Source organism: Streptomyces sp. NPDC020490 (assembly GCF_044335305.1).
In the GTDB taxonomy this organism is placed as follows: Bacteria; Actinomycetota; Actinomycetes; order Streptomycetales; family Streptomycetaceae; genus Streptomyces.
On record NZ_JBIRUY010000006.1, the window covers coordinates 23,397 to 80,501 of the forward strand.

Sequence of the window (57,105 nt, forward strand, 5' to 3'; positions counted from 1 at the left end):
GGGGGGGGCGGCCCGGCCCCGGCCCCGCGCCACCCCCGAGCGGCCCGGGGGGCGGCCCGGGCCGCGCGGGGGGGGGGGGGGGCCCCCGCCCCCCCCCCCCCCGCCCGCGCCCCCCCGCCGCGGGCCCCCGCGGCGCCGCCTCGGCGACGCGCGGTTCGCCGAGGCGGCCGCGGAGGGGGAGCGGACCGGCTGGTCCCGACTCGTCGAGGTCACGCTCGCTTCCTGAACGTGGACACCGCCCACGCGTACCCGAGGACGGCGAGCCCGACGCACCAGGCGACGGCCGCGTACGCGTCGCCGCTCGACGGGTGGCCCGCCAGCAGCCCGCGCAGCGTCTCGATGACCGGGGTGAAGGGCTGGTACTCGGCGAACTGCCGCACACCCGCCCCCATCGTGTCCGCGGGCACGATCGCGCTGCTCAGGAACGGCAGCATGACCAGCGGCACGGTGGCCAGACCCGCCGACTCCGCGGTCTTCGCGGCCAGACCCAGGGCGACGGTGAGCCAGCCGGCCGCGAAGGCGAGCAGCAGGATCAGACCCAGCACGCCGAGCCAGTCGAGGGCGCTCGCGCCCGGGTCGAAGCCCAGCGCGAAGGCCACGGCGACGATGGCCGCGCAGGCCACCAGGCAGCGCACGGTGGTGACGACGACCTGCCCGGTCAGCACGGCGCCGCGGGAGACGTCCATGGCCTTGAACCGGTTGATGATGCCCTTGCGCATGTCGTCGTTCACGGCCGTCGCGGTGGACCCCAGCCCGTAGCTGACCGCCATCACCAGCAGGCCCGGCGTCGCGTAGTCGATGTAGTCCTCGCCGACGCTGAAGGCGCCGCCGAGCACCTTCACGAACATGAGCATGAGCACGACCGGGAAGAGGACCGCGTTGAACACCACGAGCGGATTGCGCAGGGTGTGCTTCAGGTTGCGGCGCAACATGATCGCCGAGTCGGCCAACGCCGTGGACAGGCTGCTCACTTCGCCACCGCCTCGGCACTCGGGCGCCCGGTGAGGGCGAGGAACACGTCGTCGAGGTCGGGCCTGTGCACGGAGAACTCCTGGGCGTTGATCGTGTTTTCGTCGAGCCGGTCCAGCAGGGCCCGCAGCGACCTCGACTCGCCGTCGCTGGGCACCCGCAGGGTCAGCTCCTGGTCGTCGCGCGCGGAACCGGCCAACACCCGTGCCGCGGCGTCGAGTTCGTCGAGGTCGGCGAACCGTAGCCGGACGTGGGTGCCCGGGACCTGGCGCTTGAGCTCCTCGGGAGTGCCCTCGGCGACCAGCCGCCCCCGGTCGAGCACCGCGATCCGGTCGGCGAGCTGGTCGGCCTCCTCGAGGTACTGCGTGGTGAGGAAGATCGTGGTGCCGGCGGCCACCAGTTCGCGGACGATCCCCCACATGGTGCGCCTGCTGCGCGGGTCGAGCCCGGTCGTCGGCTCGTCCAGGAAGATGATCCGCGGGTCTCCGACCAGCGTCATCGCCAGGTCCAGCTTCCGGCGCATACCGCCGGAGCAGGCCGACGCCCTGTCGTCCGCCGCCTCCACCAGGTCGAACCGCTCCAGCAGCCCCGCGACCAGCCGGTCGGCGGCAGGCACCCGCTTCAGGTCCGCCATCAGCCGCAGGTTCTCCCGGCCCGACAGCAGCTCGTCCACCGCGGCGAACTGGCCGGTCACCCCGATGGCCGCGCGCACCTGCCGGGTCTCGGCCGCCACGTCGTGCCCGGCCACGCGCACCGTCCCCGCGTCGGCCCTCAGCAGCGTCGCCAGGATGTTCACCGTCGTCGTCTTGCCGGCCCCGTTCGGGCCGAGCAGGGAGAAGACCGTCCCCGCGGGGACCTCGAAGCCGATGCCGTCGAGGACGGCTCTGTCGCCATACGCCTTGCGCAGCCCGGAGACCGCGATCGCCGAATTCTTCATGCCCCCACCGTCGCGACCGCCCCTGACACCCACCTGTCACGCCCCTGACACGCCCCCTGACACGCGCTCCCGACCCCGCGGCCGACGTCGTCGTGGGCGTGCCGATCCTGTGCCACGATCGAGGGAACGGTTCCCGATCCCACGGACAGGTGATCTCCCGATGTCCCAGGCTGGCGAGCGACCGAAGGAGGGGCGTGACATGACCGCCATGGCCCATGAGCCGCTCACGCAGGCGGAGGTCCTGCTGGAGGGCTTTCTCGCCCTGGACACCCCGGAGGGTTTCCGGGCCGAGCTGATCGACGGGGAGATCGTTGTGACACCGCCGCCGGACGGGGATCACGAGGACTACATCGGCTTGATCGTGGAAGAGGTGATCAGGAAATCGCGAACCCGCATGCAGTTCGCGGGAAACAAGGGGCTGAAGCTGCGGAGTGGGGGAGGCTGCCCGAAAGACCACGCGATTCCCGACGCGACGTTCGCCCCCATGGAGTTGCGGCTCTACCGGGGTGCCGAACCCTGGATGCCCTGCGACGGTGTCGCCATGGTGCTGGAGGTGACCTCCACCAAGCCCGCCGCCGACCGCGAGGCCAAACGCCGCTGCTACGCCCGCGGAGGCATCCCGCTGTACCTGCTCGTCGACCGCGAGGCCGCGTCGGTCACCCTGTTCAGCGAGCCGCGCAACGACGACTACCGCCAGGTCTGCACCCTCCCCTTCGGTAAACCGCTGCCCCTCCCCGAGCCGTTCGCCTTCGAGCTGGAGACCACGGACTTTCTCTGAACCCGCGGGCGTTGCACCCTGAGGACGACGCGGAGACAGGGGGCGGCGCGTGGATCAGGCACGGTGGACCAGGGCACGTCTCGGCCGGTGCGGCCCCCGCCTCGACCTGCTCACCGCCTGCTTCGACACGCACGTCTACGCGCCCCACGCGCACGACGAGTTCACCGTCGGCGTCTGCGTGGGCGGCTCGGAGGTCATCGACTACCGCGGCGGCCACATCCGCACCGGCCCCGGCTCCATCGTCGTCCTGGCCCCCGGCGAGATCCACACCGGCGGCCCCGGCACCCCCACCGACGGCTACGCCTACCGCGCCCTGTACGCGCAGACCGTGCTGCTCACGGACGGCACCCTCGGCGGCGTACCGCACTTCCGCGAGCCGCTGATCGACGACCCCGAGCTGGCCACGGCCGTCCTGCGCACCCACACCGAACTGAGCGCCTGCCCGGACCCCCTGGAGACCGAGTCCCGCCTGCCGTGGCTGCTCACCGCCCTCGCCCGCCGCCACTCCACCGCCCGCCCGGCGGACGACGCCGTCCCCGGCGCCGACCGCATCGCCCGCGTCGTACGCGACCGCCTGGCCGACGAACTCCTCGACCCGCCGTCCCTCGCCGACCTGGCCACCGACCTGGGCCTGTCCCGCTACCAGCTGCTGCGCGCCTTCCGCACCGCCATGGGCCTGCCGCCGTACGCCTGGCTCGCCCAGCACCGCGTCCACCGGGCCCGCGGCCTGCTGGACGCCGGTCTGCGCCCCGCCGAGGCGGCCGGCCTGGTCGGCTTCGCGGACCAGGCGCACCTGACGCGCTGGTTCCGCCGCGTGCTCGGGGTCACCCCGGCGGCGTACCGCAACAGCGTTCAAGACGCCGGGTGCTGACCAGCCGGACACTCGCCGCATGACTGCACGTGGCTGGTTCCTGTTCTCCCTGATGGGAGTGGTCTGGGGCGTTCCCTACCTGTTGATCAAGGTGGCGGTGGAGGACCTCTCCCCGTCGGCGGTGGTGTGCACGCGCTGCGCCGTGGGCGCGGCCCTGCTGCTCCCGTTCGCCCTGCGCGGCGGCGGTCTCCCCGGCACGCTGCGGACGCACTGGAAGCCGATGCTGGCCTTCGCGTGCCTGGAGATCATCGTCCCGTGGTTCACGCTCACGGACGCCGAACGCCACCTGTCCAGCTCCACCGCCGGCCTGCTGATCGCGGGCGTCCCGATCGTCGGCATCGCGGCGGCCCGCCTCCTCGGCGACACGGAACGGCTCGGCGCCCGCCGGGTGGCCGGCCTGGCGCTGGGCCTGGCGGGCGTGGCCGTCCTCACCGTCCCCCACCTCACCGGCGGCGACGCCCGCTCGCTGGCCGAGGTGCTGCTGACGGTCGTGGGCTACGCGACGGCGCCGCTGATAGCGGCCCGCAAGCTGAAGGACGTCCCGACGCTCCAGCTCATCGCCCCCTGCCTGGCCCTGGCGGCCCTGGTCTACGCCCCCGCCGCGGCGGCGACCCGGCCGACGGCCCTGCCCGCGCCCTCCGTGCTGGCCGCCCTCGCCGGCCTGGGCGTCGTCTGCACGGCGCTGGCCTTCGTCGCCTTCCTGGAACTGATCAAGGAGATCGGCCCGACCCGCTCGACGGTCATCACCTACGTCAACCCGGCGGTGGCCGTGGCGGCCGGGGTGCTGTTCCTGGACGAGCGGCTGACGGCCGGCACGGTGGCGGCCTTCGCCCTGATCCTGGCGGGCTCGGTGCTGGCCACGGCGGGCCGCGCGCGGAAGGCCCCGCCGCGCCCGGTAACATGGCCGACACGGCAGACGAGCCGGGCGGACGGCCGCGTGGAGTCCCCCTGACGGGGTGCTCCCCGAGGAACGTCCGGGCTCCACAGGGCAGGGTGGTGGCTAACGGCCACCCGGGGTGACCCGCGGGACAGTGCCACAGAAAGCAGACCGCCCGGCACTCAGGTGCCGGGTAAGGGTGAAACGGTGGTGTAAGAGACCACCAGTGCCCAGGGTGACCTGGGCAGCTAGGTAAACCCCACCTGGAGCAAGGTCAAAAGGAAGCACTCCGGTGTTTCTGCGCGGACGACCGAGGGCTGCCCGCCCGAGTCCGCGGGTAGACCGCACGAGGCCGGTGGCAACACCGGCCCTAGATGGATGGCCGTCGCCGGCGGGCCCGCGAGGACCCGCCGGAACAGAACCCGGCGTACAGCCCGACTCGTCTGCCGCCACTTGTCGCTTTGCCTGGGACTCCCGCACATCCATGTCTCCGCCGGGCTGAAGGCCCAGTCGGCCGACGGCAGGACGAGCCACCTCCTCAGCGCCAAGGTCCAGTTCCTCAGCGAGCTGATGGTCGTGGAGGTCACGTCGCCCACGATCACCGGGCCCCGGAACGCCGACCTCTACGATGTCCCACTGCACACGTTCGGCTGACCGGTAGTAGCCGGCGGAGCCAGGGGTGGTTGAGCACGACCGCTCTGATCGCGTCTGCCAACCAGGAGCGTGCCGGAGCGTCCAGCAGCGGCAGTACCGCTTCGAAGTCGATTTGGTCCCTCTCCCGGGTCGCCTTCGCCTTGTAGAAGAGCTGCACCTGGGGCGCGAGATAGGGGATACCCGCCTTGCTCGTCCGCCCGAGCCGGTCGATCGGGAGGCGGATCGCCGGGTGGCGCCGCGAGACCCAGTGCGCGTCCTCGGCCTCGTCCAGCATGAGCTGCACGGACCAGGGCGCCTCCGGCTTGCGCCGGCACCAGATGTCGTGGAGCGGAGGCCGAAGGACCTCTCCAGGGCGCCACGGTCGCAACTCCCCCTGGCCGGGCGGGTCCGCCACGTACAGGTCCCAGTCGGCGAGGAGATCCCGTACGCGGTTTTGGTCACGCCGAAGGAAGAGGACGTCGAGATCGCCATGTGCGCGCAGCTCGCGGCCGACCGCGAGTTCGATCGCGTAGCCACCGGCGATCCACCACGGGAAGTCCGCCTTGGCGAAGACCGCGGCTACATCCTCGGGACGATCCGGTACCCAGCGTCCCAACACGTCAGCACTCACCCATCCATACTCTCAGTGACCATACCGGCGGAGGCGAAGCCCTGTAGCGGTCGGCGGTTCGCTGGGGTGCCTTGTCGCTCGTTCACCCGGCGCTCATAAACGCCCATGAGCCTCAGAAGCTGTTGTTTCTCCGGGCTTGGGGACAACGTTCCGCTGCTCGGGCATAGGGTCGGCGATCCTGTGGGAGTGGTGGTGTGTCGTGTCGCCGCTGCTGCGGAGGTCATGGATGCCGTCGGTCATGAGGCTGCTGGAACAGCGCGAGCTCGTCGCTCGCCGTCGGGTGGACGAGTTGCGGGAGGAGGCCGACCGCATCCAGGCCGAGCTGGCCGTGGCCGAGCGCGACTGGAAGGAATGGGCTCTCGCTCGCTCGCGCGTGGGCGAGGTGCTCGGCCCGGCGGACGGGACCGAGCACGGCCACGACCGGGCGGACCGGACAGCAGCGACGGGAGGCGGGCAGGCCGGGGAGGCATCGGCGACGCCGGAAGCGGCGAAGTCGCAGGTGCCGGTGTGGCCTGAAGGGCTTGCGTGGTCGGGGTTGTCGGTGGACAACCAGCGCATCCTCGCCGTGCTCGCGGACCGGGTCCAGCTGGGGCAGGGGCCGCTGACCTATCAGGAGATGGCCGCTCTGTCAGGCATGGACGTGGTTCCGGCGCGGGTGGAGGCGCTGAGGGCGAATGCACCGTTTCCGAGACGGAGAAGTCACTTCCCCCGATGGCGTCCGACTCGGGGCCTGCCAGTCGCAGACCTCAAGCTGGTCCGGTCCGATGCCCGAGCCACGCACGTCAACCGCGTACCAGCCGCTCTCCCTGGCACGGACCGCTCGCCCGATCCGCTGCCGGCGTGGCCGTCTACCCGTCCCCCGGGATCGCCGACAGTTCCGCCAGGGCCGTTGCGTTTTCCTCGCGCCACCCCACCGCTGTTTCCTCCCATCCGGTCTCAGCTCGACGGATCCATGGAGCGAAGAAGTTCGAGCAACCCCTGCGCCGGCAGCAACTGGTCGTCAGTCACGGGGTCCGGGCTGAAATGCATCAGGCTGTTGCGGAACTGGCGGCACTCCTCGAGCGCCGTCAGGAAGTACTCCTGGTCGATGGCCCAGCCCAGGGCGGCCCAGTTCTCGGACACCTTGAGCAGGTGACCGTACGCTCCGAACGTCAAGTTGGCGGCCGAGTTCACCCGGGATGCGCGCCGTCCGGGGACCACCGCGCGGATGCGGTCGAGCGGTATGCACCGGTCGACCACACGCCGCAGCCTCTGCTCGATCTCCTCGACGAGCACGAAGGGGCGTACGCGGGTCCCGAACTGAACCGTCAGGTCGGCCGCCGTGACCAGACCGCAGACCTTGTGATCGCGGTCTCGTACGAGCACGTACCCGGACTGCTGGACGGTGCCGATCCAGTCCAGCAGGTCGTCCGAACGGTCGGCCTCCTGGCCCCTGACCGTGGCGGATTCGAGGCTCGCGTGGGGATCGGCCATGTGGGCGCGCCCGATCGACTCCCAGCTGACGACGCCGCGCAGTCGTCCGTCCTCGTCGAGGACGGGAAGCTGGCTGTAGCCCCGCAGCACCATGAGCGTCATGGCGGTCTTGAGATCGGCTCCCACCCTCACGAACTCGGGCATGCGGTTCGCCGACTCGAGATTGCTCACGCGGTAGGCGACGGTCTGTGTCTCGGCCTCGCCGTCGGCCTCGACGACACCATGGAGCACCGTCGTGGTGTCCGCGAACCGGGTCACGGCGCTGGTTCCGGACGCGTCCGGCTCGGCGCCGCCCGCCAATACGGCGATCTTGCTGTCGATGCTGCCTTCCGTGAAGGGCGGCACGGTCACCAGTCCGCGCTGGTCGAGATCGTTCTTGATCTGCTCGACGGCGGCCGGGTACCGGCGCTGGACGCCCCAGACGGCGAGGAAGTCCCGGATGGACAGCGTGAGCGGTTCGTCCGCGGTGCGGCGGCGCACCTCCTCGTACAGTTTGGTGGGTTCCGTCAGGCTGGCGGCGAACTCGTCGGCGTCAGGCCGTCCGGGGTCGGGCTTGCCCTCGGCGAGGGCGGCGATGCGCTCCGCCGCCGCGAACCTGCTGAGTTCGAAGACGGTCAGCAGAGACCCCATGCTGTCGAGCAGATCGGGCTGGATCGACTGCCGGTCGATGTCCTTGACCAGCCACTCCACCCGGCGGATGTGGCGCGGACCGTCCGTGGCCCGTGCGTCGTGCTCGTAGCCGCCCGTGATCCGGCCCACGGCCACCCGCCACGATTTCAGCGGCAGGACGACGAAATCCCCTGGCTGTATCTCATGCACGAAGCGGTAGAGCTGGCCGGTCCAGTTGCCGACCGTGTAGGGGCCCTCGTCGGGATAGGCGGCCGCCACGGCGGCCTTGATGTCCTCGCGGGTGGTGAGGCCGGTCAGGTCTCCCAGTTCGTGCCACCCGGCCAGGAGGACCCCTTCCTCCAGGGCCGCGTGCTCCCTCTGTCCGTTCTCTCCCGCCCGTACCACCCAGGCCCGCATGCCGTGCCTCCCCGTATGAACATGACACCCGATCGCGCAGCGTGTTCATGTATAGCGTCCAGTGTTCAACCACCCGCCGATTCAAGCCAGGTCGAGAACGACCATCGCCTCTCCTTCACTGACCGCCTCCGCCGTGACACTCCCCGTAAACTGATCGACAGCAGTGCGGCCGGGGGGCCGTGACGTGAGCGTGGGGGTACGAGAGCGCCGATGGAGCCGCTGGACGCCGACAAGGACCCCCGTGTGCTGGGGCCTTTCGAACTGCTCGCCCGGCTGGGGGAAGGCGGTATGGGCGTGGCCTATCTGGCCCGCCGGATCCCCTTGGACGGACTCACGGACGAGCTGACCGCGACGTACCACCTGGTCGAGCCCGACGAGGGCGCGGACGCCGCGGAGTCGAGCCTCGCCGTGGTCAAGATGATTCAGCCGCACCTGTTGGACAAGCCGGGGGCCAGGAAGCGGTTCGACAGAGAGATCGACACGATCCGGGCCGTCGTCAGCGACCGGGTACCGGCACTCCTCGCGGCCGACACCGACGCGCCGGAACCGTGGTTCGCCATGGACTACATCGCGGGTCCGTCGCTGCACCGCATGGTGATGGAGTCCGGCACGTTCTCCGTGGGCCCCTACGCCGCCCTGGGCCTCCACCTGGTGGACGCCCTGCGCGCCATCCATGGCACGGGGTTGCTGCACCGCGACCTCAAGCCGGACAACGTCGTACTGGGCCCGCACGGCCCGGTCGTCCTGGACTTCGGGCTGGCCACCCTCATCGAACGACGGACCAGCCAGGCGATCACCGGCCCCGGTGAAGCCTGGGGGACCAAGAAGTACATGTCCTACGAGCAGCTCCACGACTTCCCCAGCGCCAAGGAACCCACCGACGTGTACGCGCTCGGTGCCACGCTGTTCTTCGCGCTGACCGGCAGGCCGCCTTACCCGGAGGAGCCCCTGCTCACCCCGCCGCACTGGAACGGTGTCGGCGCGGACTTCCGCCCGCTGCTCGCGCAGATACTGGTGGACGTCCCCGGCCTGCGTCCGGACCTGGACAGGGTGGACATGGGGCTGCGCGCCCTCCTCCACGAAGCGGGGCTGACCCAGGACCTGGCGTTCGAGCAGCTGAGGGTACTGGTGGCGGAGGCCGGCCTGGCTCCGGAGCTGCCCCCCGAGGCACGCTCCGGCGGTGTCGATCCGGCGGTGCGGGATCTGGCCCAGCGGGCGGTCGACGCGGGGGCCGCGCCCGACGCGCCGTGGGCCGGGGGCACGCCGGTGGACCTGTCGAGTGGTGGCGCGGGTTTCTTCGGCATCGTCGACACCGACGACATCGAGCTGGCCGTGGATGCCGCCGAGGACGGCGTACCGGCCGGGTACACGCCGACGGTCGTCGACCAGCCCGAGGCGCAGCCCGCCGAACCACTTCCCGCGCCGAACCCACCGGACGAGATCTCCGAGGGGCCTTCCGTCGAACCCTCCGACCCCACCAGCTACCACCTGCAGCCTCCGCGGCCGGCCGAGGAACCGCCCGTGGCTGCCCCGCCCCGTGCCGCGCTGCGCGTGGCCGAGCGGCTGCGGAAGGCCTATGCGCACAGCGGCAGGCTGTAGCTGCGCGGACGGCGCGGCCAGAGGCCGGAGGAGTCGCCAGGACACGCGGCCCCTCGTGCCGTGCCCTGCCCGGCCGATCGCCGAAGCCCCGAGCCGTCCTCCGCAGGGTTCCCACCTCACCTCTGGGGAGCCCTAGGCTTCACGGGGACGCCCTGCCCTCGGCGGCAGCGGCCACCACCCGGCTTCACCGCCGCAAGGCGTCGCCCGTACGACCCGTAGGACCCGAAAGGACCCGCACCTCATGCCCGACACCGCGCCCGGCAGCACCGAGGACCGCCCCGCCGCCCAGGCCATGGCGCAACCCGAGGGAGCTCCGCCCGCCGGCACGGTGATCGAGGTGCGGGACGAGGAGTGGATGGTCCGCAGCTGCGACGAGGTGCGGCCCGGCGAGTTCGTGATCGAGGCGGTCGGAGCGTCCGAGCTGGTGCGCGGGCAGGAGGCCCGGTTCCTCGTGCCCACGATGGACCGGCCCCGGATCCTGCTTCCCGAGGACACCGAGCTCCGCGGCGACCGTTCGCCGCACTTCCGGCGCAGCCGCCTCTTCCTGGAGGCCGTGCTCCGCAAAACCCCGCTCCCGCAGACCGAACGCCGGCTGGCACTCGCCGACGGCTTCCTCCTCGACCGCATGGACTACCAGCTGCGGCCCGCCGCGAAGGCCCTGGCGAACCCGCTGCGGCCACGGCTCCTGATCGGTGACGTCGTAGGGCTCGGCAAGACCCTGGAGATCGGGGTGCTGCTCAGCGAGCTGATCCGGCGCGGCCGGGGCGAGCGCATCCTCGTCGTCACGCCGGCTCCGGTGCTCGAACAGTTCCAGCACGAGATGTGGACGCGCTTCTCGCTGCCCCTGGTGCGGCTCGACAGCGCCGGCATCGCCCGGATCGAGCGGAAGATCCCGGCGGGCCGTAACCCGTTCACGTACTTCAAGCGCGTGATCATCTCCATGGACACGCTCAAGAACCCCAAGCGCTACCGCCCCTGGCTGGAGCACATCCGCTGGGACGCCGTGGTCATCGACGAGTCCCACAACCTCATCAACCAGGGCAGCGACCGGCGCGCCCTCGCCGACCTCCTGGCCGAGCGCACCGACGCCCTCGTACTGGCCAGCGCGACCCCGCACAACGGCGACATGCAGGCCTTCACCGGCCTGATCCGCCTCCTCGACCCGATGGCGGTCAAGGACCCCCGCAACCCCGAGGCCGAAGAGCTGGACCACCTGATGCTGCGCCGCACCAAGGTCAGCGCCGAGGTCGCGGCGCAGCTCAAGGACCACTGGGCGCCGCGCGGCGGCTCCCACCCGGTGCGCTGCCGGGCGAGCGAACTGGAGGAGCAGGTTTTCCAGGAGCTGGCCGAGCACTGGCTGGGGCGGTCCGACGCCCAGGCCGGTACGGAGGACAGGCTGTTCCCGTACGTCCTGCTCAAGTCGTTCCTCTCCTCGCACCGGGCCCTGTTCGCCACGGTGCGTGAGCGGCTCGCCAGGACGGGCCACCGCCTCCCCGACGGACACAAGATCGTCGACGCGCCTCCGGCCGACGTCGAGGCACGCACGCCCGAGGCCGCCTCCCTCCTGCGTCTCATGGAACTCGCCCGCGCCATCGACCGCGCGGCCGGCGGGGAGGACGGGCTGACCGTCACGTCCAAGCTCGCGGGACTGGTCGAGGAACTGCGCCGCATCGGCGTGGGAGCGGGCAACGTGCCCCGGGCGGTCGTCTTCTCCGAGCGCCGCGAGACCCTCGACTGGCTGGGCGAGGCGCTGCCTCCACTGCTGGGCTGGAAGAAGAAGGACGACGCCAGGGCCGCCGTCAAGGTGCTGCACAGCACCGGCGTCTCGGACAAGGTGCAGATGGAGTACGTCGACGAGTTCGCCCGCGCGGGCGGCGACGTCCGTCTGCTGCTCACCGGCGACGGCGCCTCCGAGGGCGTCAACCTGCACCGCCAGTGCCACCACCTCGTCCACTGGGACCTGCCCTGGAGCCTCATCCGGGTCGAGCAGCGCAACGGCCGCATCGACCGCTACGGCCAGACCGAGCCGCCCGAGTTCCGCGCGATGATCCTCGAATCGTCCGTCGAGGGCGCGCTCGACGACACCGACATCGCCGAGAAGGTCCTCGCCCGCGAGGCGCGGGTGCACGCCGTCCTCGGCGCCGTGGAGGCGGCGACCAAGGAGAACGACGGCGACCTGGAGGAGAAGCGCGTCATGGAGGCGCTGCTCAAGGGCGAGGCGCCGCAGGAGGCCGTCGCGGACCTGGAGTCCGTTCCGCTGGACGAGGGTGTCACCCCGGCGGACCTGCCGCTCGCGCAGCAGCTGAACGCCGAGTTCGGCGCGGCCGGCGACCCGTTCGAGGACGCCGACTTCGACTTCGACACGGACTACGACGGCGACGCGGGCTTCGACTTCGACGAGGCCCCCGACACCTCGGACACCCCGGGTGCCCCCCAGGAGGAGCCGGCCCCCGCCGCGCAGACCGCCGCTCAGGCCCCCCTTCACCACGTCGAGGAACTGCGCCTGTTCAAGGACCGCCGCGCATACGTCCTCGCCGGCCTCGCGGAACTGGCCGACCTGGAGCCCTTCCGCCTGGACACCACAGTGAACGGCACCGACCTCAGCTTCGACACCCCGGACGACCTCGCCGACCGGCTCGACGTGCTGCCCGCCGGCTACCTGCGCGACCAGGGCATCACCCGCCGGATGAAGCTCACGTTCAGCAAGAAGGACGCGGCCGACTCCCTGAAGCGGGCCCGCGAGGACGCCGATTCCTCCTCCCTGTGGCCGGACGCCCACTACGTCGGCGAGCTGCACCCCGTCATGGAGTGGATCACCGACAAGGTCCTGGTCCAGCTGGGCCGTCAGCAGGCACCGGTGATCCAGGTGGACCGCACCCGTCTGCCCGAACCGGTGTTCCTCACGCAGGGCGTGTGGTCCAACAAGGACGGTCGGCCCACGGTCGTCGCCTGGCTGGCCGTCGACCGGCTCGGCCGACCGGACGGGCAGCCCCGGGTCAGGGAACTGACCCGCACCCTCCTCGCCGACCTCGGCCTGGGCCCGGACATGCCCGACCACTTCGCCGAGGGCGACCCGGCCGCGCTCCGCCGCCACGTCCCCGAGGCCGTGGAGGCCACCCGCCGCGAGATGAGGCGGCGCCGCGAGGACGCGGAGAAGCTGGTCGACCGCCCCTTGCGCGAGTACGAGAAGAGGGTCGGCCTCTGGCGCGCCCAGACCCTCCCCGGGTTCAGCGGCGGTCGCACGGCCCGCGACCGCGCCGCCGAGAACCTCGAAGAGGCGGCGGCCCGACTCCGTACGACGGGCGAGCCGATGGTGCGTGTCCTGGCGGCCCTGGAGCCCAGCTCATGACGACGTCCCGGTCTCCCCGAACCACCACCACCGACACGATCCGGCAGGAGCGGCAAGCGTGAAGTTCGACGCGCTGACCAACGAGGGCGAGTACTTCCCGCCCTTCTACTTGGACGAGATCCTGCCCAAGCAGCTCAAGACCGGCCGCCTGAAGGAGTGGACGGCCGAGGAGCGCCAGGGCCGGCCCACCCCCCGCCAGGGCCTGCGGGACCTCACCGGCCCGTACCTCGACGTACGCCTCGGCGTGGGCGGCGAGGCCGAGAAGTACAACCCGCTGCCCGACGCCGGGGCGATCGCGGCCCAGCAGGCGGCGACGGAGGCCCTCAAGGCGCACACGGGCCAGGACGGGCCGCCCGCCTTCCAGCCCGCGACCGCGCCGCGCGTCTACGACGAGACCCCGGAGGGCGCCTGGCGGGCGGGCCTGAACGCCTGGCACACACGGGTCCTGAAAGCCCTCGGATTCACCCCCACCCCCGGTCACCTCACCGTGCACGGTGCTGCCGCTCCGGTCGCGGTCCCCGTGGCCCACAGCGAGCCCGGCATCGTCGTCCTCACCGGCGGCTTCGCCGACGACGTGGCCGCCACACGCGGTGACGGCTCCGCCAACCGCCTGGCCGTCCCCGTCCGGGTGGCCTCCGGCAAGACCCTCACCACGGTCACGGACCTGGCGGCCTGGCTGCTGTCCGCCGACGACGCGCCCCGCTACGCGCTGCTCCTCTTCGGCGGGATCATCGTCCTTGCCGACCGGGAGAACTTCGCGCGCGGCCGTCATCTGGCGGTCAGCCTGGAGGTGGCGCTGCCCCGCAAGGGCCTCAAGGGCGCGACCGCCGGCGAACTCGACGTGATCGCCGCGTTGTTCGGGGCTCAGTCGCTGCGTCCCGCCGAGGACGGCGGGGACGACGACATCGCCCGCCTGGTGGCGGAGTCCCGGGACCACTCCGTCGGCGTGACCTCCGACCTGCGCGAGGGACTCAAGAAGTCGGTCCAGCTGATCGCCAACGAGGTGCTGGAGCTGGCAGGCCGGAAGGGTGTCCGGCCCGACGACCTCCCCGAGTGGCTCCCGGGCCCCCTCGCCGACCCCGGCGCCCTGCCCCGCCTCCTCACCAAGGAGTCGCTCCGCTACCTCTACCGCATCCTCTTCCTCCTCTACGCCGAGGCCCGCCCCGAGCTGGACATCCTCCCGATGAAGAGCCCGGAGTACACCTCCGGGTACAGCGTGGGCCGGCTGCGCGAGCTGGTCGTCCAGGAGAAGCTGTCCAGCGCCTCGCGTGACCGTCACCACTTCCACGACTCGCTGGCGCTGCTGTTCGAGAAGGTCTTCACCGGTCATCCGGTCGCCGAGACGGTCACCTCACGCGGTTCCGCGGCCGACGTCGACAGTGAGACCCCTGAGCTGGCCGAGGACGACGGCTACGCGGGCGTCCGTATCGAGGCCCTGCGCTCCCGGCTCTTCGACCCGACGTCGATAAAGCTCGTCGACCAGATCATCGTCCACCCCGCCGACAAGGCTCCCGACGGCACGATCCCTGACACCGCCCGCCGTCTGGACCTGCGCCTGCGGAACAAGGTCCTGCACCAGGTGCTGCGCAACCTGACCCTCGTGGAGGGCCGGGGCCGCGGCGGGCGCGGCGGTTTCATCTCGTACGCCAACCTCGACATCAACCACCTGGGCGCGGTGTACGAGGGCCTGATGTCGTACACCGGGTTCATCGCCGACGAACCGCTGTACGAGGTCGCCAAGGGCGGTGACCCGAGCGGCGGCTCCTGGCTGATCAGGGCGAGCCAGGTCGCCTCGGGGCGCTACCCGAACGACGTGTTCGTGGGGACGGAGCGCGACCCGCAGACCAACGAACTGGTGCCGGTGCCGCACAAGGTCGACTCCTACGTCTACCGTCTCGCCGGCCGTGACCGCGAGACCAGCGCCTCGTACTACACCCCGAAGTCCTTGACCGAGGCGACCGTCGAGCAGACCCTGCGCTTCCGCCTGGACGAGAAGGGCGAGGTCGACCCCAAGGAGCCGGAGAAGGCCTGGATCAACGCCGCCGACGTCCTGAAGTGGCGGGTGTGCGAACCGGCCCTCGGCTCCGGCGCGTTCCTCAACGAGGCCGTCAACCAGCTCGCCGAGCTGTACCTGAAGCTCGCCGAGCGCGAGCGGGGCGTGGAGATCGACCCCGAGGACTACCAGCGCGAGCTGCAGAAGGTGAAGGCGTACATCGCGCTGCACAACGCGTACGGCGTCGACCTGAACGAGACGGCGGTGGAGCTCGCCGAGATCTCGTTGTGGCTGAACACGATGCACCGGGGTATGAAGGCGCCTTGGTACGGCCTTCACCTCCACCGGGGCAACTCGCTGATCGGCGCCGCGCGGAAGGTCTACCCCGGAAACCTGCTGAGCAAGGGCGGCTGGCTCGCGGCCAAGGAACCGTTGAAGCCCCGGCATGTGCCGCTGACGGAGAAGCTGAAGGCGCGGGAGGTGCACCAGTTCCTGCTGCCCGCGATGGGGTGGGGGTCGATCGGGGAGAAGGTCTCCATCCGGACGCTCAACAAGGGCACGCCCGAGGAGACCGTCAAGGCCGTGGTCGACGGGAAGGTCGTCGACTGGCTGGAGCCCGAGCTGGTCGATGCCCTGCGCAAGTGGCGGTCGGCGATGCGGCGCAACCCGAAGGGGGACCCGAGGCGTGCGCCCGCGCCGAAGAAGAAGGCGGCGCCGACTCCGCAGAAGCAGGCGGAGAAGGACGAGGCGCTGGGGCAGGGCGCGTTCGATCTCGGGTTGGAGATCTGGGAGCAGCCGACGCTGGGGATCTCCTCGGCGGCGGCGGGCAGTGGCGGCGGCAGTGGTGCGTCGCGGGTGACGGCGGCTGCGGCTCCGGCCAAGTCCGCGCAGGACGATGACGAGGAGCCCGGGGCGAGGACGCAGACGGGGCGGCTGATCGGGCTCGCCCGGCGGGTCGAGTACCTGTGGGACCTGGTCGTGATGCGGCTGAAGCTCTCCGAGCAGGAGATCTCGCGGCATGTGGATGTGTGGGGGGCGACGGCTCCCCGGGAGGGGGAGGGTGCTGCGGGTCGTCGTCCAGCGATGGACCGGGACGCCGTCCTGAAGGCACTCCAGCGGAAGGGCACCCCGTACTGGCGGCTCAAGCAGGTCATGGACGCGTGGTGTGCGCTGTGGTTCTGGCCGCTGGAGGAGATCGGGCTGCTGGACGGCACGGATGAGTTCGAGTACCGGCCGAACGGGGAGGACCGCACGGCTCTGCCCAAGGGGCACGCCAGGCGGAAGGTCGCGCTCAAGTCCCTGGACGACTGGATCGAGTTCGCCGAAGCCGTGCTCGGGCGGGTGGATGTGGACACCGGGGAGGGGCAGCAGGTGTCGCTGTTGTCCTTCGAGGGGGTGCAGGACCTTCGTGAGCTGGATGAGAAGGAGACCGAACTCGACGAGAAGATGACCGAGGCCACGGCGTGGTCCCGGCCGGCGGATCTCGGGGACGTCTTCCCTTGGTACGAGACTGTGCAGCGGATCGCGGTGGAACGGGGCTTCTTCCACTGGGAGTTGGACTTCGCCCATGTGTTTGCGGAGGGCGGGTTCGACTTGATGGTGGGGAATCCGCCGTGGGTGCGGCAGGAGTGGTTTGAGAACGAGGTTCTTGCTGAGAAGGAGCCGTGGTTCGTTCTCGGCGGCAAGGCAGCTGAGGAGAATCGGGATCAGAACGTAGCCAAGGTGTTGGTCGATTCCGAGCATCGATCGTTCTACATGGGTGAGCTGGGGACCGTGGCGGGCGTCTCGGAGTTTCTATCGTCGGCGGACACGTATCCGGAGCTGGTAGGGACGCGGCCGGATATGTACCGAGCTTTCATGTTGTTGTCGTGGCGTGCGACTGGAAAGCGTGGTGTGGCAGGACTGATTCACCCGTCCACACATCTGACCGGTACAAAAGAGGTCGCGCTTCGAAGAGCCGCCTACCGGCATTTGCGCTTTCATGCGGACTTCACTAACGAATTGCTCATCTTCGCCAAGCCAGTCAACAACAGCACCCATTTTAGCGTGAATGTGTACGGCAAGGACCAGGAGATCCGCTTTCAGCACATGAGCTGGCTCCTGCATCCGAGCGTGCTGGTGAAGTCTGTACGGCATGACGGTGAGGGCCCCGTGCCTGGCGTGAAAGACAGGGGCAAGTGGGACCTGCGCCCGCACCGGGATCGCATCATCACAGTGGATGGCGAACGCCTCGCCAGGTGGGCTGCCCTGACAAACGAGGATGAGCTGCCGACTGCTGGTCAGGCCAAGCTGCTATATCCAGTGACCGAGGCAGAGGAGTCAGCCATTGCAGCTCTTGCGAGATGGCCGCACCGGCTGGGTTCCCACGATCTGCGCGTCACCATCGGCTTCTACGAGACGACCGATCGCGCAGCGGGGTACTTCACTTGGGCACCTGGGCCAGTCGAGAGTTGGCGGGATGTCATCGTTCAAGGGCCCTTGATCAGTATCGCCACGCCGCTTCACAAGCAACCGCCCGAGGGCGGTTCAAAGAGCATGCGCGACTATGAGGCTTGGGATCACCGGAATCTTGCAGCCGATGCGGTGCCACGCACGAACTACCGCCCTCAGGGTGACCGTTCGCGATTCGCGGCAACCCAGGACAGGTGGATAGATCGCGAACGGCTCAGGCAGCTTTGGAGTGACCCGGCAGCCGTGGCGGCTGCGGAAACCGACGTCAAGGCAACCAACCCGGAGCTAGAGGGAGGAGACCTCGACAGAGCGGTCGAGGAGCTGCTGCTGGCGGCGAGCATGCGGCCGTACTCGGAGTTCTACCGCGTGGCGTGGCGAAGGCAGATTGCTTCCAACACCGAGCGGAGTCTGTTCGCGGCCATCCTTCCGCGCGGTCCTGTCCACGTGGACTTGGTGAACTCTATGGCGCTGGGCAGTGTCACTGACACTGTGCTCGCTGCTGGCTTCATGGCCGCTCTGCCGTTGGACTACTACCTGCGTGCCACTGGCCGCAATGATCTCCGCATCGGCGAGGCCAAGACGCTGCCTGCCCCCACCGAGGGCCACCCCCTCACCCCAGCCCTACTCCTCCGCACCCTCCGCCTCAACTGCCAGACCAACGCCTACGCCCCCCTCTGGGAGGAGCTGTACGACCCCGCCTGGCAGCAGGACACCTGGGCCGCCTCCGGAATCTGGCCCAAGGACACGCCCCCGCTCGCCGAAGGCGTAGGCCCCACCTGGACTCGCGACACACCCCTCCGCACGGAGTTCGCCCGTCGCGCGGCCCTCGTCGAGATCGACGCCCTCGTCGCCGTATGGCTCGGCATCAGCGCCGACGAACTCGTCGCCATGTACGACGCCCGGTTCCCCGTACTCCAGCAGTATGAGGAGAACATGTGGTTCGACGCGACCGGCCGCCGTATCGCGAAGGCGCACCAGCAGCACGGCTACGGGCAGCCCAAGGATGCCTGGAAGGTCTTGAGTTCACACGAGGAGTTCCCGAACGTCTACACACTCCCCGAGGGTTACACCGACCCCCTCTACCAGGCCCGCCGCAAGGCCGAGATGAAGGCGGCTCACGCCGAGTTCACCCACCGCATGCGCAAAGCGTGACGCACGAGAGCCCTGCCGCCCGACAAGGACCGGCAGGGCTCTCGCGTACGTACGACCGTCAGGCCTCCCCGACGAACCCCGCCCACGCTTCACGCGACACACGTATGACCGGCCCGGCCATGGCCTTGGAGTCCCGGATGTGCACAACTCCCTTACCGGCGGCGACCTCGACGCATTGACCACCCTCGGCTCCGCTGTAGCTGCTCTTGAACCAGGTGAGACCGGACGCGATGGTCGAGGACTCAGAGTTGTTCATAGCGATCCCAGCAACCTTTCGATGAAGTCGAACGACTCCCGCGACGGGAGAGCCTGCGATCGGATGATCCCATAGCGGGCGGCGGCGAGAGTCGTCTGTTCAGGCTCGGTCTGGAGGGTGCTGGTTCCCTGCGCCTCGGTGTAGACGAACCTCTTTCCATCCTTGCGTGTGGTTACCGTGAACGCGCCGTCTACGCCTGCGTTGTGCTCGCGATCAGTCGGCATGACCTGGATCTCGACGTTGGGTTTGTCGCCGATCAGTAGCAGTTGCTCCAACTGCCCACGGTGTACCTCCTTGCCTCCCCAAGGGTGCAGCAAAGCCGCCTCTTCAAGGACGAAGCTCAGTAGCGGTGCTGGCCAGCGGCTGAAGATGTCCTGCCGAGCCAGGCGGGCCGTCACGCGCTGCTCGATGGTCTCCTGGTCCAGGACGGGGCGCCGCATGGCGAGCACCGCCCGCATGTACTCCTCGGTCTGGAGCAAGCCGTTGAGCACATGGGTGTCGTACGCGAGCAGTTCGACGGCCTCCTTCTCCAGCTTCGCCATCCCCTGGAAGAACACCGGATACTGAGCCCGTTCCACCTGCTCCTTCCACACCGTCAGCAACCCACCCGCCCCCAACACCTCATCCGCCCGCTCGATCGTTTGGGGCGAGGGGATCCTCCGCCCCTGCTCGAACGACGCGACGGTGGACGCCGAGTACCCGATCCGCCGGCCGAACTCCTCCCGCTCCAGCTCCGCCCGTACCCGCAGCGTCTTCATGGTCTGCCCGAACGCGGTGACAACCCCCTGCCCGGACCTGTCCGCCCCGGCCTGCACGCCCGCCTCGCCGTCGCTCTCCCAGCTGTCCCCGAAGCTCACCGCCACCTCCTCGCCGGCTTCCACGGTCCCCGCCTCCGCGCTCGTACCCTCGGTCACCACTACCGCCTCCCTGGCTCAACGCCCGCCCAGGAGCGCCGTCACGCCGCGTGTCTCGTACCGCTACCGACAACGCGCGTACAACCGGCCCGCGTCGGTGCGTCACCAGTGGTCACGCTACGCGACCGGCGACACCGTTGTCGGCATGACGAACAAACCCGGCACCCCCACCCGCACCTCCCAATCCGCACGCTCTGCGGACCGGTTGGTCCCGCCTCACGCGCCCCCCGAGCGCACGTTCGAGATGCGCTTCACGTCCACCCCGCGTGGCGCCCGCCTCGCCCGGAGGCTCGCCGCGCATCGGCTCGACGAAAGATGTCGTATGCGAGCGAGAGGTGATATCGCTTCGATGTACCTTTTTCGATCCGCGGAGGTGTCTGACGTGTCTCGTACCGTGATCGACCTCGATGACGAAGCCACTGCCGAGCTGATGGAGCTCTACCACGTCAAGAGCAAGGCCGCGGCTGTCAGGCGCGCCATAGACGAAGCGGTCAAGCTGCACCGTCGCATGGCGTTCATGGACGCCATCGACAGCGGGGAAGTCGACCTGACGTACGACGCGAGGAAGGCCGACTGATCGGTGCTCTACCTGATCGACAAGTCAGCTCTGGCCCGCCGTGCGAAACCGGCTGTCAGAGGCGTCCTGGATCCGCTCGTCCAGAGAGGTCTTCTCGCGGTGACCGGAGCGGTGGAGATCGAGATCCTTTACTCGGCGCGCAACCCGACGGAGGCGGAGAAACTCCGCTACTGGCTCGCCGGCTTCGACTACCTGCCCTGCCCGGACGAGTGCGGGGACCGGGCCAAGGAGGTCCAGGCCCAGGCCACTCGCACGGGGAACCATCGAGCCTTGTCGATGGCGGATCTGCTGATCGCGGCCACCGCCGAGCGCCATGGTGTTCCTGTCCTTCACTACGACGAGGGCTACGAGCAGATCGCCAAGATCACCGGCCAGGCTCACGAGTGGGTCGTCCCTGCCGGTACCGCTGACTGAGCCGGGTGTCGTGGACGAGCCACACGACGGCCTCCTTCGCCGGACAGGGCCGACTGATCGTCCACCGCCAGGATCCTGAACGCGCGCCGTCCGATCCCGGGGAACCCACAGGCACTGTCAGTGGCCGGTCGTACAGTGGAGCGTGATCAGTCCAGGCGGTGACGGGTGCCGGGACACGGGAGACGGGGGCCACGGCGCGTCATGAGACCCACACTCGCCGCGCGGACGCTGCGCGACACCACGGTCGAGTATCTGACGACGACCTTCGCCCTGGCCGAGCCCGACACCCAGGACGCCCTGGAGGACTTCCTCACCGACCCGGCCGACGGCCTCTTCCGGGGCCCCTACCTTCGCATCCGGCGACCCTTCCGGCCGGCGGCCGACGGCTGGGAACGCCACCTGGAGTGGTTTCCGGCGCGCTTCCGGCCCTACGCGCACCAGGCGGAGTCGTTCGCCCGGCTGACCGGCAAGGACGGGCACCGGCCCGAGCCGACCCTCGTGACGACCGGCACCGGCTCGGGCAAGACCGAGTCCTTCCTCATCCCCGTACTGGACCACTGCCGCCGTGCGCGGGCGGCCGGGAAGGCGGGGATCAAGGCCGTACTGCTGTATCCGATGAACGCCCTGGCCGGTGACCAGGCCGGTCGCCTCGGCGACCTGTTCGAGCGCGACAAGCGTCTCGACGAGGTCACGGCGGGGCTGTACATCGGCGAGTCCTCGGCCGCGCGCGGGTCGGAGCCGCCGTACGGGCGGGTGATGGTCGACCGGGCCGAGATCCGCCGCAACCCGCCGGACATCCTGATCACCAACTACAAGATGCTGGACCTGTTGCTCCAGCGGCAGCAGGACGCCTCCCTGTGGCGGGACGCGGACCTGGCGTACGTCGTGATCGACGAGTTCCACACCTTCGACGGCGCCCAGGGCACCGACGTGGCCATGCTGCTGCGCCGCCTCGCGGCCGTGGTCGGGGCCGCCGAGAAGGGACGGCCGCTCGGGTCGATCTGTCCGGTGGCGACCTCCGCGACCCTCGGGTCCGGCGGCGGGGCGGGCGGGGCGCGAGCCATGCTGGACGTGGCCTCGCAGGTGTTCGGCGTGCGGTTCCCGGACGACGCGGTGGTGGGGGAGGACCGGCGGGACATCGACGAGTTCCTCTCACCGGTCGACCACTCGCTGCCCCTGCCGTCCCCCGAGGAACTGGCCGGCCTGCCGGACCCGGTGCGCACGCCCGGCGGCATGGACACCGTGGCGCGCGCCACCCTGGGCTGCGACACGGCCGACCCCCGCGAGCTGGGGCGGCGGCTGCTCGCCCACCCCCTCACACGCGCGCTGCTGCACACCAAGGACGCGCCGCTGACGGCCCTGGAGGTGCTCGAAGGGTTCGACGCCACGTCGGCCTGGCGCGCCGCCGCCGCGCAGGACCCGGAGCGGGCCGCCGCCGCGCTGGCGCGCTTCGTGGCGCTGATCTCCGTGGCCCGCGATCCCGACGCGCCCGCCGACGAGGAACGGCCCCTGCTGCTCGTGGAGACACATCTGTGGCTGCGGGCGCTGTCGCGGGTGCTGCGGTTCGTCAGCCCGGAACCGGTGTTCTCCTGGTCGGACGCCGACCAGGCCGCCCTCGCCGAGCAGAACCGCACCGACGCCGACCGGCGGGCGGTGGCGGTGGCCGCGCAGGAGGAGCGGCGGCGCAAGGCGCGTGCCTCGGGGCGGCTGCCGGCCGCCTACTGCCGGCACTGCGGGCGCTCGGGATGGTCGGCGATCTGCCCCGACCGCGATCCGCAGAACCTGGTGCACGCCCCGGACGAGATCTACCGGGCCAGCGCGGCGGGCGGAGCCGCCAAGGGCCGGGTACGGGCGATGATCGCGGCCACCCCTGCCGAGGCCGCCGAACAGGCCCGCGCCACACTCGCGCGCCGCGCCCAGCGCGGCCGGCGGGGCGCCGCGCACGACGCGACCCTGATGGTCCTGGAGGACAACGGCACCGCGCTGCGCAGACTGGAACCGGACGAGGTCCTCCGTGCCGACGGCGTGATCTCTCCCGCCCCCGACAACGGCGTCTACGTCTGGACCTGGTTCGAGAACCAGGAGCGCAGCGACTACTCCAAGCAGGACCGCTGCCCCGCCTGCGGGCAGGCCCAGGGCATCCGCTTCCTCGGTGCCGGTGTCGCCCCGCTGGCCTCGGTCGTCGTCACCCAGCTCTTCACCGGCGGCGAACTGCCGGCCGAGGACGAGGAGAAGCGGGACCGCCGCAAGACGCTGATCTTCAACGACTCGGTGCAGGACGCGGCGCACCGCGCCGGCTTCGTGGCCAGCCGCGCCTGGAAGTTCTCGCTCCGCTCGCTGATCCACGAGCAGCTGTCCGAACGCGTCCGCACGGACCCCGCCCACGCGGCCGACGGCGTCCCGCTCAACGAACTGATCGCCTCGCTGGTGAGCCGGGCCGCCGTGCAGGAGAAGCGGGTCCTCGCCTCCGTCGTCCCGCCCGACCTGCACGACGTGGCCCAGGTCAAGCGCCTGCTCGAAGGCCGCAAGCGCATCCCCGAGTCGACCTGGGAGCTCGTCGGCCAGCGCCTCGCCTTCAACACCCTGCTGGAGTTCGGCCTGCACTCCCGCCTCGGCCGCACCCTCGAACTGACCCGCACGGTCGCGGCCGAGGTGCATCTGCCCGAGCCCGAGAAAGCGGCCAAGGCGGCCGAGGCTCTGTTCGACGTCCATCAGGGGCAGCTCCTGCCCGTCGCCTCCGGTGCGGCGAGCGGACCCCCCGTCCCGGGAGACCCCGAGCGACTGCGCTACTTCGAGGGCTTCGTCCGCGGACTCCTCGAACACATCCGTCAGATCGGCGGCATCCACCACACCTGGCTGGACGACTTCATCGACGAGGAAGGCCGCACCCGCTACCCGGTCTGGACGGGCCGTCCCACCGGTATGCCCGCCTTCGGCCGCAACTCCGAAGCGCCGGCGTTCGTCCTGGTCGGCGCCCGCAGCGGAAGCACCGACTTCGAGCGGGTGGACACCCGGGACAGCTGGTACGTCGACTTCACCCTCCGCTGCCTGGGGCTGGACCGGCAGACCGCGGGGGAGTACCTGGCCGCGCTGTTCGAGCAGCTGGCCCACGACGACATCGGCGCACTGGCCCGGCGGCGGACCAACACCGCCGACAGGCAGCAGGGCCACGGGGTGTACGGACTCACAGCGGGCCATGTACGCGTACGCCCGCTGGACGACGAACAGACCCCGCTCGCCGTGCTCACCTGCCGGGAGTGCGGCTGGACGCAGACCGTGCCTCCGGAGCGCGCCTCGGTGTGGCAGGGCACGCGCTGCCCGCTCAAGCGCTGCGAGGGAGCCCTCGCCCGGCCGTCCGCCGAGGTCGGCGGCCGCGCGGCCCGCGACCCCCGCTCCAACTACTACCGGCGTCTGTACCGGGAGGCCAAGCCGTACAGCGTGGTCGCCGCCGAACACACCGGTGTCCTCAAGCGCAAGGAGCGCGAGGAGGTGGAGAAAGGCTTCCGGCGCGGCGTCAAGCACACCGACCCGAACGTCCTGTCCTGCACCCCCACCCTCGAACTCGGCATCGACATCGGCCAGTTGGAGTCGGTCATCCTGGCCTCGCTGCCGCCGTCCACGGCCGGCTACGTCCAGCGGGTCGGCCGCGCCGGCCGTGCCACCGGCAACGCCTTCACCGTGTCCCTGGCCGACACCAGCCCCCGCGCGCTGTACCACCTCGCCGAACCACGTCACCTGATCGCGGGTCCGATCCTGCCGCCCGGCTGCTTCCTGTCGGCGGGTGAGCTGCTGTGCCGTCAGTACACGGCGTTCCTGATCGACCGTGCGGCCCGGGGTGCCCTGGAGGGTGTCATCCCGCTGCCGGACCGGGTGACCCAGCTCGTCGGCCGGACGGGTTGGCTGAAGCAGTTCGGCAAGGCGACGGTCGGCCGCCTGGACCTCGCGGACGAGTTCCTGCGCCTGTTCCCCGAGATCGAGGGCGTGCCCGGATCCGGCGCCTCCAGCGATGCCCGCAAGGTGCTGCGGCGGTTCGCCGCGGAGAAACTGGGCCAGGAGCTGGAGGCCGCCGAGCGCGCCTGGCAGGCCGAGCGCGCCGAACTCGTCCGGCGCAAGGACATGATCAACGACGCGGCGGACGCGCTCCAGGAGTCCGTGGACGACGAGGCCCGTGAGAAGCGCACCCTGATCCGGGAGGCCACCGGCGTCAGCAAGCGGCTCCAGGAGATGGCCCAGGCCGACGCCCAGGGCTTCCTCGTCGAGCACGGGCTGCTGCCCAACTACAGCCTCGTCGAGGACGGCGTACGACTGGAGGCGATGCTCACCTTCAAGGAGCCCGTCCGCAAGGCGCGTACCGCGGCCGGGAAGCCGGACGCCGGGGACGCGCCCAAGACCAGGTGGAGCAGCGAACCGCGCGTCTACGACCGGCCCGCCGAGGCCGCGCTCACCGAACTCGCCCCGGGCAACGCCTACTACGTACGCGGCTACCGGCACGTCGTCGACGGCTTCGACCTCGGTCCCACCAGGAAGGGCTCACCGGCGGGCATGCCGGTCGGACTGCGCACCTGGCGGATCTGCCGCGAGTGCGGCCACGTCCGCACCGGTGAACGGGCCGAGCAGGACACCTCGCCCTGCCCGCGCTGCGGCGGCCACGGCATCGGCGGACGCAGCGCCGTCTTCCAGGTGGTCGTGCCACGCAAGGTGACCGCCCACGACAAGCGGGACGACGCCCGGATCGTCGACGACCACGAGAACCGGGTCCGGACCACCTACACCACCGTGACCGCCGTCGACGTCGACCGGCAGAACATCAAGGAGACCTGGCGGCACAAGAACAGGACCTTCGGAGTGGACCACGTCCGCGAGGCGGTCATCCGCCGCTTCAACCTCGGCAAGGCCCGGCACGGCCGCCCCAAGGACACCTACTTCGCCGGCACCGAGGTGGCCACCCCCACCGGGTTCACCGTATGCCCGCGATGCGGTGGCGCCACCGACCGGGAGCCCGGTCACAGCCCCACCCAGGACTCGCTCACCCAGTCCCTCCTCGGCCGCCCCGAGCTCGCACACCACCGGCCGTGGTGCCCCACCCGCCGCCGCGACAAGCAGGCCGCGCCCGAGGACGTGCAGGTGATCACCGCCACCGAGCACCGCACGGAGGCACTGCGCATCCTGCTCCCCGCCGCCACGCTCAACGTGCCCGAACGCCTCGCCTCCTTCTCCGCCGCGCTCCACCTGGGCCTCGCCCGGCGCTACGGCGGCGACCCCGCGCACATCCGCTCCGCCCCCGCCACCGAGCCCGACCGGGACAGCGACCTCACCCGCAACTACCTGGTGCTGTACGACGCGCTGCCCGGCGGGACCGGATACCTCCAGCGCCTGGTGGAGCGTGACGGCGAGGAGTTCCGGGCCGTCCTCGCCGAGGCCCAGGACGCGCTGCGGACCTGCCCCTGCAAGGACACCCAGGGACGCCGCGCCTGCCACCTCTGTCTCCTCGGCTACGCCCCGGAACGGGACTACAAGGACCTCGACCGGCAGGAAGCCCTGTGGATGCTCGACGATCTGCTGGGTGCCGACGGGCACAGCGGATGGGACTTCCGCAAGGAGTCGGCCGACGCCGAGATCCGGTTCGCCGCTCAGGCGGAGAGCGACCTCGAGCGCCGCTTCATCGAGGCCCTGGACCGCTGGCTCGCCGTCCCTGACAACGGTGCTGCCGCGGACCACGAAGAGACCCCGACCGGCAGACAGGGCAAGCAGTTCACCCTCACCCGGCCCGGCGGCGGCCGGGTCCGCTGGGAGGTCGTGGCCCAGAAGGACCTGCACGGCTACCGCACCCGCCCCGACCTCCTCTTCCGCCCGGTCGCCGGCGACACCACGAGCGACGGCGCGCCCCCCATGCCGATCGCCGTCTACCTCGACGGCTACCGCTGGCACGCCTCCTCCCGCACCAACCGGATCGCGGCCGACGCCGCCAAGCGTGCCCTGCTGCGCGCCGACGGCATCCTCGTCTGGCAGATCACCTGGGACGACGTGGTGGCCTGGGAGAAGGCCCTGAAGGCCCCGCAGGACGAGCCGGCCGAGGACGTGGACGAGCCTCGCGACCCGCTCGCACCCGTTGTCGCCGGCCCCGACGCCGACGCGGCCTGGCCGCCCTACGACGTGACCTCCCCCACGGGACCGGGCGCCATGGTGCGCAAGCAGTGGGCGAACGCACGACGGGATCCCTCCGAGGCCGACGCCCTCCTCTACGGCGGGGCGATCCCCTCCCTGCTGGGCTTCCTGCGTGACCCCCGGCTGAACAAGTGGCAGCAACTCGCCCAGCTCGCGGTGAGTGCGCCCGCCTTCCTCCGCAGGAACGACCTCGTCGACGCCGACGCGGTCACCGCGACCGGGTGGATCGAGGCCGCCGTCCGTGACGCGCCCGTCCCGGCCGTCACGGGACAAGGGCTCAAACTGCTCTCGCTGCAGGACGGTTCAGGGCTGCCCCTCGTCCTCGCCGGAGCCCAGCGCGCCGACGCCAAGGCGCTGCGCTGGAGCGCTCTCGCCGTGCTCGACGACCGGCCCGAAGCGGTCGAAGGCGACCGGCCCGACCACAGGCGCCGTTGGAAGGCCTGGCTGAGCTGGGGGAACATCATCCAGTTCCTCGACCCCACCGGCGCGGGTCAGGCCGACGGACTCGTCCTCGCCCGCTCCACGCTCGACACCTTCGACGCCTCTCTGCTCGCCGCCACCGCCGGTTCGGGTATGGGCCTTCTGGCCGCGCTGCGCGCAGACGCACCGGGCACCGGACTCGCCTTGCCCGAGGACCTCGACGAAGCCGAGGGCCGTCCACAGGGCGTCAACCCGACGGAGCCCGAGGAGCAGCCGGAATCCGGGACTCCGGAAGCAGTCGAGGGCATGACTCCAGTGGAGCGAACCGCCTGGCAACTGGTCGTCGAAGAGTTGTCCAAGTGGGGAGATCCCGAGGTCGCGGCGCTCGCCGGGCGACTGTCGGCCTGCGCAGACGTGCCGGCGGGCAAGGCGGGCTGGGATGTCGACGGCGTCTCGCGCACCATCGAACTCGCCTGGCCCGCCCATAAGATCGGCATCGTCCTCGGGGAGGACGCCGAGGACGCGGAGTACATGGCCCAGTGCGCGTCAGCCGGCTGGCACGTACGCGCGCCGGGTGACTGGGACGTGGCGGAACTCGCCCTGCTGCTGGGCGAGAAGGGGGGCGCGCAATGAGCCATGCGGCGGGTCGGCCGGGGGGCCGGGCCAGGACGCGAGTGCAGGTGGGGCTCCAGGCCCACGAGGACATCCGGCGCCGCGGCGGCGCCGTGGGGGACGCGGTCGCGACCTTCGTCCACCGGCTGCGGGCCGACCGGAACAACCGGGCCCTGCGCCGGACCTTCCTGCGGGCCGCGGGCGTCAACGGAGACCTCTACCTGGCACACGCCGACACCTGCATGGTCCTGCTCCTGTCGACCGACGGCGAGGACGAGATGCGGGTCCTCGCGGTACGTGACGGAGCCCAGGCCGGTGCCGAACTCGCCCGGCTCACCGTGGAGATCAACCCCGTGTCGGGCGCGATCGAGGTGGTCGACCAGAGCGAGGTCAGCGCCCAGGTCGTCGCCCTGCCGGACCGCACGGAACCCACTACGGACGACGCCCCACGCGACGGGGCGGTGAGTGCGCCCGCCGCACCGGACGCTCCTCGCACCGAAGTCGCCGCACCGGCGCCGACCCCCACCAGTCACCTCCGTACCCCGCTCTTCGCCCGTTACGACGACGAGCTCCTCCTCGACCTCGGAGTCGTCCGCTCCCTCCTGCCGGCACTGCGGAAGGTCTGTACCGACGAGCAGTTCGAAGCACTGCTCGCCCACAACCTTCCGGAACTGACGCGGGACGTCCTCCTCGCGCTGCGCGACCGCGTCGAACCGAAGGAAGTGCGGCAGTACATCACGGAGAAGTGGCGTGCCGAGGAGGACGTCAACCCTCGTGACTTCTCCCGTGCGGCCCAGCGTGCCGTGTCCCAGGCCGAGACCGACGACGACGCCGTACTCGGCGCGCTCGGCAAGAGCTTCGATGCCTGGAGGCTGTTCCTCCACCCCGAGCAGAAGCGCCTCGCCACCGGTGACTTCAAGGGCTCGGCGAAAGTCACGGGCGGTCCGGGCACCGGCAAGACGGTCGTGGCCCTCCACCGGGTGCGCCACCTGGTCGACAGGCTGCCGCCCGGCCACTCCCACGCGGTGCTGCTCACCACGTACAACACCAACCTCGCGCTGGATCTCAAGGAGCGGCTGCGTCAGCTGGGCGGCGACGGACTTCTGGCCCGCGTCGACGTCAAGTCGGTCGACCTGCTCGCCCGCGAGATCGTCCAGGAAACCCGGGTGGAGCTGGGCCGGCCGATCGACGACAACGCGGCCATGAACCTGTGGCACACCGTGATCACCGAGACGAACAGCTTCCAGTACGACGCCGACTTCCTGGACACGGAGTTCAAGCATGTGATCGTCGCGGGCGGATGCGACTCCTGGGAGACCTACCGACGCGTCACCCGTTCGGGACGCCCACGCGTCACCACCGCCCAGCGCCACGAGATCTGGCAGCTCGTGCTCGCCTACAAGGCCCACCTGGAGTCCCCGCCGCGGCAGACGACGTACGCGCTGATCGCCGAGGAGGCGGCCGCCATCGAACAGCGCCGGATGGCTCGCGTCGAGGAACAGGCCCGCTACAAGGGGGAAGTGGGGGGCCGCGACCTGGTCCACCGCGAGGCGGGCAGCGGCATGTGGCTCAAGCCGCGCTACCAGCACATCGTCGTCGACGAGGCACAGGACCTGTCCGCCTCGCACTGGCGCATGCTGCGTGCCATGGTCCGCAAGGGGCCGAACGACATCTTCCTCGTCGGCGACGCCCACCAGCGCATCTACGGCAACCGGGTCGTGCTCGGCCACCAGGGCATCGAGGTCCGAGGCCGCGCCTCACGACGTCTCACCCTCAACTACCGCACCACCCGTCAGATCCTGGGCAGCGCGAACCGTCTGATCGAGGGTGCCTCTTTCGACGACCTCGACGCAGGCACCGACACGCTCGACGGCTACCGATCCGTCCTCACCGGGCTGGCCCCGCAGTTCTGGCGGGCCCCGGACCGGCTCACCGAGATGAGGGCGGTGGCGACCCTCATCCAAGAGCGCCATGACGCCTACGGCACGCCGTACTCCGCGATGGCCGTGAGCGTGCCCGATGGGAGCTCCGCTCAGGAGTTCGCCAACGTGCTGGCCCGGGAACCCTTCAGCATCCCGGTGGTCGAGTTGAGGCGGGAGGGAGTCCGCGCCGACCTGGACGCCGTACGCATCGGGACCATGCACCGTTTCAAGGGCCTGGAGTTCCAGCGTGTCTTCCTCACCTCCATCGGTGAGGGCCAGGTACCGCATCAACGCATCGAGCAGTACCGGCTCGCCAACCCGGACCGCTACCGTCAGGAGGAACAGCGCGCCCGTTCCCTGGTGTTCGTCGCCGCCACCCGCGCACGTGACGAGCTGATCGTCACGTGGAGCGGTGAGGCCAGCCGCTTCCTTCCCGAGGAGGCCGACGAAACCGCGCACCGAGCCACCGACCTACTGAGACACGACGGACCGCCGTCCGATTCGTCAGGGTCTGCCGCTGCCTGACGGGTAGCGGTGATCGTACTGTCCAGGTCGCGGAGATCCGCAGCTGCGGGCGGCCACGGCCTCGGGTGACGCGGGCAGCCGCGTGCAGCAACCGGTGACGGAGCTTCTTCGGCTCGGCGGTGGTCGGAACCGCAACAGCGCCCGGCGAGAGGCTCAGGCTGATGATCGGCGGCAGCAGCCAGATCCCGGCGGTGCGCGCCGCCGTCTCGGAGGCGCTCGACTGCGAACTCGTTGGGGTGGAACGCAGGGCGCTCAGCGCACCCCGCCCAGAACCGGATCTGACGGGAGAACGTGCAGATCGCGCTGGATCTGCTGGTCTGGATGCTGATGCTCGCGCTGTCCGGCAAGGCTGCAGATGAAAACTCTCTCTCGGCCGTGATCAGGTCCTTCGGCTCATTCGTAGTCTTATTCCTCCGGTCCAATGGGTATCTCCACCGAGGTGGACACCCGGATCGCTTCGGCTCGGGAGGGGGCGCCGACTTCGTGATGCCTGTGCCCGAGGCTTACGGCCTGCCAGGGAGTCTGACCGACTATCTTCCCGATCCGTTCGAACCGGTCGATCGCTGGTTCCAGGCCCGCAACGCCTCCAATGTCCGCACCACCGTGAGGATCGTGCAAGACCTCTGCCCAGGGGCTGACCTGTTCGTCGACCCACTGGCCGGCGGCGGGAGTTCGGCTTGCGCCGCTCGGCTGCTCGGCGTCTCTTTCTTCGGCCTCGAACTGGACCCCGTACTGGCCTGCGTCAGCTTGGCCAAGTCCACAGCCACCGCCCGTCACGCACGGGCTGACCCCTTATGGCGCGTGACGCCCGACCAGGACGACCCGGTGGCCTCGTGCCTCGATGTGACCCGCCGACTGAGCGCCGGCACAGACCGGCCGGTCTCCCGTGCCGACATGCTCGACGACCTCGAACGCAACGCCCCGGCTCCCACGCTCCCGCTCGTGCTCTGGGCCGATGCCACACAGCCGGACGTCTGGGACGAACTGCACGCTGAGGCACGGCACGCCGTCCTGTACACGTCGCCGCCATTCGGCCTCAGCTCTCCCCGCCCGCAGGCATCTCCCGAGCTGTATGCGGACGCTGTGACGGCCCTCGCGTCGGCTGAAGCCGCCCGCGCAGAGTCTGGCCCGGCGAAATTCGCATCGTACGAGGAGCTCGCAGCCGATGTCGTCGTCAATGCGGCGCGGAGGCTCGGGCATGTCACCGCGGTCCTCGAACATGAGCCGGCCGACGACGGCTCCGATGCCCGTGAATCGACGGTCCGTCTCCTCCTCGACTCTCTCGGCAACCGTGTGAAGAGCCTTCGGATCCTTGAGTGCGGCGCTTACTCACGGCGCGGCATGTTCTCCTTGATCGTCTGCGAGGTGGTTCCTTGAACGCGCGCCGACCTCCGTACACGCTCACCGAACATGAGTGGCCGGCGTTGGCCAGGGACGCCCTCAACATGGCCGACGCGCACGCCCGCCACTCCCTGTCCGGCGGCTCCGTCCGCCGCGTGTCGGAGGTGGTCCACGGCCTTCTCGTCAACGGCAGATCCGACTACTTCGAAGCCGAGGCCACCTTCCGCGAGGCTCTCGCACAGCACACGGGCCAGCACTACCGTGCGGGCTGCTCTCACCTCACCTACTCGGCCTCGATCGCCCTGGACGTGGTCGCCAAGCATCTGCTGCCGCAGCAGGGCCCCATCGGAGTGATCACGCCGACCTTCGACAGCGTGCCCGCCCTTTTCGGCCGGAGCGGACTGGAGCTCTCCCCGATCCCGGAGCGCCGCGTCCTGCCCGTGTGCGACCTCGACTTCCTCAGCTCACTGCGGTTGAGTGCACTCATCATCGTCGCGCCGAACAACCCGACCGGCGCAGTGCTGCCGCCCGACCAGGCGCTCGAACTCCTGGAGTGGGCAGCGCGGAACGGCACCACCCTCGTCCTCGATACATCGTTCCGGATGTTCGACCCGGGCATGCGGCTGGACTTGATCGAAGCGGCGGACGGTATCGGCGCGGACACGGTGACGGTTGACGACACGGGCAAGACCATCCCGCTGCACGACACCAAGGTCGGAATCCTCTCCGCCTCCCGCGCTCTCGCCCCCCGGATCGGCATGATCTGCTCGGATGTCCTCCTCAACGTGTCCGAGCTGAATCTCAGGATGCTCGCGGCACTGCTGGAAGACGGCGGGCCGGACGGTGAAGTCGCCCGGGCGCGGGATGTCGCGGCCGCGAACCTGGCCCGCCTGGAGCAACGGTACGGTCTCGAGGGCCCGACGCCCGGCCCTGGCGATTTCCAACCGAGCGTCTCCTGGCTGCATTGGGGTCCACGACGAGACGCCGTCATCGAGGCCTGCCGGAGCCGGGCGATCGAGCTGCTCCCAGGCGACCGGTTCTACTGGGACCGTGTCGTCGACGACGGGGACAATCCGGGTTCGGAGTGGATACGCCTGCCGCTGCTGCGTGACGAGGAGTTGTTCAGCCGGGGCCTGGAACTCCTGGACACCGCGGCGCGGTCCGTGGGCGCTCAGGAAGAAGCGGTGTGAGCGGCGTGGCCCGGACCGTGCTGGTGACCGGAACCTCGCTTGTCGCGCTCGATGCTCTGCGACAGGTGGAGACGCATGGATTCGTCCTGCGAAGGCTCGAGCAGGACGAGATCACAGAAGCCGAGCTGCACACCGCGCTTCGTGGCGTCTCGGGTTATGTCATCGGCGGGTATGAGGAGCCTGAGGCGGCGCATTTCGAGAACGCCGAACTGCTCGAGGCGGTGGCATTCGTCGGCTCCGACTTCCGCGGCTTCGTCCCAGGCTGGCGGCGTGCCTTCGAGCTCGGCATCGCCTTCTCCTGCACCCCGGGGGCGAACGCCGACTCCGTGGCGGAATTCGCGATGCTGCTGATGCTGACCATGGCGCGACCGTTTCTCGGTTCGGTGGCGCGGCCGGGACCGGGCGGACTCGAAGCCCCCGAGTCCATGGGGCCGGCTGCCTTGGAACTGCGTGGCCTCACTCTCGGTGTCGTCGGGCCGGGCCGTATCGGCAGGCGGGTGGCCACGATCGCGTCGGCCGGGCTGGGTATGCGCGTCGTATACACCGGGCCACGCCGCAATGAGGAGTTCGAATCAGCCGCCTCCGCTCAGTACCTGGAGAAGCCGGAACTGCTCGCCGTCTCGGACGTGGTGAGCCTGCACCGCCCCGGTCCGGCCCGTGGGGAGCAACCGGAGATCGGCGAGATGCAGCTGGGCCAGATGCGGAAGGGCGCGCTGCTGGTCAACACCGGGCACCCCGACCTCGTCGATCCGGTGGCCTTGCACCGAGCCATCGAATCCAGGGGGATCCGGGTGGCGAGCGACGGGCTGCGGCGCACGCCCGCCTGGCAGCGCCTCGTTGAACTCGGGCCTGAGCGGTTCCTCTGCATGCCGCAGACCGGCTTCCACACCACAGCGGCTGACCTGCGCGCTTCCTTGCGGGCCGTCGAAGCGGTCTGCGACGTTCTGGAGGGAAGGGATGACGACTCCTCCGTCGAGAACCCCGGATACCGCGAGGCCAGGGTCGCGGCCGGCCGCGAACTGGGGCCGCGTATGTGAGGTCCGCTCACAGGACCCGGCTTGCCAGCCGCGCGATCGCGACGCCGTCGTGTTCGCGCAGCATGTGCCTGAGACCGTTCAGCGCGGGAGCCAATGGGGGCTGGTCGAGCCCCAGCCGCCGCACGCCGGCGGCCCACAGGTCGTCTTCCTCGGCTGCCGCTGCGAGCAGCCCGAGGCCGCGGCTGCCGTCCACCCGACGGTGCAACCGGCGCTGCAACGCCGGCCATCGAACGACGATCTCTGCGACATGCACCAGGAGACACGCGCGCTCCACAGCCGCCTCGGAGCGGGCAAGCGGCTCGTCAACCATCAGCGCCCGTTCATAGAGCTGCCAGACATTCAACATACGCTTCGCCTCGCGGATCGACGGCTCTTCCAGGGCGGCGATCCGTTCCATGAGCAACTGCTGGATTCTTGGATGCTGTTCGAGGGTGCGGACGGCCAGAACCGAGGTCCGCGCGGGCCTGCGCACGGTTCCAGTGCCACGCGCCGTCGTGGCGGTTGCCCCCGACCCCGGTGCGGTGGGAACGACGGCGTCGGCCCGCCCGGCGGTGACGTTCGGCGCGTGCGGGGCGATCGTCGTCGCCGGGGCCGAGCGGGCCGGAGGCAGGTGGGTGACAGCCTCCACGAATTTCGCCACTCCCTGCTCAGAAACCTGGGGAAGCACGACTGGCAGTTGCACGAGCTTGCGCAGGAACGCCCAGCCGGGACTGGGGTCTTGTGCGTAGACGCCCGGATCGGCACTTGTCGCTTCGGTGTAGGCGTCCAGATGGGTCGCCACCACTGAGGGGTCGAGGCCGAGGATGAACCGGGCACGCAGGCCGTGCCCCGTCGCGACGCCGCTCAGGAACAGGTTGACCGCCTCGAACACCTCCGCGGCGGTGTCGCTGCGACAGCGGTCGAGGTCGTCGACGAACACCACGAGTTCGTTCCCCGTGGCGGCCAGATCGGCCAGCAGCCGGCCGATGTCGTGTTGCAGCAGATAGAGCGAGCCGGCCGTAGCTCGGCGGAGCGGGTCAGCCGCCTGTCCCGCACCGTCCAGGACGTCGGCCGGGTCGCTTCCGTCGAGGATCGGCAGGCGGAGCATGGTGCCGGGGATGAATCGGGAGGCGCGGCCGAAGCAGTACCGGATGAGCGTATGGGTCAGGGCCACGAGCACGAAGGCGACGGCGACCACCAATGAGAGGCCGACGGCTGGCCAGGCGGTGCCCAGGACGTTCACGGGCCCGTCGAGCGCGGCCAAGCCGAGGAGGAAAGGCAGCAGCACGGCGACGAAGCCGATCCCGAGCAGCGGCGAGACGGTACGTCGAAGCAGCAGCCTGCGCAGCGCGAAGCGGTCGACGCGCTCCAGGTTACGGGTGAGCCAGTACCGCTCGCGCTCGCTGTCGCCGGGATAGAGCACCGGCGCCACCGCCTCGATGATCTCACTGGTCAGGCCGGCCCACACCTGCTGCCCCGACTGATAGAACCAGGGGTTGAACCAGGCGGTGACGATCCCCGCCCGATCGGTGTCCGCGCGCGGTGATGGCCGGGGCCGACCGTGCCTGCGGATCAGCCTGATGGCCTCGCGAGCGGTCATCGGGCGGTCGGGCGGAGTCCCGGCGGGACGAGTCGGGCTGGGCGCCAGGGCACGCACCATGGACATCAAGGAGCTCTTTCCGCTTCCCCATGGGCCTTCGATGCTGATCACGGTGGGACCTGCGTCGTCCTTTGCCGCGTCCACGGACCGGAACGCCTGGTGCGCCAGGGCCTCGGCGAGAGCGCCGCGGCCGAGCAGGTCGGTTCGGGCGGGGGCATCGGACATGCCCCAGAGCGTCACCGGGCCCGTCTCGATCGTCCGCACGGCTTCGCCCGTCCACGGATTCCACAGGCGCACCGTGCCGTCGTACCCGGCCGATGCGATCCGCGCGTCCCCGGACGGCGTGGTCCAGCTGGTCAGAGCCCAGACACCCGAGGTGTGCCCGATCAGAGGTTCGCCGTGCGTGGTTCCGGTGCGTGGCTCCCAGAGCCTGATGGTGTTGTCGTCGCTGCCGGAGGCCAGGCGGATCCCTCCGTCCGGGCCACGCCAGCTCGTCAGCGCGCCGATCCGTGCAGTGTGCCCGGTCAGTGCGCCGCCCATCGCAGCCCCGGTCTGCGGGTCCCAGGTGCGGACCATGGCATCGAAACCGGCAGAGGCGAGCGCGGGCCTGCCGTGGGATGTCGTCCACACCGCCAGCGCCCGCGCCCAGGCGGTGTGACCGGCCATCGGCGCACCGACCGCCGCTCCGGTCCCGGGATCCCAAACGCGCACCTGGCCGTCATCTCCTGCCGAGGCCAGCCGCGGCACGCCGTCGACGCTCCACGCCGCGAGGGCCAGGACCCAGGGCGCGCCCGACGGCCACTCGCGCAGAAGGGTGCCTGTCTCCGGGTTCCAGACGCGCACGACGCCGTCAGTTCCCCCTGAGGCGAGATGCCATTCGCCGTCCGAGTCCTGCCAGGATGCCAGGGCCGGCAGCCAAGCCGCCTGCCCGGGCAGCGGCGCGTGCAGCGCGGCGCCCGTGTCCGGGTCCCAGACCCGGACGGTGCCGTCGTCCCCGGCCGAAGCGAGCCGGGATCGCCCGTCCGAACGAGTCCAGCTCGTCAAAGCCCAGATTCCCGCGGTATGTCCGACCAGCGGCGGTCCCGCAGGGGTTCCGGACTCGGGGTCCCAGACCCGGATGACCGCGTCGTCCCCCGCCGAGGCCAAGCGTACGGCCCCATCCGCGCACGTCCAGCTCGTCAGTGCCCATTGACCGGCGACGTGGCCGGTCAATGGCTGCTTCACGTCATCGCCCGTCTCGGGGTCCCAAAGGCGGATCGTCCCGCCGTCCCCTGCCGTGGCCAGGCGTGCGACGCCGTGCTCGTCGGACCACGCGGTCACAGCGGGCATCCAGCCGAGATGGCCGGTGAAAGGCTCGCCTCCGGCGGAACCGGTCGCAGCGTCCCAGATCCGGACCGTGCCGTCAGCGGCAGCTGATGCGAGCAGTGTCCGTCCGTCCGGCGTGGTCCATACGGCGATCGCGCGCACCGCCGCCGTGTGACCCGTCATCGGCTCACAGACGGAGCGGCCCTCGGCGTCCCAGATCTGCACCGTGCCGTCCATCCCGCCGACGGCGAGTCGGGCGGAGCCGTCGGCGTTCTTCCAGGCCGTGAGCGAGTACACGCCCGTGGGACATGCCTGGGAGATCTCGCCTGAGGGTTCGCCCGTCTCCGCGTCCCAGAGGTGGACGGCGCCGCCGTCTCCGCCGGCGGCCAGTCGCACCGTGCCATCGGGCAGCCTGAGCACGGCCACCGCCCACAGGCCGCCTGAGCCGGCGACCAGTGGCTGTCCGATGGGCTCTCCGGTCCGGGCGTCCCAGAGCCGGACGGTGCGGTCCGCGCTGGCCGAGGCGAGCCGGACAGAGCCGTCGGGTGCGGTCCAGCTGGTCAGGCCCATCACCCACTCGGTGTGCCCGGTCAGGGGGCCGGCGACGGCGGTGCCGCGGGCCGGGTCCCAGATCCAGACCGTGTGGTCCTCGCCCGAAGAGGCGAGACGAACCGCTCCTGTGTCCTCCGTCCAGCGGGTGAGCGCCCCGACGCAAGCGGTGTGTCCGATGAGCGGGGAGCCGAGGGGTGTGCCGGAGCGCAGGTCCCAGACGCGCACCGTACGGTCCGCGCCCGCGGAGGCCAAACGTATGGCGCCGCCCGGCTCATGCCAGCTCACCAGTGCCCCGACTCCGCCAGGCTGCGGATCGAGCCATGGAATGCCATCCTCGGACGGCGCTACGACCGGCACGGTCATGCCAGCGTTCCCCTCGCGGTCAACAGGTACTGCCCGCAACGGGTGAAGCCGACGATCCGGCCGCCGCCGTCCAGGACTTCGGAGAGACATTCCCTCAGGGCTCGGCGCCACGAGCGGGCCAATACCGGATCTTGCCGTCGTACGGCTTCGATGTCCAAGGGCACGGCGCAGGCCATACGGTTGTCGCCGCCGCGGGGATGCACCTTCGGCCGGCCGCGTTCGTCGATCGACAGCAGCGGGCGCCACTCGCCGGGATCGTACGCGGTGTTTCCGGCGTAACCGGTCCGCTCCCGGTCGTGGCACGAGTCCATCGGCCAGGTCACCAGCAGCCGGTCCGACTCGTCGGCGAGATTGACTCCGTCGTCCAACGGTCCGTAGAAGTCGGGTACGTACGCGAGGACATCGACCCCGAGCTTGACCAGATAGAAGTAGGCGTTGCGGCTCACCAGCGGATCGAAGGTCCAGCGGGCGGAGGTGATACGACGCTCGAGGCACCAGGTGCGTAGGCCGAGCATGAGCGCATGACCTATCCCCGCGTCCCTGTGCTCGGCCGCGAGCATGTGCCCCCAGAGGAAGACCTCACGGGTGTCGGCGTGCAAGGCGACGAGGGACGCCGAGATGCCCACGAGATGCCCGTCGGCAAGGGCCCCGGCGACGTATCCACCGCTGTGCGAGACCGCGTTGAGTACTTCACCGGGGACGGGTGTGGAACCCGTGTCGATGCCCCACACCCGCCGTTGCAGTCGGTCCGCCGCCTCGAACTCCGCGGGCGTCGTCAACTCTCTGATCGTCAAGTCGGCAGTTGCCACCATCGGCATCGACTCGGAACCCACTGCGCCCCCCGAGCTGGAATCGAGTTCGACCGGGAATCCCTACCCTCCGCCCCAACCTTCATTCCCTTGTCCTGGTGAGCCGGCCGTGGAGCCGCAGCCCAGGCTGTTCGCTGCCCAGGTCGTGTTTGAGCCGCAGGTCAGCGACTCAGCGCACCTTCGGTGCGCGCCGGGGTGCTTCTGTCTGCCCTGACGGGGACTGATGCCGCGCCGGTGTGGACATCAGCAAGAAGGACGCCAAGGTGTGCGTCCGCACTCCGGGCACGAAGCGCCGGGGCTCGTTCACCAGCGAGACGACGGTGACGACGGTGACGACGGTGACCGGGTGGCCGTAGGTGGCCCCGCCGAGTGCGAGGCCGAAGCCGAGGGTGCCGGAGGTGGACTCGATGACCCGGGCGCCGGGCATGAGCTGTCCGCGTTCGCGGGCGGCGCGGACCCTGTGCAGGGCGGTGCGGTCCTTGATGCCGCCGGGGTTGTGGCCTTCGAGCTTGGCCCAGAAGCCGCAGCCGGCGGCGGTGAAGGGGGTGCCGATCCACAGGACCGGGGTGTCGCCGACCAGGCCGGCGGGGGTGTGCATGGGGCGTTTGGCGTCGGCCAGCAGTTGGGCGGGGGAAGTGGGCACGGCGATGCGGGTGGGGTGGTTCATGGCGTGCTTCTCCTGCGGCCGGCGCCTGGAAAGGAGGCCGGCCGTGAGTCGGGGAATGGGACGGAGACGATCGGCTGCCGCGCTGGGGTGGTGTCGGGGCGCGACGGCGGGTCGATCAGGTCCGCCACACGACTGAGAGGGCGCGTATCCGCGGGCGAGGGGGCTCCCCAGTGCTTCGAAAGCTCCGCCGGGAGTGGGCGAGGGAGCGGACAGCGGGCCGCGCCGGCTCGACTCCCGCGCGCATCGGGCAGCGTACCGAGCGCCCCGCCAGCCCGTTCACCGACGGGGCGGCAGTCGCCACGCCTCCTCCGGCGCAGATCGTGGGACCGCCATGTCTTCGCAGTTCAGCGGCGTGCTAACGCACATGACAACGGTCACCGATGCAGCCTTTGGTGATTCCCGTGCGCATGCGTTTCACTGCGGGGACCACACCTGTCCCGAGGGGGAAGACCTCAGCATGAGCGATCACGGCCACGGCCACGGCCACGAGGACGAGCATGGTCCGGGGCGCGCGCATGGCTCGGGACACGGCCACGGCGGGGGCGGACACGCCGGGCACTCCCACGGCGTCTCGGCGGACGCCGACCGCCGCTGGCTGACCATCGCGCTCTCCCTGATCACCGTGTTCATGGCCGTCGAGGTCGTCATCGGCGTCCTCGCGAGCTCGCTGGCCCTGATCTCGGACGCGGCGCACATGCTCACCGACGCCGCCTCGATCGTGCTGGCCCTCATCGCGATGCGGCTCGCGGCCCGCCCCGCCCGCGGTGGATTCACCTACGGCCTCAAACGCGCCGAGATCCTCTCCGCGCAGGCCAACGGCCTGACCCTGCTGCTGCTCGCGGCCTGGCTGGCCTACGAGGGCGTGCGCCGGCTGATCAGCCCGCCGGACGTCGAGGGCGGCCTGGTCCTGGCCACCGCGCTGGCCGGGATCGTCGTCAACGTCGCCGCCGCCTGGTGCCTGTCGAAGGCCAACCGCACCTCCCTCAACGTCGAGGGCGCCTTCCAGCACATCCTCAACGACCTGTACGCCTTCATCGGCACCGCCGTCGCCGGTCTGATCGTCCTGCTCACCGGCTTCGCCCGCGCCGACGCCATCGCCTCCCTCGTCGTGGTCGTCCTCATGCTCAAGGCCGGCGTCGGGCTGGTCCGCGAATCCGGCCGGATCTTCCTGGAAGCCGCCCCGGCCGGTCTGGACCCCGACGCCATCGGGGACGAACTGGCCGTCCAGCCGTCCGTCGTGGAGATCCACGACCTGCACGTGTGGACCATCACCTCCGGCCAGCCCGCCCTCTCCGCCCACGTCCTGGTCGAGCCGGGCGGCGACTGCCACGCCGTCCGCCGTGGACTGCAGCAACTCCTGCGCGAGACCCACGGCATCGGCCACGCCACCCTGCAGGTCGACCACCTCGGCGAGGATGCCGAAGCCGAGGAACTGCTGCAGATCACGTCCCACGCCGGAGATCCGGCCGAACACTGCGACGACGCCCACGGCCCCGTCCACCGGCCCGGACCGCACGAGCACTGAGGCCCCGGCCTGGCGCACAGACGGCGTCGCTGCCTCCGCCCGACAGGCCCGGACGGGCCCGCACCCGCTGGAAGAGACGCGCGTGCAGCCGGCTTCGGATGCCGTCGACCGCACGGGCGGGCCGACGAGGGCGACGGGGATCCGGTGCGCCGGCGTCGGGCGGCGATCCCGGTGGCCTGCTCACTTGCCGGATGCGGGATCGGCGTAGCGCAGAAGTACGCCCACGCCCTCGCTCAGCCGCAGCTCCTGCTCGGGCACCACGACCAGTTCGGCTCTTGTGCCGACGACGGCGCGGGCCAGGGCCGTGTCGGCCCGCTCCTCGCTGACCTCCCGTATGCCGTAGGAGCGCAGTTCCTGTTCGGCGAGGGCGAGTTGGCCGGGCTTCGGACCGATCCACAGGCGGAGCGGCGACTCGGGGTGGTCGTTGAGGAAGAGGGCCTTCACCTTGCCGCGTTGCAGCGCCGACACGGCGGGCGCAAGGCCTTCCGCGAACGCTCCGTCGCGGGCCCGCTCGGCGAGGAAGGCGTCCAGCAGCGCCCGGTCGTGCGCGGCCATGCGTCCCGTGAAGAGGCTTTCGAGGCACTGCTCCAGCAGCGCCCGCCCGGGCTCGGACTCGCCGACGCCCGTCACGGTGGTGACCCGCCCGCGCAGGGCGGCCGGGAGCCGGTTGACGAGGATGCCGCGGGCCCAGACGTCTCCGGCGACGATCACCGTCTCGACGTCGATGCGCCGTGCGTGACCTTCCAGCTCCCGGCCGACCTCTCCGGCGGCGCGGGCCCAGTCGGCCACCGGGATCTCCTCGTCCAGTCGGTGGCCCGGCGTGACCTTGGTCAGCGGCCACGCACCCGCCTCGGCCTCGATCCGTACGGTGCCGGTGGCGTCCGTCGAGTGACGGCCGCCGTAATGCACGTGCACCGCCAGGTACGGAATCCCCGGCGCGTGCTGGACGATCAGCGGCATGGTGTCCGGCAGCGTCCCGAAGTGCGCCGTGTCCCGGGCGGGCGGGGCGGGCAACTCGTCCAGCAGGGCCAGGTGCCCGTGGGCGGTGAACACGGCCTGACCGTGGGTGCCGGGAACGTCCGTGTCGCTGCCCACGGTGCCCGCCACCGCGGCGACGGAGTCCCGGTCCGCCCCCTCGGACATCAACGCGTCCCGAAGACGCCGCCAGCGCAGTCGTACGGCGGCATCGGGATCCTCGAGGGCGGCGTCGCGGGACGTGTCCAGGTAGACGGACGCGAAAGGACCGGGCTGCTTGTAGAGAGGTTCCAGGAAGGAGAGTTTCATGGCCACTCCCGAGTGGGCGGTCGGCGCCACGTGCCACCACGCGCCCGGGATGCCGCCGTATCAAGACACGTTCGGGGTGGCGTGCCGCGGCTCTTCCAACTCCAGGATGCGCCTGCCTCACGAACCGTGCCGCTCGCCGCGCGCCGAGCGCCGAGCGCCGAGCTGGGCTTCCCGCGTGGGCGCGGCGCCCCGACGGGCCGCTATTCGACGGGAGAGATCAATCCGTAATGGCCGTCGTAGCGGTGGTACAGGACGTTTCCCCGCCCGGTGGTCGCGTCGGCGAAGAACACGAACGGGAACCCGGTGAGATCCAACCGCTGTTTCGCCTCGGCCACGCCCATCCGGGGGGCGGGAAGCTCGCTCAGGGTCAGCGGCACGTCCACGGGGCCGACCAGGTCGGGCTGTGGATGGATCTGGGCGAGACGGTAGCCCGTCGGGCCCGCCCGGTACAGCACGCTGTCCTCTCCGGTACCCAAGTCGGTGAAGAGGTGGAAGTCGTAGTCCATCGTCTCCAGCTCGAAGGCCGCCTCGTCGGGCGACTCCAGGGCCAGCGAGAAGGACTTGTGCCGTACGACCTCCCGCTCCTCGGCCGGGCGCGGGAAGTAGTCGGGGCGGTGAGTGGGCTCGCTGCCGTGACGCCACTCATGCGGGCCCGGCACGGGTGTCTTGCCCCGCCGGGCCTCCCAGTGCTCCTCCAGCCGCGTCAGCCGCACGGCCAACCGGTCCTGCAACAGGTCGACGGCCTCGTTCACGTTCGTGGCCGCGACGTGCGCGCGAGCCGGACGCCCGTTGACGTCCAGGTTGGCCTGGGCGATCGCGGGCCGCTCCATGGCGGGGTTGGCCATGTGGGTCAGTCTGACGCGGGCGTACAGAACCGGTTCCCGTGTCCGGCCGGTGAGCGCCCGGACCTTCTCCTGCGCGTATTCGACCGCTCCCGGCGGCATCCGCCCCTGGGTTTCCACCTGGATCTCGGGAGCCCGCTGTGGTGCCGATCGCTTCATGGCAGCCTCCTCACGCTGTATGCCCCGCTCTCCACACTCGCGCTCATCGGGCCTGTCCGCACGGCCGGCCGCGGTCCTCCTCGGCCTTCCCCGCACACATGTCGAGAAAAATGCCCGATTGGTATTGACTCGCGCCGAATGTCGGCCATCATGGGAGATAGACCACAACACCGAAAGAGCCACAAAACCGGTGAGGACGTCTAGTCGGCGGAGTGACTCGGACAGGATGTGGTTCAGGCCCCCGGCAAGCCGGCGCGATACCGAGGCAGCAGTGACGACTGACGCTTCAGGACACGTGCAGCACTACCGGGGACTGACTTTGTTCGGGAGCCTTCGCTCGGGCATGGCCCGGAGCGAAGGCTTTGCCGTGCCCGCCCCCTCGAATCAGGGGCGGCGCAGCCGGGCTCGTTCCTCGGGGGTGAGCGGCACGGACGGTGGCCCCGGGTCGGTCAGTCTGGCGTACAGACTGCGGCACGCCCGGTCCTCGTCGTCGAACCGCTCCAGGGTGGTGCGGACGCCGCGCTGCCGCACGCCCACCACCCAGCCGCCGTCGTCCTCCTCGAGGCAGAGACGGTCCTCCGGCCGGGGCGTGCCGGGCGGGGCGGGGCAGCCGGCGATCTCGTACAGCCCGGCGGGGACGCCGGCCGCGTGGAGCGCTTCGCACAGTTCGCGCCGATCCATGCCCCGGCCCTTCTTCTCCGTCCCGTGTCAGTTGGCGCGTTCCAGGTTGCCGTTCTTGACCAGGGAACCCACCGTGGCGCCGGTCTTCACGTGCGGGCAGTAGGTCGCCTGCGCCGCGACAGAGGTCACGTACTGCGTGCCCTGACCCGGCTGCTCGAAGCCGGGGGCGGCCGGGCCGGCGCAGACCAGCGTCGGCTTCTTCACCCGGTACATGGCGTAGTCGTACGGGTGACGCGGGTCCTGGGTGTTGAGGGCCGACGGCGGGATGGACCGCCTCCCGTACGCGTCGCCGGCCGGTGAGAGGAACTTGCCGAACTCGTTGCCGAAGCGGTCCACCAACTGGCCGACCTTCAGGGTGTACTCCTCCGCGAGGGGCGTGCCCTGGGCGTTGTGGTCGAAGCCGTCGTCCGGGAGCAGCGAGTACTTCCAGTCGCCCTGGCCCAGGTCCGCGCTCGGGTCCCACCACTTGTTCAGGAACTCCACCGGCGTCAGGTTGCCGAACCGGTTGTACCCGGCGAGGATCCGGCCGAGGATGCCCTTGGTGGGCAGCTTGGCCGGGCCGAACCGCCAGTCGTTGCACACGAAGGGGGTGTGCGCGAACGGGTAGGGCGAAGGCACCAGCCCCAGACAGCGCGTCCGCGAGTCGTCCCGCCCCGGCCCGCCGTGCGGCAGCAGCGCCGGGTTCGTGTCCGAGCCCGGGTAACCCAAGTCGTCCGAGTCGCCCACCCCTCCGGCGGCCTTCTGCTGCTGGTGCGTCACGGGCCGGTCGGCGGTCCGGTCGCGGGTGTCCGCGGCCGCCGGTGAGGGCGTGCTGAGCAGCACGGACCCGGCGAGCCCGGCTGTCGCGGCCATGGCCGCACTCCATTGACGGAACGTCACTGATACCTCCGCAAGATTCGTCCCCGAGGAATCGGAAAGTCATGAATCATCACAGAGGGTCACCGCGACGGCGGCAATCGGGACAGGGCCGAACGGCGCAGCCGCGCGGGCGCTGTCGCGGAGCCGCAGCGGCCGTCCCGCGCTCACGCGCGCCCTCAGGAGAGCGGGAGACGGGCCCACACGGTCTTCCCGGAGGGTGGCCAGGGTTCCCATCCCCAGCTCATGGCGAGGGCTTCGACGAGGAGCAGGCCGCGGCCGGATTCGGCGACGGGCTCGGGTGCGGATGCGCGGGGCCGGGGCGCGCGGTCGCCCCTCGCGTCGGTGACCTCGACACGGAGGGTGCCGGCGTCGGACGCCTCGACGGTGAGCGTGAGCCGGAATCCGCGGCCCTGAGCGCGGCCGTGGGTCACCGCGTTCGCGGCCAGTTCGGCGACGACGAGCGCGGCGGACTCGCTCACCGTGCAGGCCGGCGGCCACCCCCACGCGTCGAGCTGCTGCACGGTCAGCAGACGGGCCAGGCGGGCGCCGCGCGGGGTGGAACTGAGGGGCTGGCTGAATCGAAGGGGGGAGATCTGCGTCTTCACGTCACCGAGCGTGGTCGGCTCGCTCTACTCTGACCAGCACATCCCTCAGTACGGAGGGTGCCTGTACCGACACGGAAAGTGCCGTGTGCGGGGTGTCGGCGGTGACCTGGGAAAGGGGGCAGTCGTGTCCGAGGCGGTGGGTGAGACGCAAGGGGCCTACGACGAGGCCGAGTTGAGCGGTGACCTGATGCGGGCGGTGGGCAAGCAGGTCAAGCTGCTCCGGGAACGGGCCGGGTTCACGCAGCGGGAGCTGGGGGACCGGCTCGGGTACAGCGAGGACCTCGTCTCCTCGCTGGAACGGGGGAGGCGGACGCCGCAGCGGGAGTTCCTGGAGGCGGCGGACGAACTGCTGGGGGCGGGCGGGTTGCTGCGCGCCACCATCGAGGACGTCGAGCGGGCCAAGGCGAAGGCGCGGGTCCGGCATCCGGCCTGGTTCCGGGACTATGCGCGGTTGGAACGGGAGGCCGTTGAGATCAACTTCTACAACTGCCATGACGTCCCGGGCTTGTTCCAGACCGAACGACGGATTCGGGCCTTGTACGAGATGCGCAAGCCGTTGCTGGAAGAGGAGTTGGTGGAGCAGCGGGTGGCTTCTCGGCTGGCACGGCAGGACATTCTCACCCAGTGGCCCCCGCCCATGATCACGGCTGTCGTCGAGGAGGTGGTCTTCCGGCGTCCGCTGGGCGATCGGGACGTTCACAGGGAGCAGTTGGACCAACTGCTCCGGCTGGCCCGGCTGCGCAACGTGGAACTGCAGGTGATGCCGACCGAACGTACCCAGCACGCGGGGATGGGCGGCTCCTTCATCTTGCTGACCCCCAAGGGGAAGCCGCAATTGGGATATGTCGAGGCGCAGAGCTCCAGCCGACTGGTCACGGACGCCGAGGAAGTCCGAATCCTGGCCGCACGGTACGGAAGCATCAGGGCGCAGGCGCTTACGATGCAGGAGTCCCTTGCCTTGATCGAGAAGATGGTGGCAGAGCTATGAGTGCTGCGGAATCCGCTCCCCTCGCCTGGTTCAAGAGCAGCCACAGCGGCAACGAAGGCGGCGAATGCCTCGAAGCCGCCGTCACGCCAGGCGCCGTCCACATCCGCGACTCCAAGGTGCCGGCCCGAGCCCAACTCGCCTTCCCCCGCTCGGAGTGGGCCGCGTTCGTGCGGTACGCGGTGCGGTAACGATTCGAGGTGGACCTCTACTTCGACCCGGTGCCTCTGCTCGGGGAGGCACGGGCGGTGTTCCAGGGGCGGTGGGCGGAGCGGCAGTGGCTCAACGTGCCCGGCCCGTTCTACGGGGCCGTTACCGACAACTGCGGCACCGGACGGATCCACGCCCCGGAGCTCGTGCTCTACGAGGGCGAGCATTTCACCGAGTACGTCTACCGGCAGCCACGGACGCCGGAGGAGTTGCGGCATCTGGTGGCAGCCGCGGAGGACGAGGTGCTCTCCGGCTACGGCTGTGACGGCGATGCCCACTGGACGCCGGAAACGGTTCGGGAATGGTGGCGCGACCGGGCCCGGATCGTGGAGTACCTGGCGGCCCGGCGCCACGCCTGGGAGGCGGACGACGAGAGGTCGGGCCAGGGCACGGCCGCCGCGGCGGACGACTACGCGGAGTACGTGGACGGCGAGTTGGCCGCGCACCTCCGGGTCTACCTCTTCTGGCTCGACGAGCGGCGCTCTCCCACGGCCGCGGACCGGCTGCCGCGGCTCTGACGGTGCGGGGCGGCGCGTCAGGACGACGGTGACGGTGGGTCCGGCGTCTCGGCCTGGTGGCGCCATCCCGTCGACACGCTCGGCGGGATCTTCGTCGTCAGGCCGTCGGCCTTGGTGAAGGCGAGGCTCCGGTTGTAGGCGCCGCCGCCGCAGTTGTCGGACTGGTAGGTGAGGCGTACGTCGGAGGAGGCGTCGATCACGGGGCTGTCGCTTCCCCGGCGGGTGACCCGGAACCGGACCGGGCCGCTGTGCGGATCCGCGTCCTCGGGGAGGCGGAGGTGCACTTGGGTGAGGTCCTCCTGCTTCAGCTCGCCCTCGGTGCACCTGCCCCGTGCGCACAGCTCGTACGAGGCTCCGGCGAGGCCGGTGTACCCCTCCTGGAGGAACATCAGGTGGATCTCGGACTCGACGCCCCAGCCGGCGCACGCCTGCTGGGAGTTGGGGGTGCACGCCGACGCGGCCGCCGCCGCGGCGGACACGACCGCGAGCACGCCCGGTCCGATCCTTCGTCCCACCATGGTCCGCCCCCTCCCGAAGGTGCCTTCCCTGCCGACATGGTCCCGTGCGACCGCCCCGGCGTCGATGCGGCCGTTCGTCGGACCTCGCTGCGGGAGCGCCCGTCAGCCGGGCGAAAACCATTGGCAGTCGAGGACGTGCGGTGCGTACGTTCCTCTTGTTCGAAGGGGGGACCCAGTGGCGAAGCTCAATCAGATCATCGCTGTCGAAAAGGGTGTCAAGAGCAAGTCGGTGCAGGATGTCACCGCGGCTCACCAGAAGGTGCAGAAGCCGGCTCTGCTGGCCGGTATCTCGCGTACGTACCAGCCGAAGGACGAAGAGGGCGAGCAGCTGCCGCCGGAGTCCACGCGGGTGCAGGTCAAGGCCGAGGACGTGCTGCGCGAGATGGCCGCGTCGCTGACCCGTCTGTTCGACGTCACCGCCACCAAGGACTGGGCCAACTGCACGGCCCGCGCGGACGTCTCCGTCGACGGGCGGACGGTTCTCGCGGAGGTCCCGGTCAGTCATCTCCTCTTCATGGAGAAGCAGCTCACCGACCTGCACGCCTTCGTGAAGAAGCTGCCCGTGCTGGACGCCGCCGAGTCCTGGTCGCTGGACGCGTCGACGGACTGGTGGAAGACGGACCCGGTCCGCACCATCCGCACGAAGAAGGTCCCGCGCAACCACGTCAAGGCCGAGGCGACCGAGAAGCACCCGGCGCAGGTCGAGGTGTACTACGAGGACGTGCCCATCGGGTACTGGACGACCGTGAAGTTCTCCGGAGCGCTCCCGGCGCGGCGGGTCAACGAGCTGGTGGAGCGGATCGAGAAGCTCCAGCAGGCCGTCAAGTTCGCCCGCGAGGAGGCCAACGGCGCCGAGGTCGACGACCAGCGCGTCGGTGAGGCGGTGTTCGGCTACCTGTTCGGCTGATGCCGCAGCCCGCCCCCGCCCGTCACGGGCGGCGGGCGGCACACTGATCGCCCCCGCGTGCGAGCGCGGGGGTGCGCCCCTGGCGCGGGCCGGATTGAGGACCGGCCCGCGTGACGAGCGCAAGCTGAAACTGACGTTCAGCCTGAAGACGCGGTCGACAGTGGAGGTTCGAATCCTCCCCCCGGCACCCGCACCACCACGGGCCGGGGTAGCCCAATCCGGAAGAGGCGGGCCGCTTCAATCTCAGACTCTCGCTCAAGCTTCAGCATTCGCCGCCGATCGCCGGCGCGACCGGGGACGGACGAACGCCGTCGGATGCGAGTTCGACTCTCGCCTGCACCTCTCGCGGTGCGGTAGTTCAAAGGAAGAACACGACGGCCTGATGACTGATCCGTCCTCTTAAACGCCGTCGGCGTACGCAAATGGGTGGCATCCCCAGAGGCCCGGGAGCTGGATACGCCTCCCGGGCCTCGCCACGTTCCCACGCGCGGTACGCATGAAATGCCCATGACGCGTTCACGCTAATGAATCCCCGGGGTTACCGTGTCCGCCATGACGGGCATATTCGGTCACCGGCGATGGCTGCGGCGGCACGTCGGGTTCGACGGGCGGGCCGGGCAGGCGGCGTTCGAGGCGCTGCACCGGGCCTCCCTCGCGGCCCCGGCGCTGCGCGGGGGGCTGACCGAGGCGTCGGCCGGGGCGGCCGCGCGGCATCTGCGGGAGCTGCTGGGGGTGCCGGCGCTGGCCGTCACCGACACCGGGCGGCTGCTCGCCTGGGACGGCGCCGGGAAGCACCACGGCGCGACGGCGGTGGAGCTGGCCGCGGACGTGCTGGCCGGCGGCGGGACCGCCGTGGTGAAGGCCGACCGGGTCTGGTGCGGCGAGGTGGGCTGCGAGCTGCGGGAGGCCGTCGTCGCGCCGCTGGTGGTGGAGGACCGGGTCGAGGGCGCGCTGCTCGCGTACGCCCCCGGCGTGTCGGCGGGCCTGGTCCGGGCGACCGGCGAGGTGGCCCGCTGGACGTCCGGGCAGCTGGAGCTCGCGGAGCTGCACCGCTCCCGCACCCGCCTGGTGGAGGCCGAGCTGCGGGCGCTGCGCGCGCAGATCTCCCCGCACTTCTCCTGCAACGCGCTCACCGCGATCGCCTCGCTGGTGCGCACCGATCCGGAGCGGGCCCGCGAACTGCTGCTGGACTTCGCCGACTTCACGCGCTACTCGTTCCGCCGCCACGGCGAGTTCACGACACTGGCGGAGGAGTTCCGCTCGATCGGCCAGTACCTGGTGCTGGAGCAGGCCCGCTTCGGGGACCGGCTGCGCGTCGACGTGCAGGCCGCGCCGGAGGTGCTGCCGGTCGCGGTGCCGTTCCTGTGCGTGCAGCCGCTGGTGGAGAACGCCGTGCGGCACGGTTTCGAGGGCCGCACCGGGCCAGGGAAGATCACGGTGCTCGCCTGGGACGCGGGCGCCGAGGCGCACATCACCGTCGAGGACGACGGGGTGGGCATGGACCCGGAGGAACTGCGGCGGATCCTGACCGCGGGCGGCGCCGGAAGGTCCGGGTCCGCCGGGTCGGGGGGCGGCGTGGGGCTGGGCAACGTCGACGCCAGGCTGCGGCAGGTGTACGGGGACGCGTACGGGCTGGTGGTCGAGACCGCGCCCGGCGCGGGCACCAAGGTGCGCATCCGCGTGCCCAAGTACCGGGCCGGAGTCACGGCCCCGGCGGGGGCCGGGGAACGGCCGGGCGAGGGGTTCGGCTCGCTCAGGTGAGCGGCACCCCTTCTCGTATGTGGCGAATGCCACACGTGCCGGGAGATTGACCCGGTGTGCGGGAAATGTACACACTCACCCATGCTGCGCATCCTGGTGGCCGACGACGAACCGCACGCCCTGGAGGAACTCGTCTATCTGCTCGGCCTGAATCCGGGCGTCGGCCCCGTGGAGTCCGCGGCGGACGGCGCCGCCGCGCTGCTGGCGCTGGACCGCGCGCTGCGCGAGGACAAGCCCGTGGACGCCGTCTTCCTCGACGTGCGCATGCCCGGACTGGACGGTCTTGAGGTGGCCAGGGTCCTGTCCCGGTTCGCCGAGCCGCCGCCGGTGGTGTTCGTCACCGCCTACGACGACTTCGCCGTCCACGCCTTCGAGGTGCGCGCCCTGGACTACCTGCTCAAGCCCGTGCGCGCCCAGCGGCTCGCCGAGACCGTCCGGCGCATCGCCGAGCGGCGCGCGGAACCGGCCACGGCGTCCCCGTCCACGGCGTCCCCGGCGGCCATCGCGCCGAACCCCGCGGCGCCGGACCTCGCGACGCCGGAACCCGCCACCGCGACGCCCGCCGCCCCGGCCCCCGCCGCGTCCCCCGCCCCCGCGCGGCCCGCCCCCGCCGACGACGAGACGATCGCCGTGGAGCTGTCCGGGGTGACCCGGTTCGTCCGGCGCTCCGAGGTACGGCACGTGGAGGCGTGCGGCGACTACGTGCGCCTGCACCTGGAATCCGGCAGCTGCCTGCTGCGGATGCCGCTGTCCAGCCTGGAGGACCAGTGGCAGGACGCGGGGTTCGTGCGCGTGCACCGTCGGCACCTCGTCGCCACCGGCCACATCGAGGAACTGCTGGCCGACTCCGGACGGCTGTCGGTCCGCGTGGCCGGCGTCGTGCTCCCGGTCAGCCGCCGCAGCAACCGCAGGCTGCGGGAACTGCTGCTGCCCCCGTCCGGCCCGCCGAGATCACGAGGGACCGCCGATGGCTGAGCCGGCCCCGCGGGTGACCGTCACCCACCCGCGCACCCGCGCCGCCCGCCCCGGCCGGCGCGACGCCGCCGTGCGCGACGTCCACGAGCAGACCCCGCTCGGCGAGGTGTACGTCAAGGCGCTGATGCGCACCCAGCTCAGGCTGGCGCTGCTGGTGTGCGGCGCGGTCGGCCTGCCGCTGGTCTGTCTGCCGCTGCTGCTCGGGCACCCGGGGGCGGCGCACTCGGTGCGGCTGTGGGGGATCGGCCTGCCCTGGCTGATCCTCGGGCTGCCGGTGTACGCGCTGCTGGTGGCCGCCGGCGCCTGCTACGTGCGCCGCGCCGAGCGGCACGAACGCGACTTCGTGGAGCACGTCCACCGCTCATGAGCACACCCGCGAACCTCACCGCCGTCCTGCTGGTCGTCGCCCTGACGGTCGCCGTCGGCGCCTACGGCCTGCGGGCCCGCTCCACCCCGGACTTCTACGTCGCCTCCCGCACCGTATCGCCGCTGCGCAACGCGTCCGCGGTCAGCGGCGAGTACCTCTCGGCCGCCTCCTACCTGGGCATCGCCGGCCTGCTGGTGGTCTACGGCTCCACCATGCTCTGGTACGGCATCGGGTACACGGCCGGCTATCTGGTGCTGCTCGTCCTGGTCGCCGCGCCGCTGCGCAGGTCGGGGGCCTACACCGTCTCCGACTTCGCCGAGGCGCGCCTGGGCTCCCTGGCGGTGCGGCGGACGGCCACCGCCTTCGTGGTGCTCATCGGCTGGCTCTACCAGGTGCCCCAGCTCCAGGGCGCCGGACTGGCCCTGCACGCGGCCGTGGGCGCGCCCGCCTGGACGGGGGCGGTGCTGGTGACGGCGGTCGTGCTGGTGAGCGTGATCGCCGGAGGCATGCGCAGCGTCACGCTCGTGCAGGCCGTCCAGTTCTGGGTGAAGCTGGCCGCGCTCGCCGTCCCGGCAGTCGCCCTGCTGCTCGTCTGGCAGGGCGTCTGGCATCCGTCCGGCAGCCCGCCCGCCGCGCCCGCGCCGGCCGCCGGCCCGGAGCCCGGCCAGGGCGGGCAGGCGCTGTACACCGTGTACTCGCTGATGGTGGCCACGTTCCTCGGGGCGATGGGCCTGCCGCACGTCATCGCCCGCTTCTACACCAACCCCGACGGCCGGGCGGCCCGCCGTACCACGGTGGGCGTCCTCGGCCTGCTCGGCGCCTTCTACCTGCTGCCCGAGCTGTACGGCGGACTGGGACGGCTCTACGCCCCCGGCCTGGCCTCCGCCGACCGGGCGGACGCCGTGGTGCTGCTGCTGCCCGGACGGCTGGTACCGGGCACGGCGGGCCAGCTGCTGACGGCGCTGGTGGTGGCGGGCGCCTTCGCCGCCTTCCTGTCGACCTGTTCCGGGCTGGCCCTGTCGGTGGCCGCCGTGCTCTCGCAGGACCTCCTCGGCGGGGACGTGCGCGGCTTCCGCCGGGCCTCCGCGCTGGCCGTGCTCGCGCCCTGCGCCATCGCGCTGCTGCTGTCGGAGAGCGGCGTGTCCGTGGCCCACGAGATCGGGCTGATCTTCTCGGTGGCCGCCTCCACCTTCTGCCCACTGCTGGTGCTGGGCATCTGGTGGCGGCGGCTGACCCCGGCCGGAGCGGTCGCCGGGATGCTGGTCGGCGGCGGGCTGTCGGTGACGGCGATGACGGTCACGCTGCTCGACGCGGGCGGGCCGGGCTGGACCGGCGTCCTGCTCGCCGGGCCCGCCGCGTGGAGCGTCCCGGCGGCGTTCCTGACCATGGTGGGCGTGTCCCTGGCCACGCCCGGCAGGATTCCCGCGGGGACCTCCGTGATGCTGGCGCGGCTCCATCTCCCGGAGGCGCTGGACGCCGGTACCGCCGGCCGCTCGGCGGCGACGGACGACCGTTCGTCCCGCGACCGGGTCCGTCCGTCGCGCGACGGGCACCACTGATCGACAAGTCCCGCACGGGGACTCCCCGGCGCGCCGCGGGTGCCGCACAGTAACCGGCCAGAGCGAGACAACGACGGATCGCCCGGCCGCCAAGCCGCGCTCCCTGACCGGGAGCGGCAGCCGGACGCCCCGCGCCTCAGCCTGCGGGCGACCGCGTCCCGGCCCAGACCCCGAGCCGGCCGCCGCCCGCTGCACACCCGCACACCGCACACCCGCACGCCGTACCTGCGCCGTGCACGCGCCGCACACCGCAACACGCCAGCCGTAAACCGCAAGACGTCAGCCGCAAGCCGTCAGCCGCACACCGTGCACCGCAAGCCGCACACCGCACGCCCCGGCTTCCGTGACCGTCCGCCTCCGCGGGCGGCGCACGCACCACCCCGCCCGAGGACCCGCGCCGAGCGGGCACCCCGACCCGAGGACCGCGCCATGACCCAGATCCAGACGCCCGTGACCGACGAGCGGACCGCCGCTCCGCTCGCCCCGCTCGAGCCGGCCCCGGCCGCGCCCGAGGCGCAGCGCCCGCAGATCGCCGACCCCGGCCCGCTGGGCCTGGCGGGCTTCGCGCTCACCACCTTCGTGCTCTCCGTCTTCAACTCCGGACTGATCGCGGACCGCTCCCTGGAGGCCGTGGTCCTGCCGCTCGCCCTGTGGTACGGCGGCATCGCCCAACTCCTCGCCGGCATGTGGGAGTTCCGCAAGAACAACACCTTCGGCGCGCTGGCGTTCACGTCGTACGGCTCGTTCTGGCTGTCCTTCGCGGCCTACGTCCAGTTCATCGCCCCGAAGCTGCCCGCGGCCCACGCCTACCAGGCGACCGGCCTGTTCCTGCTCGCCTGGACGATCTTCACCGTCTACATGACGGTCGTCACCGCCCGGATCAGCGGCCTGCTGCTCGCCGTGTTCTCGGTGCTGTCGGTGACCTTCGTGCTGCTCACCGCCGGAGCGCTGGGACAGGCTCCGGAGCTGAGCCAGGCGGGCGGCTGGGCCGGACTGGTGACCGCGCTGCTCGCCTGGTACGGCTCCTTCGCCGGGGTGGCCAACGCCACCTGGAAGACCAAGTCCCTGCCGACGTGGCCGTTCTCGGCCTGATTCGCCGACCGCCGACCGTCTCGCCTGCCGCCTGCCGACCGCCCGAGAGACCACGAGGGAGCCATCATGAGCAACGAGAGCCTGGCCAACCTGCTGAAGGAGGAGCGACGCTTCGCGCCGCCCGCCGACCTGGCCGCGAACGCCAACGCCACCGCCGAGGCGTACGCGCAGGCCGGTGCCGACCGGCTCGGCTTCTGGGCCGCGCAGGCCCGCCGGCTGAGCTGGGCCGAGGAGCCCACCGAGACGCTGGACTGGTCGAACCCGCCGTTCGCCAAATGGTTCCAGGACGGCAAGCTGAACGTCGCCTACAACTGCGTCGACCGGCACGTCGAGGCGGGCCTCGGCGACCGGGTCGCCATCCACTTCGAGGGCGAGCCCGGCGACAGCCGCGCGATCACCTACGCCGAGCTGAAGGACGAGGTCTCCCGGGCCGCGAACGCGCTCACCGAACTCGGCGTCGGCGCGGGCGACCGGGTCGCCGTCTACCTGCCCATGATCCCCGAGGCCGTCGTCGCGATGCTGGCCTGCGCCCGGATCGGCGCCGCGCACTCGGTCGTCTTCGGCGGCTTCTCCGCCGACGCCATCGCCACCCGCGTCCAGGACGCCGACGCCCGCGTGGTCATCACCGCCGACGGCGGCTTCCGCCGCGGCAAGGCGACCGCGCTCAAGCCCGCCGTGGACGAGGCGCTCGGCCGCACCGACGGCGTGCAGAAGGTGCTGGTCGTCCGGCGCACCGGCCAGGAGGTCGGCTGGACCGAGGGCCGGGACGTGTGGTGGCACGAGGCCGTCGGCCGACAGCCGGCCGAGCACACGCCGGAGGCGTTCGAGGCCGAGCACCCGCTGTTCATCCTGTACACGTCCGGCACGACGGGGAAGCCGAAGGGCATCCTGCACACCTCCGGCGGCTACCTCACCCAGGTCGCGTACACGCACCACGCGGTCTTCGACCTCAAGCCGGAGACCGACGTCTACTGGTGCACCGCCGACATCGGCTGGGTCACCGGCCACTCCTACATCGTCTACGGGCCGCTGGCCAACGGCGCGACGCAGGTGCTGTACGAGGGCACCCCGGACACCCCGCACCAGGCCCGCTTCTGGGAGATCGTCGAGAAGTACGGCGTCACCCTCATGTACACGGCGCCCACGGCGATCCGCACGTTCATGAAGTGGGGCGAGCACCTCCCCGCCAAGTTCGACCTGTCCTCCCTGCGGGTGCTGGGCAGCTGCGGCGAGCCGATCAACCCGGAGGCGTGGGTCTGGTACCGCGAGCACATCGGCGGCGGCCGCTGCCCGATCGTGGACACCTGGTGGCAGACCGAGACCGGCGGCATGATGATCTCGCCGCTGCCCGGCGTGACGGAGACCAAGCCGGGCTCCGCGCAGACCCCGCTGCCGGGCATCTCCGCCACCGTCGTCGACGACGAGGCGAACGAGGTCCCGAACGGCTCCGGCGGCTACCTGGTGATCACCGAGCCGTGGCCGTCGATGCTGCGCACCATCTGGGGCGACGACCAGCGGTTCATCGACACCTACTGGTCCCGCTTCCCGGGCCGCTACTTCGCCGGCGACGGCGCGAAGCGCGACGAGGACGGCGACATCTGGCTGCTGGGCCGGGTCGACGACGTGATGGTCGTGTCCGGGCACAACATCTCCACCACCGAGGTCGAGTCGGCGCTGGTGTCGCACCCGGCGGTGGCGGAGGCGGCCGTCGTCGGCGCGACCGACGAGACCACCGGGCAGGCGATCGTCGCCTTCGTGATCCTGCGCGGCGCGATCGAGGAGGACGACGCCCTCGTCGCCGAACTGCGCAACCACGTCGGCGCCACGCTCGGCCCGATCGCCAAGCCGAAGCGCATCCTGCCCGTGGCGGAGCTGCCCAAGACCCGCTCCGGCAAGATCATGCGCCGTCTGCTGCGCGACGTCGCCGAGAACCGCCAGCTCGGTGACGTCACCACGCTCACCGACTCCGGCGTCATGGACCTGATCCAGGCGAAGCTGCCGGCCGCCCCGGCCGAAGACTGACCACGACACACAGGAACTGAGATGCGCATCGTTCTGATCGGCCCACCGGGCGCGGGCAAGGGCACCCAGGCCCGCGTCCTGGCCGACCTGCTGTCCGTCCCGGCGATCTCCAGCGGGGACCTGTTCCGCGCCGAGATCGGCCGGGGGTCCGAGCTCGGCGAGCTGGTCCGGCAGCACACGCAGGCAGGCGAGCTGGTACCCGACGAGCTGACCACGGCCCTCGTCACGCGGCGCCTGCGCGAACCCGACGCGGCGGACGGTTTCCTGCTCGACGGCTTCCCCCGGACCGTACGGCAGGCCGAGCTGCTCCAGGAGGCGCTGGGGGAGGACGACACCGTGCTCGACGCGGTGCTCGCCTTCGACATGCCGGACGACGAGATCGTGCAGCGGCTGACGGGCCGGCGCCTGTGCCCGGCGTGCGGGACCACCGTGCACACGGTGTTCTCGCCGCCCCGCGTCCCGGACCGGTGCGACGGGTGCGAGGGCGCCCTCGTCCGGCGCGCCGACGACACCGAGGAGACCGTGCTGCGGCGCCTCGCGGTGTACGCGGAGCAGACCGTGCCGCTGCTGCGGTGGTACACGGACCGGGACCTGCTGGTGCACGTCGACGCGATGGGGACGGTCGCGGAGGTCTCCGACCGGATGCGCTCGGCCCTCGCGGCGGTGGCGCTGTGAACGGCCACCACCCCTACCCCCAGCCCGCCGCGCACCGCGGGCCGGCCGGCGTCCCCCCGGCGGCGGCCCGGCCCGCGCCGCCCCCCCCGGGCCCCGGCCCCCCCCCCCCCCCCCCGGCCGCCCGGCCGCCGCCCGCGCGCCCCGGCGGGGGGGCCCGCGCGCCGGGGGGGGCGGC

General features: G+C 71.1%; 38 protein-coding genes, 1 other RNA gene and 4 pseudogenes. 28 read left to right on the forward strand and 15 right to left on the reverse strand.

What is annotated here, in order from left to right:
• Positions 1-209 precede the first annotated feature (209 nt).
• Positions 210-971 (reverse strand): ABC transporter permease, encoded by a 762-nt coding sequence (locus ACH4ZX_RS08895; RefSeq protein WP_398269732.1) that lies wholly within the window; start codon positions 969-971, stop codon positions 210-212.
• Positions 968-1,906 (reverse strand): ATP-binding cassette domain-containing protein, encoded by a 939-nt coding sequence (locus ACH4ZX_RS08900; RefSeq protein WP_398269735.1) that lies wholly within the window; start codon positions 1,904-1,906, stop codon positions 968-970. Before ACH4ZX_RS08900 ends, ACH4ZX_RS08895 begins: the two co-directional genes overlap by 4 nt.
• 208 nt (positions 1,907-2,114) lie before the next feature.
• On the opposite strand from ACH4ZX_RS08900, the gene ACH4ZX_RS08905 reads away from it, so the two are divergent.
• The 4 genes and pseudogenes from ACH4ZX_RS08905 to rnpB all read left to right on the forward strand — a co-directional run bounded on the left by ACH4ZX_RS08905 (position 2,115) and on the right by rnpB (position 4,878).
• Entirely contained in the window at positions 2,115-2,684 is a 570-nt protein-coding gene (locus ACH4ZX_RS08905) for a Uma2 family endonuclease (RefSeq protein WP_398270183.1), read from the forward strand.
• Between the two features lie 49 nt (positions 2,685-2,733).
• Positions 2,734-3,555, forward strand: a complete 822-nt coding sequence (locus ACH4ZX_RS08910; RefSeq protein WP_398269738.1) for a helix-turn-helix domain-containing protein — start codon at positions 2,734-2,736, stop codon at positions 3,553-3,555.
• A 52-nt stretch (positions 3,556-3,607) separates the two neighbouring features.
• Positions 3,608-4,354: pseudogene (locus tag ACH4ZX_RS08915) on the forward strand (DMT family transporter); the annotation flags it as partial.
• Between the two features lie 118 nt (positions 4,355-4,472).
• Positions 4,473-4,878: RNase P RNA component class A (gene rnpB, locus ACH4ZX_RS08920), an RNA gene on the forward strand.
• A gap of 152 nt (positions 4,879-5,030) precedes the next feature.
• On the opposite strand, the gene ACH4ZX_RS08925 is transcribed toward rnpB, so the two are convergent.
• Entirely contained in the window at positions 5,031-5,696 is a 666-nt protein-coding gene (locus ACH4ZX_RS08925) for a nucleotidyltransferase domain-containing protein (protein ID WP_398269741.1), read from the reverse strand.
• 226 nt (positions 5,697-5,922) lie between these two features.
• Here ACH4ZX_RS08925 and ACH4ZX_RS08930 point away from each other — a divergent pair.
• Positions 5,923-6,375 (forward strand): annotated as a pseudogene (locus ACH4ZX_RS08930) (hypothetical protein); the annotation flags it as partial.
• Between the two features lie 257 nt (positions 6,376-6,632).
• Here ACH4ZX_RS08930 and ACH4ZX_RS08935 read toward each other — a convergent pair.
• The gene (locus ACH4ZX_RS08935) at positions 6,633-8,195 is read right to left on the reverse strand and encodes a CBS domain-containing protein (RefSeq protein WP_398269745.1); all 1,563 of its coding nucleotides are present in this window, start codon (positions 8,193-8,195) and stop codon (positions 6,633-6,635) included.
• A 210-nt stretch (positions 8,196-8,405) separates the two neighbouring features.
• Here ACH4ZX_RS08935 and ACH4ZX_RS08940 point away from each other — a divergent pair, with 210 nt between their 5' ends.
• The 3 genes from ACH4ZX_RS08940 to ACH4ZX_RS08950 all read left to right on the forward strand — a co-directional run bounded on the left by ACH4ZX_RS08940 (position 8,406) and on the right by ACH4ZX_RS08950 (position 18,739).
• Positions 8,406-9,794 (forward strand): serine/threonine protein kinase, encoded by a 1,389-nt coding sequence (locus ACH4ZX_RS08940; protein ID WP_398269748.1) that lies wholly within the window; start codon positions 8,406-8,408, stop codon positions 9,792-9,794.
• Between the two features lie 241 nt (positions 9,795-10,035).
• A complete protein-coding gene (locus ACH4ZX_RS08945; protein ID WP_398269751.1) occupies positions 10,036-13,143 on the forward strand; it encodes an SNF2-related protein in 3,108 nt (1,035 codons plus the stop codon).
• Between the two features lie 58 nt (positions 13,144-13,201).
• Positions 13,202-18,739, forward strand: a complete 5,538-nt coding sequence (locus ACH4ZX_RS08950; RefSeq protein ID WP_398269754.1) for an Eco57I restriction-modification methylase domain-containing protein — start codon at positions 13,202-13,204, stop codon at positions 18,737-18,739.
• A 58-nt stretch (positions 18,740-18,797) separates the two neighbouring features.
• Here the strand turns inward: ACH4ZX_RS08950 and ACH4ZX_RS08955 are convergent, their stop codons facing one another.
• Positions 18,798-18,995, reverse strand: coding sequence for a DUF397 domain-containing protein (locus ACH4ZX_RS08955; protein ID WP_398269757.1), 198 nt, complete (start codon positions 18,993-18,995; stop codon positions 18,798-18,800).
• Positions 18,992-19,909: a helix-turn-helix domain-containing protein gene (locus tag ACH4ZX_RS08960; RefSeq protein ID WP_398269760.1), complete on the reverse strand. Its 918-nt coding sequence runs from the start codon at positions 19,907-19,909 to the stop codon at positions 18,992-18,994. The genes ACH4ZX_RS08955 and ACH4ZX_RS08960 overlap by 4 nt, the downstream gene beginning before the upstream one ends.
• 145 nt (positions 19,910-20,054) lie before the next feature.
• On the opposite strand from ACH4ZX_RS08960, the pseudogene ACH4ZX_RS08965 reads away from it, so the two are divergent.
• The 8 genes and pseudogenes from ACH4ZX_RS08965 to ACH4ZX_RS09000 all read left to right on the forward strand — a co-directional run.
• Positions 20,055-20,219, forward strand: a pseudogene (locus ACH4ZX_RS08965) (ATP-binding protein); the annotation flags it as partial.
• Between the two features lie 72 nt (positions 20,220-20,291).
• Complete coding sequence (locus tag ACH4ZX_RS08970; RefSeq protein ID WP_398270187.1) at positions 20,292-20,486, forward strand: type II toxin-antitoxin system VapB family antitoxin; 195 nt, start codon at positions 20,292-20,294, stop codon at positions 20,484-20,486.
• Between the two features lie 3 nt (positions 20,487-20,489).
• Complete coding sequence (locus tag ACH4ZX_RS08975) at positions 20,490-20,900, forward strand: PIN domain nuclease (protein WP_398269763.1); 411 nt, start codon at positions 20,490-20,492, stop codon at positions 20,898-20,900.
• A gap of 201 nt (positions 20,901-21,101) precedes the next feature.
• Entirely contained in the window at positions 21,102-28,118 is a 7,017-nt protein-coding gene (locus ACH4ZX_RS08980; protein ID WP_398269766.1) for a DEAD/DEAH box helicase, read from the forward strand.
• A 47-nt stretch (positions 28,119-28,165) separates the two neighbouring features.
• Positions 28,166-30,544 (forward strand): UvrD-helicase domain-containing protein, encoded by a 2,379-nt coding sequence (locus ACH4ZX_RS08985; protein ID WP_398269769.1) that lies wholly within the window; start codon positions 28,166-28,168, stop codon positions 30,542-30,544.
• A 291-nt stretch (positions 30,545-30,835) separates the two neighbouring features.
• Positions 30,836-31,921, forward strand: a complete 1,086-nt coding sequence (locus ACH4ZX_RS08990) for a hypothetical protein (RefSeq protein ID WP_398269772.1) — start codon at positions 30,836-30,838, stop codon at positions 31,919-31,921.
• Positions 31,918-33,075 carry a pyridoxal phosphate-dependent aminotransferase gene (locus ACH4ZX_RS08995; protein ID WP_398269775.1) on the forward strand — a complete coding sequence of 386 codons (1,158 nt, stop codon included), beginning with the start codon at positions 31,918-31,920 and terminating at the stop codon, positions 33,073-33,075. Before ACH4ZX_RS08990 ends, ACH4ZX_RS08995 begins: the two co-directional genes overlap by 4 nt.
• Entirely contained in the window at positions 33,072-34,112 is a 1,041-nt protein-coding gene (locus ACH4ZX_RS09000) for an NAD(P)-dependent oxidoreductase (protein WP_398269778.1), read from the forward strand. The genes ACH4ZX_RS08995 and ACH4ZX_RS09000 overlap by 4 nt, the downstream gene beginning before the upstream one ends.
• A 7-nt stretch (positions 34,113-34,119) precedes the next feature.
• Here ACH4ZX_RS09000 and ACH4ZX_RS09005 read toward each other — a convergent pair whose 3' ends face one another.
• The 3 genes and pseudogenes from ACH4ZX_RS09005 to ACH4ZX_RS09015 all read right to left on the reverse strand — a co-directional run.
• Complete coding sequence (locus ACH4ZX_RS09005) at positions 34,120-37,911, reverse strand: P-loop NTPase fold protein (protein ID WP_398269781.1); 3,792 nt, start codon at positions 37,909-37,911, stop codon at positions 34,120-34,122.
• Positions 37,908-38,690: a GNAT family N-acetyltransferase gene (locus ACH4ZX_RS09010; RefSeq protein ID WP_398269784.1), complete on the reverse strand. Its 783-nt coding sequence runs from the start codon at positions 38,688-38,690 to the stop codon at positions 37,908-37,910. The genes ACH4ZX_RS09005 and ACH4ZX_RS09010 overlap by 4 nt, the downstream gene beginning before the upstream one ends.
• 358 nt (positions 38,691-39,048) lie before the next feature.
• Positions 39,049-39,387, reverse strand: a pseudogene (locus tag ACH4ZX_RS09015) (pyridoxal-phosphate dependent enzyme); the annotation flags it as partial.
• Positions 39,388-39,844: 457 nt separating this feature from the next.
• Here ACH4ZX_RS09015 and ACH4ZX_RS09020 point away from each other — a divergent pair.
• On the forward strand, positions 39,845-40,912 hold the full coding sequence (locus ACH4ZX_RS09020) for a cation diffusion facilitator family transporter (protein WP_398269787.1): 1,068 nt from the start codon (positions 39,845-39,847) through the stop codon (positions 40,910-40,912).
• 180 nt (positions 40,913-41,092) lie between these two features.
• Here the strand turns inward: ACH4ZX_RS09020 and ACH4ZX_RS09025 are convergent, their stop codons facing one another.
• The 5 genes from ACH4ZX_RS09025 to ACH4ZX_RS09045 form a co-directional block, all read right to left on the reverse strand.
• Positions 41,093-42,196, reverse strand: coding sequence for a hypothetical protein (locus tag ACH4ZX_RS09025; protein WP_398269790.1), 1,104 nt, complete (start codon positions 42,194-42,196; stop codon positions 41,093-41,095).
• Between the two features lie 200 nt (positions 42,197-42,396).
• Entirely contained in the window at positions 42,397-43,197 is an 801-nt protein-coding gene (locus tag ACH4ZX_RS09030; RefSeq protein ID WP_398269793.1) for a sigma 54 modulation/S30EA ribosomal C-terminal domain-containing protein, read from the reverse strand.
• Positions 43,198-43,581: 384 nt separating this feature from the next.
• Entirely contained in the window at positions 43,582-43,878 is a 297-nt protein-coding gene (locus ACH4ZX_RS09035; RefSeq protein ID WP_398269796.1) for a hypothetical protein, read from the reverse strand.
• 27 nt (positions 43,879-43,905) lie between these two features.
• Positions 43,906-44,730 carry a TNT domain-containing protein gene (locus ACH4ZX_RS09040; protein ID WP_398269799.1) on the reverse strand — a complete coding sequence of 275 codons (825 nt, stop codon included), beginning with the start codon at positions 44,728-44,730 and terminating at the stop codon, positions 43,906-43,908.
• A 182-nt stretch (positions 44,731-44,912) separates the two neighbouring features.
• Positions 44,913-45,341 carry an ATP-binding protein gene (locus ACH4ZX_RS09045; protein WP_398269802.1) on the reverse strand — a complete coding sequence of 143 codons (429 nt, stop codon included), beginning with the start codon at positions 45,339-45,341 and terminating at the stop codon, positions 44,913-44,915.
• Between the two features lie 187 nt (positions 45,342-45,528).
• Between ACH4ZX_RS09045 and ACH4ZX_RS09050 the strand changes: the two genes are divergently transcribed.
• From ACH4ZX_RS09050 to ACH4ZX_RS09060, 3 genes are read left to right on the forward strand one after another with little or no spacing between them, the layout of a single operon-like run.
• Complete coding sequence (locus ACH4ZX_RS09050) at positions 45,529-46,329, forward strand: Scr1 family TA system antitoxin-like transcriptional regulator (RefSeq protein WP_398270190.1); 801 nt, start codon at positions 45,529-45,531, stop codon at positions 46,327-46,329.
• Complete coding sequence (locus tag ACH4ZX_RS09055; protein WP_398269805.1) at positions 46,326-46,517, forward strand: DUF397 domain-containing protein; 192 nt, start codon at positions 46,326-46,328, stop codon at positions 46,515-46,517. Before ACH4ZX_RS09050 ends, ACH4ZX_RS09055 begins: the two co-directional genes overlap by 4 nt.
• A 9-nt stretch (positions 46,518-46,526) precedes the next feature.
• Positions 46,527-47,054 (forward strand): ferredoxin, encoded by a 528-nt coding sequence (locus ACH4ZX_RS09060; protein ID WP_398269808.1) that lies wholly within the window; start codon positions 46,527-46,529, stop codon positions 47,052-47,054.
• Between the two features lie 17 nt (positions 47,055-47,071).
• On the opposite strand, the gene ACH4ZX_RS09065 is transcribed toward ACH4ZX_RS09060, so the two are convergent.
• A complete protein-coding gene (locus ACH4ZX_RS09065; RefSeq protein ID WP_398269811.1) occupies positions 47,072-47,572 on the reverse strand; it encodes a hypothetical protein in 501 nt (166 codons plus the stop codon).
• Positions 47,573-47,747: 175 nt separating this feature from the next.
• On the opposite strand from ACH4ZX_RS09065, the gene ACH4ZX_RS09070 reads away from it, so the two are divergent.
• The 8 genes from ACH4ZX_RS09070 to ACH4ZX_RS09105 all read left to right on the forward strand — a co-directional run bounded on the left by ACH4ZX_RS09070 (position 47,748) and on the right by ACH4ZX_RS09105 (position 56,930).
• A complete protein-coding gene (locus ACH4ZX_RS09070; RefSeq protein ID WP_398269814.1) occupies positions 47,748-48,479 on the forward strand; it encodes a hypothetical protein in 732 nt (243 codons plus the stop codon).
• Positions 48,480-49,031: 552 nt separating this feature from the next.
• Entirely contained in the window at positions 49,032-50,240 is a 1,209-nt protein-coding gene (locus tag ACH4ZX_RS09075) for a sensor histidine kinase (protein ID WP_398269817.1), read from the forward strand.
• Positions 50,241-50,321: 81 nt separating this feature from the next.
• Complete coding sequence (locus ACH4ZX_RS09080; RefSeq protein ID WP_398269820.1) at positions 50,322-51,215, forward strand: LytR/AlgR family response regulator transcription factor; 894 nt, start codon at positions 50,322-50,324, stop codon at positions 51,213-51,215.
• A complete protein-coding gene (locus ACH4ZX_RS09085; RefSeq protein ID WP_398269823.1) occupies positions 51,208-51,582 on the forward strand; it encodes a hypothetical protein in 375 nt (124 codons plus the stop codon). Before ACH4ZX_RS09080 ends, ACH4ZX_RS09085 begins: the two co-directional genes overlap by 8 nt.
• On the forward strand, positions 51,579-53,141 hold the full coding sequence (locus ACH4ZX_RS09090; protein ID WP_398269826.1) for a cation acetate symporter: 1,563 nt from the start codon (positions 51,579-51,581) through the stop codon (positions 53,139-53,141). The genes ACH4ZX_RS09085 and ACH4ZX_RS09090 overlap by 4 nt, the downstream gene beginning before the upstream one ends.
• A gap of 429 nt (positions 53,142-53,570) precedes the next feature.
• Positions 53,571-54,233, forward strand: a complete 663-nt coding sequence (locus tag ACH4ZX_RS09095; protein ID WP_360758127.1) for an acetate uptake transporter — start codon at positions 53,571-53,573, stop codon at positions 54,231-54,233.
• 66 nt (positions 54,234-54,299) lie between these two features.
• Positions 54,300-56,255, forward strand: a complete 1,956-nt coding sequence (gene acs / locus ACH4ZX_RS09100; RefSeq protein ID WP_398269829.1) for an acetate--CoA ligase — start codon at positions 54,300-54,302, stop codon at positions 56,253-56,255.
• Positions 56,256-56,276: 21 nt separating this feature from the next.
• Positions 56,277-56,930 (forward strand): adenylate kinase, encoded by a 654-nt coding sequence (locus tag ACH4ZX_RS09105; RefSeq protein WP_398269832.1) that lies wholly within the window; start codon positions 56,277-56,279, stop codon positions 56,928-56,930.
• The last annotated feature ends 175 nt before the right edge of the window (positions 56,931-57,105 follow it).

Excerpts from the sequence above, each read along its gene's own strand:
- ACH4ZX_RS09050 (WP_398270190.1), top strand. The coding sequence starts at position 45,529 with ATGCGGGCGGTGGGCAAGCAGGTCAAGCTGCTCCGGGAACGGGCCGGG.
- ACH4ZX_RS09095 (WP_360758127.1), top strand. The coding sequence starts at position 53,571 with ATGACCCAGATCCAGACGCCCGTGACCGACGAGCGGACCGCCGCTCCG.
- ACH4ZX_RS09090 (WP_398269826.1), top strand. The coding sequence starts at position 51,579 with ATGAGCACACCCGCGAACCTCACCGCCGTCCTGCTGGTCGTCGCCCTG.
- ACH4ZX_RS08935 (WP_398269745.1), bottom strand. The coding sequence starts at position 8,195 with ATGCGGGCCTGGGTGGTACGGGCGGGAGAGAACGGACAGAGGGAGCAC.
- ACH4ZX_RS08940 (WP_398269748.1), top strand. The coding sequence starts at position 8,406 with ATGGAGCCGCTGGACGCCGACAAGGACCCCCGTGTGCTGGGGCCTTTC.
- ACH4ZX_RS09035 (WP_398269796.1), bottom strand. The coding sequence starts at position 43,878 with ATGGATCGGCGCGAACTGTGCGAAGCGCTCCACGCGGCCGGCGTCCCC.
- ACH4ZX_RS09020 (WP_398269787.1), top strand. The coding sequence starts at position 39,845 with ATGAGCGATCACGGCCACGGCCACGGCCACGAGGACGAGCATGGTCCG.
- ACH4ZX_RS08945 (WP_398269751.1), top strand. The coding sequence starts at position 10,036 with ATGCCCGACACCGCGCCCGGCAGCACCGAGGACCGCCCCGCCGCCCAG.
- ACH4ZX_RS08905 (WP_398270183.1), top strand. The coding sequence starts at position 2,115 with ATGGCCCATGAGCCGCTCACGCAGGCGGAGGTCCTGCTGGAGGGCTTT.
- ACH4ZX_RS09030 (WP_398269793.1), bottom strand. The coding sequence starts at position 43,197 with ATGAAGCGATCGGCACCACAGCGGGCTCCCGAGATCCAGGTGGAAACC.
- ACH4ZX_RS09025 (WP_398269790.1), bottom strand. The coding sequence starts at position 42,196 with ATGAAACTCTCCTTCCTGGAACCTCTCTACAAGCAGCCCGGTCCTTTC.
- ACH4ZX_RS09065 (WP_398269811.1), bottom strand. The coding sequence starts at position 47,572 with ATGGTGGGACGAAGGATCGGACCGGGCGTGCTCGCGGTCGTGTCCGCC.
- ACH4ZX_RS09085 (WP_398269823.1), top strand. The coding sequence starts at position 51,208 with ATGGCTGAGCCGGCCCCGCGGGTGACCGTCACCCACCCGCGCACCCGC.
- ACH4ZX_RS08980 (WP_398269766.1), top strand. The coding sequence starts at position 21,102 with ATGAGACCCACACTCGCCGCGCGGACGCTGCGCGACACCACGGTCGAG.
- ACH4ZX_RS08955 (WP_398269757.1), bottom strand. The coding sequence starts at position 18,995 with ATGAACAACTCTGAGTCCTCGACCATCGCGTCCGGTCTCACCTGGTTC.
- ACH4ZX_RS08900 (WP_398269735.1), bottom strand. The coding sequence starts at position 1,906 with ATGAAGAATTCGGCGATCGCGGTCTCCGGGCTGCGCAAGGCGTATGGC.
- ACH4ZX_RS09075 (WP_398269817.1), top strand. The coding sequence starts at position 49,032 with ATGACGGGCATATTCGGTCACCGGCGATGGCTGCGGCGGCACGTCGGG.
- ACH4ZX_RS09055 (WP_398269805.1), top strand. The coding sequence starts at position 46,326 with ATGAGTGCTGCGGAATCCGCTCCCCTCGCCTGGTTCAAGAGCAGCCAC.
- acs (WP_398269829.1), top strand. The coding sequence starts at position 54,300 with ATGAGCAACGAGAGCCTGGCCAACCTGCTGAAGGAGGAGCGACGCTTC.
- ACH4ZX_RS09040 (WP_398269799.1), bottom strand. The coding sequence starts at position 44,730 with ATGGCCGCGACAGCCGGGCTCGCCGGGTCCGTGCTGCTCAGCACGCCC.
- ACH4ZX_RS09080 (WP_398269820.1), top strand. The coding sequence starts at position 50,322 with ATGCTGCGCATCCTGGTGGCCGACGACGAACCGCACGCCCTGGAGGAA.
- ACH4ZX_RS09005 (WP_398269781.1), bottom strand. The coding sequence starts at position 37,911 with ATGACCGTGCCGGTCGTAGCGCCGTCCGAGGATGGCATTCCATGGCTC.
- ACH4ZX_RS09105 (WP_398269832.1), top strand. The coding sequence starts at position 56,277 with ATGCGCATCGTTCTGATCGGCCCACCGGGCGCGGGCAAGGGCACCCAG.